This is a genomic window from Sporosarcina sp. FSL K6-3508 (assembly GCF_038615825.1).
Lineage (GTDB): Bacteria > Bacillota > Bacilli > Bacillales_A > Planococcaceae > Sporosarcina > Sporosarcina newyorkensis.
The window spans coordinates 1-57,671 of record NZ_CP152016.1 but is presented as its reverse complement, the minus strand read 5'-3'; the positions used below and the strand labels follow the sequence as shown (position 1 = coordinate 57,671).

General features: G+C 44.2%; 49 protein-coding genes, 1 tRNA gene, 6 rRNA genes, 1 other RNA gene and 1 other annotated feature. Of the genes, 6 read left to right on the top strand and 51 right to left on the bottom strand.

All coding sequences use genetic code 11. The annotated features are described in order from the left end of the window. Positions 1-31: 31 nt before the first annotated feature. The 11 genes from spoVG to metG all read right to left on the bottom strand — a co-directional run bounded on the left by spoVG (position 32) and on the right by metG (position 9,607). Positions 32-319: a septation regulator SpoVG gene (gene spoVG, locus MKX97_RS00285; RefSeq protein ID WP_078818837.1), complete on the bottom strand. Its 288-nt coding sequence runs from the start codon at positions 317-319 to the stop codon at positions 32-34. 278 nt (positions 320-597) lie between these two features. Beyond that, a complete protein-coding gene (locus MKX97_RS00280) occupies positions 598-975 on the bottom strand; it encodes a RidA family protein (protein WP_009499417.1) in 378 nt (125 codons plus the stop codon). Further along, positions 963-1,805, bottom strand: coding sequence for a pur operon repressor (gene purR, locus MKX97_RS00275; protein WP_009499416.1), 843 nt, complete (start codon positions 1,803-1,805; stop codon positions 963-965). Before purR ends, MKX97_RS00280 begins: the two co-directional genes overlap by 13 nt. Positions 1,806-1,861: 56 nt before the next feature. Beyond that, on the bottom strand, positions 1,862-2,728 hold the full coding sequence (gene ispE, locus MKX97_RS00270) for a 4-(cytidine 5'-diphospho)-2-C-methyl-D-erythritol kinase (protein WP_009499415.1): 867 nt from the start codon (positions 2,726-2,728) through the stop codon (positions 1,862-1,864). Positions 2,729-2,884: 156 nt separating this feature from the next. Further along, the gene (locus MKX97_RS00265; protein ID WP_009499414.1) at positions 2,885-3,058 is read right to left on the bottom strand and encodes a small, acid-soluble spore protein, alpha/beta type; all 174 of its coding nucleotides are present in this window, start codon (positions 3,056-3,058) and stop codon (positions 2,885-2,887) included. Positions 3,059-3,294: 236 nt separating this feature from the next. Next, positions 3,295-3,561: a Veg family protein gene (locus MKX97_RS00260; protein WP_009499413.1), complete on the bottom strand. Its 267-nt coding sequence runs from the start codon at positions 3,559-3,561 to the stop codon at positions 3,295-3,297. A 147-nt stretch (positions 3,562-3,708) separates the two neighbouring features. Beyond that, positions 3,709-4,599, bottom strand: a complete 891-nt coding sequence (gene rsmA / locus MKX97_RS00255; RefSeq protein WP_342536644.1) for a 16S rRNA (adenine(1518)-N(6)/adenine(1519)-N(6))-dimethyltransferase RsmA — start codon at positions 4,597-4,599, stop codon at positions 3,709-3,711. Then, the gene (gene rnmV, locus MKX97_RS00250) at positions 4,592-5,158 is read right to left on the bottom strand and encodes a ribonuclease M5 (protein WP_342536643.1); all 567 of its coding nucleotides are present in this window, start codon (positions 5,156-5,158) and stop codon (positions 4,592-4,594) included. Before rnmV ends, rsmA begins: the two co-directional genes overlap by 8 nt. A gap of 140 nt (positions 5,159-5,298) precedes the next feature. Then, complete coding sequence (locus tag MKX97_RS00245; protein WP_342536642.1) at positions 5,299-6,531, bottom strand: ubiquitin-like domain-containing protein; 1,233 nt, start codon at positions 6,529-6,531, stop codon at positions 5,299-5,301. 136 nt (positions 6,532-6,667) lie between these two features. Continuing rightward, entirely contained in the window at positions 6,668-7,435 is a 768-nt protein-coding gene (locus MKX97_RS00240) for a TatD family hydrolase (protein ID WP_009499409.1), read from the bottom strand. Positions 7,436-7,648: 213 nt separating this feature from the next. Beyond that, complete coding sequence (gene metG, locus MKX97_RS00235) at positions 7,649-9,607, bottom strand: methionine--tRNA ligase (protein ID WP_342536641.1); 1,959 nt, start codon at positions 9,605-9,607, stop codon at positions 7,649-7,651. Between the two features lie 302 nt (positions 9,608-9,909). On the opposite strand from metG, the gene MKX97_RS00230 reads away from it, so the two are divergent. Next, complete coding sequence (locus MKX97_RS00230) at positions 9,910-10,185, top strand: AbrB/MazE/SpoVT family DNA-binding domain-containing protein (protein WP_009499407.1); 276 nt, start codon at positions 9,910-9,912, stop codon at positions 10,183-10,185. A 70-nt stretch (positions 10,186-10,255) separates the two neighbouring features. Here the strand turns inward: MKX97_RS00230 and rsmI are convergent, their stop codons facing one another. The 20 genes from rsmI to ffs form a co-directional block, all read right to left on the bottom strand. Continuing rightward, the gene (gene rsmI / locus MKX97_RS00225; protein WP_040760258.1) at positions 10,256-11,131 is read right to left on the bottom strand and encodes a 16S rRNA (cytidine(1402)-2'-O)-methyltransferase; all 876 of its coding nucleotides are present in this window, start codon (positions 11,129-11,131) and stop codon (positions 10,256-10,258) included. After that, positions 11,131-11,394, bottom strand: coding sequence for a GIY-YIG nuclease family protein (locus MKX97_RS00220; protein WP_009499405.1), 264 nt, complete (start codon positions 11,392-11,394; stop codon positions 11,131-11,133). The genes rsmI and MKX97_RS00220 overlap by 1 nt, the downstream gene beginning before the upstream one ends. Then, on the bottom strand, positions 11,381-12,121 hold the full coding sequence (locus tag MKX97_RS00215) for a tRNA1(Val) (adenine(37)-N6)-methyltransferase (RefSeq protein ID WP_342536639.1): 741 nt from the start codon (positions 12,119-12,121) through the stop codon (positions 11,381-11,383). Before MKX97_RS00215 ends, MKX97_RS00220 begins: the two co-directional genes overlap by 14 nt. Positions 12,122-12,179: 58 nt before the next feature. After that, positions 12,180-12,539, bottom strand: coding sequence for a DNA replication initiation control protein YabA (gene yabA, locus MKX97_RS00210; protein WP_040760048.1), 360 nt, complete (start codon positions 12,537-12,539; stop codon positions 12,180-12,182). Between the two features lie 13 nt (positions 12,540-12,552). After that, positions 12,553-13,380: a stage 0 sporulation family protein gene (locus tag MKX97_RS00205; RefSeq protein WP_078818844.1), complete on the bottom strand. Its 828-nt coding sequence runs from the start codon at positions 13,378-13,380 to the stop codon at positions 12,553-12,555. Next, positions 13,373-14,383: a DNA polymerase III subunit delta' gene (gene holB / locus MKX97_RS00200; RefSeq protein WP_139366049.1), complete on the bottom strand. Its 1,011-nt coding sequence runs from the start codon at positions 14,381-14,383 to the stop codon at positions 13,373-13,375. The genes MKX97_RS00205 and holB overlap by 8 nt, the downstream gene beginning before the upstream one ends. A gap of 73 nt (positions 14,384-14,456) precedes the next feature. Then, the gene (locus MKX97_RS00195) at positions 14,457-14,897 is read right to left on the bottom strand and encodes a YaaR family protein (RefSeq protein WP_009499400.1); all 441 of its coding nucleotides are present in this window, start codon (positions 14,895-14,897) and stop codon (positions 14,457-14,459) included. 17 nt (positions 14,898-14,914) lie between these two features. Continuing rightward, on the bottom strand, positions 14,915-15,244 hold the full coding sequence (locus MKX97_RS00190; RefSeq protein WP_009499399.1) for a cyclic-di-AMP receptor: 330 nt from the start codon (positions 15,242-15,244) through the stop codon (positions 14,915-14,917). A gap of 89 nt (positions 15,245-15,333) precedes the next feature. Beyond that, positions 15,334-15,975 (bottom strand): dTMP kinase, encoded by a 642-nt coding sequence (tmk, locus tag MKX97_RS00185; RefSeq protein WP_009499398.1) that lies wholly within the window; start codon positions 15,973-15,975, stop codon positions 15,334-15,336. A gap of 16 nt (positions 15,976-15,991) precedes the next feature. Next, positions 15,992-17,416: an aminotransferase class I/II-fold pyridoxal phosphate-dependent enzyme gene (locus tag MKX97_RS00180; protein ID WP_342536635.1), complete on the bottom strand. Its 1,425-nt coding sequence runs from the start codon at positions 17,414-17,416 to the stop codon at positions 15,992-15,994. A 116-nt stretch (positions 17,417-17,532) separates the two neighbouring features. Next, positions 17,533-17,648: ribosomal RNA gene (gene rrf, locus MKX97_RS00175) — 5S ribosomal RNA — on the bottom strand. Between the two features lie 71 nt (positions 17,649-17,719). Next, positions 17,720-20,645: ribosomal RNA gene (locus MKX97_RS00170) — 23S ribosomal RNA — on the bottom strand. Between the two features lie 252 nt (positions 20,646-20,897). Next, positions 20,898-22,449 (bottom strand): 16S ribosomal RNA (locus tag MKX97_RS00165). Together the 16S, 23S and 5S rRNA genes form the textbook arrangement of a ribosomal RNA operon. A 304-nt stretch (positions 22,450-22,753) precedes the next feature. Then, positions 22,754-23,017 (bottom strand): pro-sigmaK processing inhibitor BofA family protein, encoded by a 264-nt coding sequence (locus MKX97_RS00160; RefSeq protein WP_171805955.1) that lies wholly within the window; start codon positions 23,015-23,017, stop codon positions 22,754-22,756. A 58-nt stretch (positions 23,018-23,075) separates the two neighbouring features. Further along, positions 23,076-23,291: a YaaL family protein gene (locus MKX97_RS00155; RefSeq protein ID WP_078818864.1), complete on the bottom strand. Its 216-nt coding sequence runs from the start codon at positions 23,289-23,291 to the stop codon at positions 23,076-23,078. 10 nt (positions 23,292-23,301) lie between these two features. Then, a complete protein-coding gene (recR, locus tag MKX97_RS00150) occupies positions 23,302-23,898 on the bottom strand; it encodes a recombination mediator RecR (RefSeq protein ID WP_078818863.1) in 597 nt (198 codons plus the stop codon). Positions 23,899-23,912: 14 nt separating this feature from the next. Further along, a complete protein-coding gene (locus MKX97_RS00145) occupies positions 23,913-24,233 on the bottom strand; it encodes a YbaB/EbfC family nucleoid-associated protein (RefSeq protein ID WP_009499393.1) in 321 nt (106 codons plus the stop codon). Between the two features lie 21 nt (positions 24,234-24,254). Beyond that, positions 24,255-26,012: a DNA polymerase III subunit gamma/tau gene (gene dnaX, locus MKX97_RS00140; RefSeq protein ID WP_342536634.1), complete on the bottom strand. Its 1,758-nt coding sequence runs from the start codon at positions 26,010-26,012 to the stop codon at positions 24,255-24,257. An 81-nt stretch (positions 26,013-26,093) separates the two neighbouring features. Then, a complete protein-coding gene (locus tag MKX97_RS00135) occupies positions 26,094-26,594 on the bottom strand; it encodes an S-ribosylhomocysteine lyase (protein ID WP_342536633.1) in 501 nt (166 codons plus the stop codon). A gap of 82 nt (positions 26,595-26,676) precedes the next feature. Next, an RNA gene (gene ffs, locus MKX97_RS00130) (signal recognition particle sRNA large type) lies at positions 26,677-26,942 on the bottom strand. A 94-nt stretch (positions 26,943-27,036) separates the two neighbouring features. On the opposite strand from ffs, the gene MKX97_RS00125 reads away from it, so the two are divergent. Continuing rightward, positions 27,037-27,252 (top strand): hypothetical protein, encoded by a 216-nt coding sequence (locus MKX97_RS00125; RefSeq protein ID WP_009499390.1) that lies wholly within the window; start codon positions 27,037-27,039, stop codon positions 27,250-27,252. A 41-nt stretch (positions 27,253-27,293) separates the two neighbouring features. After that, positions 27,294-27,386 (top strand) — tRNA-Ser (locus MKX97_RS00120). 88 nt (positions 27,387-27,474) lie between these two features. Here MKX97_RS00120 and thrB read toward each other — a convergent pair. The 3 genes from thrB to MKX97_RS00105 are packed head-to-tail and all read right to left on the bottom strand — an operon-like array spanning position 27,475 to position 30,728. Continuing rightward, entirely contained in the window at positions 27,475-28,371 is an 897-nt protein-coding gene (thrB, locus tag MKX97_RS00115) for a homoserine kinase (protein WP_342536632.1), read from the bottom strand. Then, positions 28,371-29,429, bottom strand: a complete 1,059-nt coding sequence (gene thrC / locus MKX97_RS00110) for a threonine synthase (RefSeq protein WP_342536631.1) — start codon at positions 29,427-29,429, stop codon at positions 28,371-28,373. The genes thrB and thrC overlap by 1 nt, the downstream gene beginning before the upstream one ends. 6 nt (positions 29,430-29,435) lie before the next feature. Then, positions 29,436-30,728, bottom strand: a complete 1,293-nt coding sequence (locus tag MKX97_RS00105; RefSeq protein ID WP_340757717.1) for a homoserine dehydrogenase — start codon at positions 30,726-30,728, stop codon at positions 29,436-29,438. Positions 30,729-30,884: 156 nt separating this feature from the next. Between MKX97_RS00105 and MKX97_RS00100 the strand changes: the two genes are divergently transcribed. Then, complete coding sequence (locus tag MKX97_RS00100; RefSeq protein ID WP_342536630.1) at positions 30,885-32,249, top strand: aspartate kinase; 1,365 nt, start codon at positions 30,885-30,887, stop codon at positions 32,247-32,249. 25 nt (positions 32,250-32,274) lie between these two features. Here MKX97_RS00100 and MKX97_RS00095 read toward each other — a convergent pair whose 3' ends face one another. Then, positions 32,275-32,934 carry a deoxynucleoside kinase gene (locus tag MKX97_RS00095; RefSeq protein ID WP_078818857.1) on the bottom strand — a complete coding sequence of 220 codons (660 nt, stop codon included), beginning with the start codon at positions 32,932-32,934 and terminating at the stop codon, positions 32,275-32,277. Next, on the bottom strand, positions 32,921-33,598 hold the full coding sequence (locus MKX97_RS00090; RefSeq protein ID WP_342536629.1) for a deoxynucleoside kinase: 678 nt from the start codon (positions 33,596-33,598) through the stop codon (positions 32,921-32,923). Before MKX97_RS00090 ends, MKX97_RS00095 begins: the two co-directional genes overlap by 14 nt. A gap of 256 nt (positions 33,599-33,854) precedes the next feature. Between MKX97_RS00090 and tadA the strand changes: the two genes are divergently transcribed. Beyond that, on the top strand, positions 33,855-34,361 hold the full coding sequence (gene tadA, locus MKX97_RS00085) for a tRNA adenosine(34) deaminase TadA (protein ID WP_009499383.1): 507 nt from the start codon (positions 33,855-33,857) through the stop codon (positions 34,359-34,361). Positions 34,362-34,374: 13 nt separating this feature from the next. On the opposite strand, the gene serS is transcribed toward tadA, so the two are convergent. Both serS and pdxS read right to left on the bottom strand, forming a co-directional pair. Further along, positions 34,375-35,658: a serine--tRNA ligase gene (gene serS, locus MKX97_RS00080; RefSeq protein WP_221834944.1), complete on the bottom strand. Its 1,284-nt coding sequence runs from the start codon at positions 35,656-35,658 to the stop codon at positions 34,375-34,377. Between the two features lie 66 nt (positions 35,659-35,724). Next, positions 35,725-35,935: a binding site (T-box leader), on the bottom strand. A 122-nt stretch (positions 35,936-36,057) separates the two neighbouring features. Continuing rightward, positions 36,058-36,903, bottom strand: a complete 846-nt coding sequence (gene pdxS, locus MKX97_RS00075; protein ID WP_342536628.1) for a pyridoxal 5'-phosphate synthase lyase subunit PdxS — start codon at positions 36,901-36,903, stop codon at positions 36,058-36,060. Positions 36,904-37,003: 100 nt separating this feature from the next. Here pdxS and MKX97_RS00070 point away from each other — a divergent pair, with 100 nt between their 5' ends. Next, entirely contained in the window at positions 37,004-38,428 is a 1,425-nt protein-coding gene (locus MKX97_RS00070) for a PLP-dependent aminotransferase family protein (RefSeq protein WP_342536627.1), read from the top strand. A 15-nt stretch (positions 38,429-38,443) separates the two neighbouring features. On the opposite strand, the gene MKX97_RS00065 is transcribed toward MKX97_RS00070, so the two are convergent. From MKX97_RS00065 to dnaA, 13 genes are all read right to left on the bottom strand, one after another. Further along, entirely contained in the window at positions 38,444-39,757 is a 1,314-nt protein-coding gene (locus tag MKX97_RS00065; RefSeq protein WP_139366050.1) for a serine hydrolase, read from the bottom strand. A 209-nt stretch (positions 39,758-39,966) separates the two neighbouring features. Beyond that, entirely contained in the window at positions 39,967-41,433 is a 1,467-nt protein-coding gene (guaB, locus tag MKX97_RS00060) for an IMP dehydrogenase (protein WP_078818851.1), read from the bottom strand. A 105-nt stretch (positions 41,434-41,538) separates the two neighbouring features. Further along, a complete protein-coding gene (locus MKX97_RS00055) occupies positions 41,539-42,021 on the bottom strand; it encodes a glutathione peroxidase (protein WP_281422235.1) in 483 nt (160 codons plus the stop codon). 327 nt (positions 42,022-42,348) lie between these two features. Beyond that, positions 42,349-42,464, bottom strand: a 5S ribosomal RNA gene (gene rrf / locus MKX97_RS00050). A 71-nt stretch (positions 42,465-42,535) separates the two neighbouring features. Continuing rightward, positions 42,536-45,461: ribosomal RNA gene (locus tag MKX97_RS00045) — 23S ribosomal RNA — on the bottom strand. A 252-nt stretch (positions 45,462-45,713) separates the two neighbouring features. Further along, positions 45,714-47,265, bottom strand: a 16S ribosomal RNA gene (locus MKX97_RS00040). A 473-nt stretch (positions 47,266-47,738) separates the two neighbouring features. Continuing rightward, positions 47,739-48,851 carry an HD-GYP domain-containing protein gene (locus tag MKX97_RS00035; protein WP_342536626.1) on the bottom strand — a complete coding sequence of 371 codons (1,113 nt, stop codon included), beginning with the start codon at positions 48,849-48,851 and terminating at the stop codon, positions 47,739-47,741. A 139-nt stretch (positions 48,852-48,990) separates the two neighbouring features. Then, positions 48,991-51,501, bottom strand: coding sequence for a DNA gyrase subunit A (gene gyrA, locus MKX97_RS00030; protein WP_221837387.1), 2,511 nt, complete (start codon positions 51,499-51,501; stop codon positions 48,991-48,993). A 73-nt stretch (positions 51,502-51,574) separates the two neighbouring features. After that, on the bottom strand, positions 51,575-53,497 hold the full coding sequence (gene gyrB / locus MKX97_RS00025) for a DNA topoisomerase (ATP-hydrolyzing) subunit B (protein WP_176132623.1): 1,923 nt from the start codon (positions 53,495-53,497) through the stop codon (positions 51,575-51,577). A gap of 48 nt (positions 53,498-53,545) precedes the next feature. Then, positions 53,546-54,664, bottom strand: a complete 1,119-nt coding sequence (gene recF / locus MKX97_RS00020; RefSeq protein ID WP_078818764.1) for a DNA replication/repair protein RecF — start codon at positions 54,662-54,664, stop codon at positions 53,546-53,548. Next, positions 54,654-54,893: a S4 domain-containing protein YaaA gene (gene yaaA / locus MKX97_RS00015; protein ID WP_078818773.1), complete on the bottom strand. Its 240-nt coding sequence runs from the start codon at positions 54,891-54,893 to the stop codon at positions 54,654-54,656. The genes recF and yaaA overlap by 11 nt, the downstream gene beginning before the upstream one ends. A gap of 120 nt (positions 54,894-55,013) precedes the next feature. After that, positions 55,014-56,150: a DNA polymerase III subunit beta gene (gene dnaN / locus MKX97_RS00010; RefSeq protein ID WP_221837395.1), complete on the bottom strand. Its 1,137-nt coding sequence runs from the start codon at positions 56,148-56,150 to the stop codon at positions 55,014-55,016. Positions 56,151-56,321: 171 nt separating this feature from the next. Next, a complete protein-coding gene (gene dnaA / locus MKX97_RS00005) occupies positions 56,322-57,671 on the bottom strand; it encodes a chromosomal replication initiator protein DnaA (protein WP_342536625.1) in 1,350 nt (449 codons plus the stop codon).

Genomic DNA, 57,671 nt, shown 5'->3' with positions numbered 1-57,671 from the left:
ATATGAAAACGCTTTCTTATAACTGGCAAATTTATAGTGCAGCTTCTTCAAGTACCCCCTGTTGTTCTCCTACTTGATGATATGCCGCTAGAATCGCTTCTTGTACTTTTGTTCTTGCGTCCGAGTTAATCGGGTGCGCGACATCACGAAATTCTCCATCCGGCGTACGTTTACTTGGCATTGCTACGAATAATCCGTCATTCCCCTCTATGACCCGGATATCATGGATGACAAACTGATCGTTCAGCGTTATGGAAGCAATTGCTCTCATTCTGCCTTCGGTGTCTACCTTGCGTAATCTTACATCTGTGATCTCCATTTTCCCCACTCCCTTGTTGTCTATTCTTCACAATGTACTTATTCTAGGTCATCTGGTAAAATTCCTCTTTTTACCCAGAATATTTGTGTTGATTCTATAATACTCGTTTTCTCTACAGATTAAAATAGAATTTTTATGAATTTTTTTAATATCTATACAATAAGGTAAATTAGCTGTTCACGTTCAGGGTCCATGCTGATATTCTAGCCCGCTAAGATTAAAATAAGCGGTCCATTGTCCTTTAAGAGACATTACATGGAACCGCCTGCCTACATAAATTATGATTTGCAAATTGCTACTGCTTCAATTTCGACTCGTACGTCTTTTGGCAGACGCGCTACTTCTACTGTAGAACGCGCGGGTTTATGGTCACCAAAGTGTTCTGCGTAAACTTCGTTCAACGCGGCGAATTCGTTCATGTCTTGAATGAACACCGTCGTCTTGATAACTTGTTCCATACTTGTACCTGCTTCTTCTAATATTTTACGAAGATTGACCAGTACTTGATTCGTTTGCTCAACAATTCCGCCTTCTACAAGTTCGCCTGCCGCTGTCAAAGGGATTGCTCCAGACGTATAGACGACACCATTCACCTTTACTGCTTGTGAGTAAGGGCCGATCGCCTGCGGTGCTTGTTCGGTTTTTACATATTCCATGTTTGGTTTCCACCTCTCGTAAAGTAATTTCCTTCTTCTAATTCAATCTTTCTGTGTTTCTCATCTACTGCATGAAGTTTGATCAGCGATAGATAGTCATCCACCAAAACTTCTTCCAGATGTTCAGCTTCGACTAATACCGCTACGCCACCCAGTTCACAATTAAACTCTTCCAAAAGGCTTTTCATACCTTGTATCGTACCGCCGACTTTCATGAAATCATCCGTCAGCAAAACTTTTTGACCGCTTTGCATACTCCTTTTCGACAGAACCATCGTTTGGATCCTTCGAGCAGAACCCGAAACATAATTAATGCTCACCGTGGATCCTTCTGTTACTTTGCTATCACGACGAACAACGATTACAGGGACATTCAGATGGCGCGCAATGGCGTGTGCAATTGGAATTCCCTTCGTGGCAACTGTCATGATCGCATCAATTTCCGCATCGAAAAATGCAGTGGCGATCACTTTGCCAATACGATCAAGAAATTTAGGGTTACCCAATAGGTCTGTCATATACAAATAACCGCCAGGAAGAAGACGATCTGATTTTCTCAGCTCATCCATTAAGGAATGTATCACGTCTTTCCCTTCTTCTTCACTAGCTAAGGGAATATATTTAATACCGCCTGCTGCACCGGAAATGGTCACTAGTCGCCCGGTCCCACTCTCTTCGAAAGTTTCTTTCAGAATACCTAGATCTTCACTGATCGAAGATTTCGCTGCAGCATATCTGTTAGAGAAAAACGTCAAAGAAATGAGTGTGTGCGGATTTTCCAGCAGATGGCGCGTCATATCGACCAGCCTTTCACTTCTTTTCCACTTCATACTACCGACTCCTAAATCCGAATGAATTATAAGTACATTATCATAATTGTACGGTATTAATCAACTAAGACACGTTCTCCTAGCATCCGTACTGCATGTACATCTTGACAAAAACCTTTCAATGCATTCACAATCTTAGGCACGCGTGATTCCTGTCTTACTAAGCCAAAAACAGTCGGACCACTGCCACTCATCAATACGGCATCTGCTCCGAAGCGTTCCATTTGCTCCTTAAGCACCACCACTTCATCATGTAATCCCATCGTGACAGGTTCTAGCACGTTTCCTAATGAAGCACACATTTTATTATAGTCACCTTCTTTTAAGGCTTCTATCATTTGCGCAGTTTTCGGGTGTGATACAGTCGATAAATCTAGCTGACCATAAATGTTTCCAGTCGACACGCCGATAGACGGCTTCGCTAAGATTACCCAGCAATTCGGCGGAGGCGATAAATGAGTAATTTTCTCTCCTCGCCCATTTGCAATCGCTGTCCCTCCATAGACACAAAAGGAAACATCCGAACCAATCTCTGCTCCAAGCACTGCCAACTCATCCAACGAGAGGCCCAATTTCCACAAACGATTCAACCCTCGCAAAGTAGCTGCAGCATCCGAACTTCCGCCTGCAAGCCCTGCAGCAATTGGAATATTCTTATCTAACGTTATTTCAACGCCTTCATTTACCCGATATCGTTTTCGCAATAAGTCAGCAGCTTGATAAGCTAAGTTTTTGCGATCATTTGGGACAAAGCGGTGAGACGCTTTAATCGTAATGGAGCGCTCTGATGTAAGTCGAAGCCATATACGATCAGCCAAGTCAACGGTTGTCATGATCATTTCTACCTCATGGAATCCGTCTGGCCGTTTATGCAGCACATCTAAAGTTAAGTTGATTTTCGCAGGTGCCTTTTCGTAAATCATGATAAAAGCTCCCTCCCCACAGCATGTTCTTGCTCATTATATTACCACACAATAGATAGAACATAGGAAGAATAAACGAAAAAAGAACTGCAAGCGTTTTCGCTTTTGCAGTTCCTTTTGTCAGCCTGTTTTGGATTCTCCGGGACATAGGATGGATTATTTTTTCTCCTCCGCTTGCCTGCTTGCCATTTCAATCGCACGTTTCACCATATTGCCCGCATCACGTGATCGAATTCCGCCCCAACCTTCTCGCTGTACAACATCATAAAAGCCAAGGTCTTTTGCGATTTCTTCTTTCAATTGATCTGACATGACGCCTTTTCTCGCCATTCGGTTTTCCTCCTTTTCGGCTGACTACTATAGAATGTGCCGAAATAAAAAAAATACACGTGTTTATTTTATAAATACTCTTTATCCCAGGAGATTAAGGCGCAACAACCCACGTAATGAATGTGCATCATTGACCTCTTACTTTTAGAAAACTGTTTAAAATAATAAAAAAACCTGTACATGAACTACTTGTACAGGTTTGCTAGGAATTAAATTAAAAAAATTGCATCTTGTAATTATTTGATGATAAAGGCAGTTTGATCCGCACCATCAAGAATTGTTATTTCAACCGCTTCGGTCAAAATATCTGCATAGCTGTAAGAAACTCTTTCAAACGCATTGTCATCCTGGTCTAACTCTACTACGAAAACTGCACGATACGTGTCGCGCAAAACTCCGGCATGTTCGATCGTCTTTTTTCGACCGCCATTAGCCTTTAGGTGGAGACGTTTCCCTAAATGAGCATCCAGTGACTTTTTAATGTCTGCTAATGTTTTTGGCATGTTGCTTACACCTCACTAAATACTAGCATAACATTTTTCGGAAGATCTGTCAACCAAATTTTTTATTTTAACAGTGATCCTATGTCTTTGTCAAATGTTTTATGAAAAATTTCATCATTTTTCACAATAAAATTTGATTGACTTTTGTCATGATTTCGGTGTAGGGAAATACGGGTATAATGCATTCGAAAGCTTGATGAACTCTGGAATAGACAGTGTTTCTCCTCTTCTTCCGGGATCCACTTCAGCAACTTCGAAAGCCTTCTGAATTAGCTCCTTCTTCTCTTTGCCCTCCGGCAGCGAAGACTGTAAGTTATTCCATATTGTCTTACGGCGATGAAGGAATGATCCCTGAGTTACGATAAACAAAAACTCTTCATCCACTACATCAGGGTACGCATTTTCCTTACGTGTTAAACATAAAACTGCTGACTCTACATTCGGTTGCGGAATAAAAACAGTTTTAGGTACGATCATCGACACTTCTGCATCCATATAATATTGCACGGCTATGGATAATGAGCCGTATGCTTTCGTACTCGGGACCGCTGTGATGCGATCGGCCACTTCCTTTTGCATCATGATGACCAACTGTTTAACCCGTGCCTTTTCCATTAGGAATTTCATGATTATTGGAGTCGTTATATAATATGGCAAATTGGCAACAACTACGATGTCTTCGTAGTCGGCAAATTGTTCCTCTATTACTTGATGAAGATCGGCCTTCAGGACATCTTGATGCAGTACCGTGACATTCGGGTACGGAGACATAGTGTCTTCCAACACCGGAAGCAGACGACCATCTATTTCAAACGCCACTACTTTTCCCGCTTGCCGTGCCAAATGCTCTGTCAGCGCACCGATTCCTGGCCCTACTTCAATAACGCCTGTATTTTTTGTTATAGCTGCGTGGGATACGATATTATGCAATACATTCGGGTCTACCAAGAAGTTCTGTCCTAAACTCTTTTTGAATGAAAACCCGTGCTTTTGTAATATTTCCTTCGTCCTCATCGGTGTTGCGATGTCTTTATACATCAGTATTCATTTCCTCCTCGTCGAGAACTTTTATTACCTCTTCTAGCTGATCCTGAGATATTCGGAACATCTCCAAACGCTTTTTCAAACCTTTCCCGTTGACCTGTCCAATCTGCAGTAACTCACTCAGCCGGTCACGACGTTTTCTAGATTCATCGTGACCGATCAGCTTGGCATCCAGCAGCCGCGCCATAGGGATCTCCTCAATTGTATGCACACTTACCGTGTAAACAGAAGCCAAGGCATGACGAATCGACTCATCACTTGCATGTTCTATACCTAATCCACGGCCATTCTTAGCAATCGTATCTTTTTTTGAAAGAAACGCGTGCTTGACGCCGGGTACTTGTTCTTCAACAATTGCCCGTATGCGTCTGCCAGGAAAGTCTGGATCTGTAAAGACGATGACGCCCCGTGTCTTTTGTGCATGACGAATTCGCTCAATCGTCTGTTCATTGACAGCAGAACCATTCGTTTCAATCGTATCTGCGCCTGTTGCTCTTTTGACTGCGATGGTGTCTGACTTTCCTTCCACCACAACAACTTCTTCTATATTCACAGGATTCCTCTTTTCTTACCATATCATTCTTTCTATTTTACTGTTTTTTCGCATGCTGCACAACCATACTGGCCACGTTGTCTAAAGATGAAAAAAACCGGCAAAGGAAAGAGTTGCTCTCCTTTACCGGCGTTGTATAGTCAGTTAATTACTTTAATCTTAACTTGGCGGCGTCCAAATTGATAAGCTTGAGCTTTGGTCGGCATGTGCAAATCGATACGATTGCCTTTAATAGCGCCTCCTGTATCTCCTGCAACTGCGTAACCATAGCCTTCAACCCACACTTTAGATCCTAACGGAATGACACTCGGATCGACCGCAATCACTTTTAAATTTGGGTTTGCGCGCAAGTCGATACCTGTCGCCGTGGTTCCTGAACACCCGTTGCAATAAGCAGTATATGCACTCGCATTAGCATAGAACTCACGTCCTCCGCTCGGTGCGTCACTACGTGAAACACCTACATTGCCATCGCTCTGAGAATTAGCACTAGCGACCATAACTTTTGAACCGACACGTACCACTTTATGTGTAGGCTTCTCAATCACTTTCTCGCTAACTAATTCACGAGATACTACTTTTCCATTTTTCTTTGTGACTTCAAACCTCCGCTGAACTTTCCCTTTTTTGCCTTCTTGAACCACTTTTTCGCGGCCTTTCAGCAATTTAGGGTCAGTTTTCGTTTGCACTTTGAAGTTCTCTGATTCTTCCACTACATCGGTGACCTTTTCTACTCGTGCAATGTTTACTGTAGCATTAGACGCTGTTAACTTTGCTTTCGAATCTCCTTCTACTTTATCCAATTCAGTGAGTCGGATATTTTGATCCCTTAAAAAGTCAGCGACCGTAGTCGAAGTTGACCAGTGTGTACTCTCTTTTCCACCGTCTTTTACAATGACTTGGAATGCCTTTTCGACGGTGATCGGCTGATTATCTGAAATATTCGCTGCCAGAGCAGGTTCTACTTCATCATGTGTGGTAACATCAACATTTGCCTTCTTTAGTACATCCTGTACTGTCTGTTCCGTCGTCCACAGTTCTTGCGTCTTGCCATCGACATCTATAGTAACTTTTTTCGCCTGTTTCCATTGGATGGCCAAGCCATGCTCAATTGGTGTATCCATCGAAGGTTCAAGATAGTCATGTGTCTTCACTTGTATGTCGTTAGCGGCTAGAAGTTCTTCTACAGTGGCAGCAGCAGTACGCAATTCAGTTTGCTTACCGTTAAGCGCCAAAGAGACTGTCTTCTTTTTGCCGTCAATCAATACAAGTGACGTTGTTGTTATGAATAAAGCCATTGCAATCGCTAGAATTGCAATACGCTTACCCTTCGTTGAAAACGTAAACAGGTTTTTCATGGGTTTCTGAGACATGAAAAAACTCCTCCTTCATTACTCGGCTGAGTATATAGTGTTTGTTTTTGCCTGTCAATCTTTTAAATTAAAAATAACTAGATGACCGCATCACTATATTGTCTGTCAAGAAACGCAAACCCAGTGACCACTATATTCACTGTATACCGAAAAGATGTATGGCATTTTCAGTAGTTTGCCTTGCGACTTGTTCAACCGATATTTCTTTGAGACGTGCAATTTCCTCAGCAACCAGCGGTACGTATGCGGGTTCATTGCGTTTCCCTCTGTATGGATGCGGTGCTAAATATGGCGCATCCGTTTCGATCAATAAATTTTTTAGCGGAATCTCTTTTGCTACCTCTTTTGGCATTCTCGCATTCTTGAATGTCACCGGTCCTCCGAGAGAAATAAGGAAATTCATATCAATACATTGTTTGGCCGTTTCAACGCTTCCACCGTAACAATGCATAATCCCACCAACTTCGCTCGCCGATTCTTCCTGCAATATACGGACTACATCGCCCGTAGCATCCCGATTATGAATAATAATTGGCAAGTTCACTTCTTTTGCCAATTGAATTTGTTTACGAAACAGTTCCTGCTGTATGTCCTTCGGTGACTTGTCCCAGTGATAGTCAAGGCCCATCTCTCCAATGCCAACAATTTTAGGATGAGCAGCCAATTCCTTGATCCATTGTAAATCACGATCTGTGCAATCAATCGCGTCAACAGGATGCCAGCCAATTACACCGTAAATAAATGGATAGCGTTCAATTAATTCCATCGCCTTTTCGATCGTTTTTGTATCAAATCCGACCACAACCATTTTTTCTACATTCGCATCGAGTGCACGCTGAATAACCTCTTCCACATCATCTTCGTATTGATCTGCGTTCAAGTGGACATGTGTATCGATAAACATCGTATCTCTCCTCACAGTATTCTCTATTCTATGATCAAAAATTGTGTCTTACATCTCATTCACATTACAAACATGTTACAAACAGGCGGTTGTATATACATACCTTTCCCACCGGATTGAACTAGTAAATCATAATTCATCCTTCAAGTGAATTTATTTGCTCCACGAAAAAAGATGCCCGGTATTAGAACCGGACATCCTTTTTTCGTTAAATTACTTCACTTGTGCTCCATTTTCCAATGAGGAATCGACGGTAGCAAGCTTCAAAACGCCGTCTTTCTTCCCTGCCAGAATCATCCCTTGTGATAATTCACCGCGCAGTTTCACTGGTTTCAGGTTCGCCACGACAATCACTTTCATGCCGACTACTTCTTCAGCATCGTAATGTTCTGCGATGCCTGACACGACTTGACGTTGCTCGTAACCTAAGTCTAGTTGCAATTTCAATAACTTATCGGCTTTCTGCATTTTCTCACACGCCGTCACTGTCGCCACACGCAACTCTACATTCATAAAATCATCAATGGTAATTTCATTCGTTTCTTCTGTCACTTCTTCCACCTCTTCTTGCACTTCAGCGGGAGCCGTGATAGCCATTTGCTGTCGAATATACTCGACTTCTACTTCCGTATCTAAACGTGGGAAGATCGGTACACCTTTTCCGATGACTGAAGTACCATGCGGAATTTGGTAATTGTTTTGTAACGAATCCCAAGCCAGTGAATCTTCCGCAAGACCTAACTGCTCGACCATTTGTTTCGGCGCATTCGTCATGAACGGCTGCAGCAATACCGCTGTGTGATGAAGAGAAAGTGCAAGATGATACATGACAGATGCCAATTTCATGCGGTCTTCTTCTGATTTCGCCAATACCCACGGGGATGTCTCGTCTATATATTTGTTCGTTCGTGAGATTAATGCCCAAACATCCGACAATACAACGCTGAACTGCATTTTTTCCATGGAATGTTCATATTTATTCACTGTTTGTTGGATCATATCACGTAACGACTCATCGTATTCCGTAGAAACCAAGCCTTCCGTCAGGATTTCTCCATCGAAATACTTATTGATCATGGAAATCGTACGGTTCAGTAAATTCCCTAGGTCGTTTGCTAAGTCATAGTTAATACGCTCGACAAATGCTTCCGGAGAAAATACCCCGTCCTGCCCGAACGGAAGCTCTCGTAGTAGGAAATAACGAGTTGCATCCAAGCCGTAACGTTCCACTAACATCTCGGGATAGACAACATTTCCTTTAGATTTCGACATTTTTCCGTCTTTCATCATAATGAAACCGTGTGCAAATACTTTCTTCGGCAATGGCAGATCGAGTGCCATCAAAAAGATCGGCCAATAAATCGTATGGAATCGAACAATGTCTTTTCCTACGACATGGACATCAGCAGGCCAGTATTTTTTAAACAACGAATCATCGTCGGATAAATAGCCAAGTGAGGTAATATAGTTCGTCAAGGCGTCTACCCAAACGTAAATGACGTGTTTTGGATCTCCCGGCACTTTAATTCCCCAGTCAAATGACATACGGGAAACGGACAAATCTTCTAATCCAGGCTTGATAAAGTTATTGATCATTTCATTTTTACGTGATTCCGGCTCAATAAATGTCGGATTTTCTTCATAGTACGCCAACAATCGATCGGAATACTTTTTCATATTGAAAAAATAGGATTCTTCCTCAACGCGCTGGACAGGTCTTCCACAGTCCGGACAATTTCCGTCTTCAAGCTGCGATTCCGTAAAGTATGACTCACACGGTACACATTTCCATCCTTCGTACTTTCCTTTATAGATGTCACCATTATCAAGGAACTTCTGGAAGATCTTTTCTACGACTTTCTTATGACGATCTTCTGTAGTTCGGATCAGGTCATCGTACGAGATGTCCATCAGTTTCCAGAGATTCTTTGCAATATCCGCAATTCCATCGACATATTTAAGAGGTGAAAGGCCTTCTTCCTCTGCTTTCTCCTGTATTTTTTGTCCATGCTCGTCCATTCCCGTTAAAAATCTGACATCATATCCACGCAACCGTTTATAGCGCGCCATAGCATCAGAAGCAATGGTAGTATAAGCCGTTCCTATATGAAATTTTCCGCTCGGGTAATAAATAGGTGTAGTAATATAAAACGTTTTAGATTGATTCTCCACACGAATTCCTCCAAATAAATTAATGTATAGTTTCATTTTATCGGATGTTGTACAAAAGTGCCATGTTCTCATCTAATTAAGTGTATTTATCTATCAATTTCTAAGGGCATGAATGACAAATAACTAGATTTACATATAAACTCTCATTTTTTTCCTATCAAAAAATTGATAAATAATATTATTGTTTTTTTAAGTTCTGATGATTGACGATTATTGGAAGAGTTGGTATGATGTTTAATAGACAAGAGAATCATGTCGAATTTTGACGAATAGAAATTTAGAGTGTAGGAGGAATCCTTGTCATGAAATCTACTGGAATCGTGAGAAAAGTTGATGAGTTAGGCCGTGTTGTTATCCCAATCGAATTACGTCGCACGCTCGGTATTGAGCAAAAAGATGCGTTAGAAATATACGTGGACGATGACAAGATTATCTTGAAGAAGTACATGCCAAATATGACATGCTCTATCACCGGAGAAGTCTCAGACGACAATCTTCGTCTAATTGATGGTAAGTTGATTTTAAGTCCTGAAGGCGCTAAACAACTAATTCAAGAAATCGAAGGTAAAATTAATTAATGAAAAAGAATCCCGGACATTCACTCGTTCTGGATTCTTTTTTATTTCAGAAAGATTTTCCTTAACTTAATTAATCCACATGATACGCCTGGTAGACATCCCGCTTCCCAAGACCTCTTGCTTCCGCCACTTCCCGAATTGCATCTTTTGAACGTATTTCTTTTTGCTCTATCACCTGTTCAACATGATCTTTTATAGACAGTTCCGTCCACCATTCTTCAATTACCTCTTCTTGCACATTGCAATTGCCCTCTACCACTAAGCAAAACTCTCCTCTGATTTCATGAGTGTCCGCCCATTCCACAGCTTCTGCTAGAGTACCCCTCAATAATTCTTCAAAGCGTTTCGTCAGCTCTCGTGCCATGACAATTTTGCGTTCCTCACCAAATTGCTCCGTCAGATTTCGCAAGGTCTGCTTTAAACGATGAGGTGCTTCGTAGAATAACAACGTCTCCTCATAACGTTGCAATTTTTTCAGCTGTTCCTTTTGTTCTTTTTTCTGCCTGGCCAAGAATCCCCAAAATAGAAAGGGTTGCGGCGTAATCCCTGAAGCTACGAGGGCTGTCACGGCCGCGTTAGGTCCGGGAACTGGAACGACTGCAATTTCTTGTTCAATCGCAAGTTTGACGAGATCCGTTCCTGGATCTGAAATACACGGCATACCCGCATCACTTACAATAGCTATATCCTTCCCAGTTTTGAGGTATTCTATAATTTTTTCTCCGGCAACTCGCGTATTATGTTCATGATAACTGATTAACGGCGTGTGAATATCGAAATGATTACACAGTTTGATCGTGTTTCGCGTATCTTCTGCTGCTATAAAATCGACTTCCTGCAAAATACGTATAGCACGGTATGTCATATCTTCTAAATTTCCAATTGGGGTTCCGACAATAAACAACTTCCCTGCCTCTGTCGTTTCGGCACTTTTTTGAGAAACAATCATTCTGTCCGCTCCTTTCGAATATATTGCTCTTTTTGCGAACGATTCAATGTCTTGAATTGATACTCTGCTTGCATCGCCTCTCGTTTCGTCTCATACATTTCACGGTAAACATACCTGACTGGCAAGCGACCTCTCGTATACTTAGCCCCTTTTCCTTCATTATGTACACGCAAGCGCCGTTCTAAATCATTCGTATATCCTGCGTAATACGAGCCATCTATACATTCCAACACATAAAAAAAATGCTCACTCGTCGCCATACAGTAGGTGCCTCACTTCCTCTGTATAATTTCCATTGGCCTGATATACATATAAAGGAGGCAGGATTTTTAAATCTGGTTTCCCATCCTTTATGGCTTCGATCAATAACGTATTCGCTTCTTTTCCTTCTTTTGGATAGACAAAGCGAATGCGCTTTGGCTCTAGTCGATGCTGTCTCATAGAAGTGATCATATCCAACAGGCGACCCGGTCGATGAACAAATGCTGCCTTGCCACCTTGTTTTAATAATTCACTGGCAGATTGTACTGCTTGATCCAGCTTCAATTCAACTTCATGTCTTGCGATCGTATAATGCTCGCCTTTGTTTCTTGCACTAGCCTCATTTGCGGGAAAATAAGGGGGATTGCACGTAACAGTATCATAGGTATCGTATCCAATCTTCTTGGCAATCCCAATCACATTATCCTGTAAAATCGACAACTGTTCATCAAGTCCGTTATGAGCCACACTTCTTTTCGCCATATCTGCCAGCCGCTCTTGCAACTCAACCCCAACAATTCTCGCTTTCGTTCGTGCACTCAAAAATAAAGGAATGGCCCCATTTCCAGTACACAAGTCCACTACCTTCCCACTTCGAATCGGTACATAAGCGAACCTTGCCAACAATACCGCATCCAATGAAAATGAAAAAACAGAAGGACTTTGAATAATGCGTAAATCCTCTGCTAATAAGTAATCAAGTCTTTCATCGTCTTGTAAATTCATGCCGTACACTCCTTAATCAAAAGAAAAAGCCAATACCTAAAAATAGGAATTGACCCTTTCAACCGTTCTGTTTATTTAAAAATGACAGACAAAACAAACAATCTTCGCCTTTACGGCTGCTGCCATAATGTACATTGCACACATGAAACCCTTCATTGTACAGCCGAGCTAAATTGTCTACACCCTCGCCAACATCTAGCTTCTTCGGACGTTCATCTCGCGCGGTCTCTTCTATATTTTGTGTAATCTTATCGATTTCATCCAGTCGCGTTCGCAGATGATGGTTTTCCAGACGAAGCGAGTGGTTTTCTTCAGTCATCTCTGCGACAAACCCAATAAGTTCCCTGAATTGTTTTTGCATAGAGTCCAACTGTTGTTCAAACTCCATCACCCTGTCAAGAAAGTTCACTTCTTTCAACTGTTCCACCTCGTCATTTCGTCAATTGAGCCATTTCCTTCTGTAAATCCTCAATCTCACTCCACGCATATTCGAGTACCCTTTCAAAAGCTGGCATATTCACTTGCAGCACGCGTTCCAATAAATTTAAGCCAACCACTTTTCCAATCCCGTCTGGCGTTGCCACTTGAGTGCCAATATCAGGCATTTGTGCTTTTGCTTCCTCGTATTCATCATTTTCATACTTTAGACAACACATAAGGCGCCCACAAAGCCCTGAAATCTTAGATGGATTCAACGAAAGGTTTTGATCCTTAGCCATCTTAATGGATACAGGCTCAAAATCTCCTAAAAATGTGGAACAGCACAGCATCCTTCCACACGGTCCGATTCCACCTAGCATCTTGGCTTCATCGCGTACGCCAATTTGGCGCAACTCAATTCTTGTTCGAAAAATCGATGCAAGATCCTTTACCAAGCTGCGAAAGTCAACTCGACCTTCAGCAGTAAAATAGAAGACAATTTTATTGCGGTCAAATGTATACTCAACATCGACTAAACGCATATCCAACCGATGCTCTATAATCTTTTCAGCACAAACATCAAATGCCTGCTCTGCTTCCTGCTGATTTTCTCTAACAAGCTCTCGATCATTCTCATCGGCAAGGCGAATGATCTTCTTCAATGGCAAGACCACGTCTTCATCATCTATTTCATTACTTCGACTAGCAACTTTGCCGTATTCTATGCCTCTTGCGGTTTCTACAATGACATAGTTACCGACTTCAACCGGCATATCCAATGGATCGAAATAATATAATTTACCCGCTTTTTTAAAACGGACGCCTACGACTTTATACAAACAATAACCCCTCCTGCATAGTAAGCACCAATTGTTCTAGTAAAAGCGTACGATTCATATTTTGATGCAATCGTTTTTTTGCCTGCAAGATGGCATCTATTTTTACAGTTAAACTGCTATACGCATTTTTAACAGAATGTTTAGTGAAGGTTTCCAGTTGATCGGGATACGCAATAGTCGATTGCAGTCCCGCTTTCACCGCTACAATATCACGGTATGCAAAGAGAAGCAAGTCTATCCCTTGTTCACAATCACTTTTTTCCTTCATTAAAGGCATCCAATCTGTCTGAATGAACAACAAAGCCTCACCCGGCGATCGCTGTTCAATTGCCTCTACTAATTTTAACACTAATTTCCGTTTCTGTACAAAGGAATCTTCCTGCGTCATTTCATACGCTTCATTGGCATTGGCGGTCATCATGGTAACGGTTGCGGCCAACGATGTCGTTACTCCTTGCTGTATAAGGGCCTCTATGATGGCCTCTCGATTCATGGGCTGTAAAGGTATTCGCTGACAACGTGATTGAATGGTCGGTAAAACAGATGTGTAAGAGTCAGTCAGCAAGATTGCTGTCACATTGCCTTCAGGTTCTTCAAGAAACTTTAATAGGGTATTGGAGGCTGAACTATTCATTCGCTCAGCGTTGGCAATGATATATACCTTACGCCCTTCCTCATAACCCTTCTTCGTCATTTTCATAATTAATTCTGCCATTTGATCTTTTTTAATATCCTGTCCGTCCGGTCTGATGGTCACAACATTTGGATGATTGCCTGATTGTATCCTTTTGCAGGAATGACATGTTTCACATGGAACATTTTCTTTTGGATCCATACATAGCAGTAACTTTGTAAAATAACTTGCAATAAGTTCCTTGCCTGACCCATTAGAACCGTCGAATATATAGGCATGTCCAACACGCTGACGTTGGTGAATTGTTTGTAAGCGCTTGATTACCTGTTGTTGAGACTGCAATGCATGATTATTGTCGTTTTCCAACATGCAATCTCCTCCTTGGTAGTTCTTCATAGTTGTTGCAAAAAACCCCGTGCTACCAGTAAAATGCAGCACGGGATTACGTATATAAGTTAATCAAAAGTCCTTTGATTTCGCCGATTTTCGCTAGCAAATCAATGGACGATTCTTCTTCATCCAATAGGGCTTCTGTCAGTGCAATTAGTTTCTCATCAATCGTTCGGACAATCTTTAAACGGCGTCCTTCACCAAATTGATTCCAAGTATGGGATTGTTTTAATTCAATACCGGACTCTACTGACTCCTTCAGAAAGCGTTTAATCAGCATTTTATACTTTGCCATATCACGCAAATTCCGTGACCGCGCGAGCCGATCACCTGCACTTGAAATATCTCCAAATAGGCGGGTGATCTGTTCACTTTGCAGGCGTGCTTCCTGCTTCTCCACCATTTGTCCAAAACGAGCATTTCCTTGCAACTGACGAAGCGGGTCTTTCGGTAATTTATCCATCCCTGTACGATAGTCACCATTGACTTTCATCAGAGTTCACCTCAATATTAAAAATGGTGGAACTGTTCAATTGGCAAGACAAATACGGTGGCTCCGCCTACTTCTACCTCGATTGGGTACGGAATATAGGAATCCGCATTGCCTCCCATAGGTGAAACAGGTGCAACCATCTGATCCCGGGAACGACAATTATCACGAATTAAATCCAAAGCTTTTGAAACTAACTCGTCCTCCACACCCATTAAGAATGTAGTGTTTCCTGCACGAAGAAATCCGCCTGTACTAGCTAACTTCGTATTCCGAAAATCACTTTTAGTTAACGCGGAAGATAATCGGTTACTATCTTGGTCCTGTACCACTGCTACAATCAGTTTCAATGTACTCTCCCCTTTTCCGATTTCTTATATCTACACGGCTCTCTCATCCGGTCCGTGTCTACTTCTAAAGAAGGTTCCTTTCTATTATATCACGAATTCCATTTTAAGTTGACTTCTGAATTTACAATTTCCCATACATTTTCGACTACTTGCAACTCTGACTTCTGTGCATCCACTACTTGTATCCGTCCTTCGGCTCGCGTTATCACTTCTTGATACCCTTTATAGACCCGCTTATGAAATTCCAGTTCTTCCAAGTCTAAACGGTTTTGCTCCCGTTCTGTATCTTTCCAGATTCGCTCCAATCCCACTTCCGGCGGTACATCGAAAAAGATCGTACAGTCAGGCATATGGTCTTCTATCGCAAATAAATTGATTGCTAACACATCGTCCATCCCTAGACCTCGTGCAAAGCCTTGATATGCCAGTGAACTATCAATAAAGCGGTCACAGAGTACGATGCTGCCTTCTTCAAGAGCCGGCAAAACTTTTTCAACCAAGTGCTGCCGGCGTGCAGCTGCATACAATAAGGCCTCTGTCTTTCCATCCATCTCTTGATGATTTGCGTCTAAAATCACTTCACGTATTTTCTCGGCAATAGGAATTCCGCCTGGTTCACGTGTCATTGTAACCGCGCGCCCTTGTTCCTTCAATCTTGCAGCAATCTTACGCAATACTGTCGTCTTTCCTGCGCCTTCCGGTCCTTCAAAACTAATAAATAAACCTCTCAAAAAAAACGTCTCCTATCTATTCACTGACCACTTTAATTTGATTCGACTCTACATCAAAAGCTCCTTGAAAACGAGAGCCTGCTTCCGCTAACACAAGCAGTTGCCGTATATGCGCTTCTGCAACTCTCTCGCCAGCGCATAACAATGGGATACCAGGCGGATAAGGGACAATTGATTCAAAAGCAATTTTACCCTTTGCCTCCTCAATATGCATCCACTCGGCTTTCATTTCTCGTAGCCGATCTGTTGTATAGACCGCTGTCGTTATTGGCAAGTGCGGCATTTTAAGCTTAACCGATGGCTTATCACTTTCCGTTGCACGTAGCAACTCTACTGCATCTCTAAATTTCTTTACCACATCATTCACAATACCTGCATGATCGGCTTTCACTAAAGGCAACACTAAAAGGACTTGATAAAGATCTGCGAGTTCCGAATAAACGCCTTGTTTTTCTAGTGCGTCTTGCAAAGCGAAGCCTGTATTATCCTCTACGCGTACTAGCAGCTTTAATGGATCATCTACTTCAACCACTTTCACATCGGAAATGCATTGAAGCTCTCGTAGTAACTCTCGCCTGTATGATTGTAAGCTTGCATAATCCGTTTCATTATAAGACTCTACATAATGCCTAGCATCATCCAATGAAGCCATCAACAAGTAGGATGGACTACTCGACTGCAACATATGTAAAAAATGCGCTACTCGTTCTGTTTTAACGAAATTTGAACGTACATGTAAAAATGAAGCCATTGTCATTGCCGGCAATGTCTTATGTGCAGATTGAACCACTACATCCGCACCTAGGCTAAGCGCACTTTCCGGAAATGATTGATGAGCTTTGAAGTGAGCACCATGCGCTTCATCTACTAAAACAGGCACTCTATACGCATGACACTCTTTAATTATTTTACCTAGCTCTCTGTTTGCTACTCCATAGTAAGTAGGATTTGTAAAAACGGCAGCTTTTACGTTGGAAAATTGCTTAAACGCTTCCTTAACATTTGCAACCGACACACCTCCTGCAGTCCGCGTATCTTCATCCCACTGGGGGGATAAAAAAACTGCCCGCGCCCCTGTTAACTCGAGCGCATGAAACACGGACTTATGCGCATTTCGTTGAACCAATACTGCATCGCCTTTCCCCACTGTTGCATACAGCATAGCCAAATTACCAACAGTAGAGCCGTTGACTAAGAAAAAGCTACGAGTACTTCCATGTAAACGTGTCAGTTTCTCTTCCACTCGCTGAATTACGCCTGTTGGGCTATGCAGATCATCCAAACCAGCAAGTTCGGTAACGTCATAGGCTAATGCCTGTCGCAAATTCTGCGGTAAACCAGACAATGCTCCATGTTTATGTCCAGGCACGTGGAATGAAATAGGCTGCTGTTTACGAAAGTTTTCTAGCGCCTGAATAAGCGGTCGATCTTCATAATTCATCTATCACGCACTCCTTTTCTTCTACTTAGTATATCAAAACTTTCTACTTTCCTCTTCATCTTTCGAGAACACAAAAAAGCCAATCACTATGAGGACCATAGTGAATGGCTTCGCATGCCTAGCAACGTCCTACTCTCACAGGGGGAAGCCCCCGACTACCATCGGCGCTGAAGAGCTTAACTTCCGTGTTCGGTATGGGAACGGGTGTGACCTCTTCGCCATCGTTACTAGACAGATGAGTAAAGCTTGTTCACTCAAAACTGAATAAAAGACATTGTGTACATCAAGTAGTACTTCTTAAAATAGGTTAAGTCCTCGATCGATTAGTATCTGTCAGCTGCACACGTCGCCGTGCTTCCACCCCAGACCTATCCACCTCATCATCTTTGAGGGATCTTACTTACTTGCGTAATGGGAAATCTCATCTTGAAGGGGGCTTCATGCTTAGATGCTTTCAGCATTTATCCCGTCCATACATAGCTACCCAGCGATGCCTTTGGCAAGACAACTGGTACACCAGCGGTATGTCCATCCCGGTCCTCTCGTACTAAGGACAGCTCTTCTCAAATTTCCTGCGCCCGCGACGGATAGGGACCGAACTGTCTCACGACGTTCTGAACCCAGCTCGCGTGCCGCTTTAATGGGCGAACAGCCCAACCCTTGGGACCGACTACAGCCCCAGGATGCGACGAGCCGACATCGAGGTGCCAAACCTCCCCGTCGATGTGGACTCTTGGGGGAGATAAGCCTGTTATCCCCGGGGTAGCTTTTATCCGTTGAGCGATGGCCCTTCCATGCGGAACCACCGGATCACTAAGCCCGTCTTTCGACCCTGCTCGACTTGTAGGTCTCGCAGTCAAGCTCCCTTATGCCTTTGCACTCTACGAATGATGTCCAACCATTCTGAGGGAACCTTTGGGCGCCTCCGTTACTCTTTAGGAGGCGACCGCCCCAGTCAAACTGCCCACCTGACACTGTCTCCTGCCCGGATCACGGGCATGGGTTAGAAGTCCAATACAGCCAGGGTAGTATCCCACCAACGCCTCCTCCGAAGCTGGCGCTCCGGAATCCAAGGCTCCTACCTATCCTGTACAGGCTGCACCGGAATTCAATATCAGGCTACAGTAAAGCTCCACGGGGTCTTTCCGTCCTGTCGCGGGTAATGCGCATCTTCACGCATATTATAATTTCACCGAGTCTCTCGTTGAGACAGTGCCCAGATCGTTACGCCTTTCGTGCGGGTCGGAACTTACCCGACAAGGAATTTCGCTACCTTAGGACCGTTATAGTTACGGCCGCCGTTTACTGGGGCTTCAATTCAGAGCTTCGCTTGCGCTAACCCCTCCTCTTAACCTTCCAGCACCGGGCAGGCGTCAGCCCCTATACGTCACCTTACGGTTTTGCAGAGACCTGTGTTTTTGCTAAACAGTCGCCTGGGCCTATTCACTGCGGCTCTCTCGGGCTATTCACCCTACCAGAGCACCCCTTCTCCCGAAGTTACGGGGTCATTTTGCCGAGTTCCTTAACGAGAGTTCTCTCGATCACCTTAGGATTCTCTCCTCGCCTACCTGTGTCGGTTTGCGGTACAGGCACCTCCCGCCTCGCTAGAGGCTTTTCTTGGCAGTGTGAAATCAGGGACTCCGGAGACAATTCTCCTTGCCATCACAGCCTAGTGTTATATGAGAACGGGATTTGCCTCGTTCTCCACCTCACTGCTTAGACACGCAACCAACTGCGTGCTCACCCTATCCTACTGCGTCCCCCCATTACTCAAACGGCGGGGAGGTGGTACAGGAATATCAACCTGTTGTCCATCGTCTACGCCTATCGGCCTCGACTTAGGTCCTGACTAACCCTGAGCGGACGAGCCTTCCTCAGGAAACCTTAGGCATTCGGTGGAAGGGATTCTCACCCTTCTTTCGCTACTCATACCGGCATTCTCACTTCCAAGCGCTCCACCAGTCCTTCCGGTCTAGCTTCAACGCCCTTGGAACGCTCTCCTACCATTGACTTGCGTCAATCCACAGTTTCGGTGATCCGTTTAGCCCCGGTACATTTTCGGCGCAGCGCCACTCGACCAGTGAGCTATTACGCACTCTTTAAATGATGGCTGCTTCTAAGCCAACATCCTGGTTGTCTGGGCAGCGCCACATCCTTTTCCACTTAACGGATACTTGGGGACCTTAACTGGTGGTCTGGGCTGTTTCCCTCTCGACGATGGATCTTATCACCCACCGTCTGACTCCCAAACATAAATCATCGGCATTCGGAGTTTGTCTGAATTCGGTAACCCGGGATGGGCCCCTCGTCCAAACAGTGCTCTACCTCCGAGATTCTTTCGTTTGAGGCTAGCCCTAAAGCTATTTCGGAGAGAACCAGCTATCTCCAGGTTCGATTGGAATTTCACCGCTACCCACACCTCATCCCCGCATTTTTCAACATACGTGGGTTCGGGCCTCCAGTCAGTGTTACCTGACCTTCACCCTGGACATGGGTAGATCACCTGGTTTCGGGTCTACGACCCCATACTCATGCGCCCTATTCAGACTCGCTTTCGCTGCGGCTCCGCTTTCTCAGCTTAACCTTGCATGGAATCGTAACTCGCCGGTTCATTCTACAAAAGGCACGCCATCACCCATTAACGGGCTCTGACAATTTGTAGGCACACGGTTTCAGGTTCTATTTCACTCCCCTTCCGGGGTGCTTTTCACCTTTCCCTCACGGTACTGGTTCACTATCGGTCACTAGGGAGTATTTAGCCTTGGGAGATGGTCCTCCCGGATTCCGACGGAATTTCACGTGTTCCGCCGTACTCAGGATCCACTCTGGAGGGAATGCACTTTCGACTACGGGGCTGTTACCCACTGCGGCGGATCTTTCCAGATCGCTTCGTCTAATGCATTCCTTTGTAACTCCGTATAGAGTGTCCTACAACCCCAGGAAGCAAGCTTCCTGGTTTGGGCTCTTCCCGTTTCGCTCGCCGCTACTAAGGGAATCGATTTTCTTTCTCTTCCTCCGGGTACTTAGATGTTTCAGTTCTCCGGGTGTGCCACGATCACGCTATGTATTCACGTGAACGTACTGTCCCATTACGGACAGTGGGTTTCCCCATTCGGAAATCTTCGGATCAAAGCTTACTTACAGCTCCCCGAAGCATATCGGTGTTAGTGCCGTCCTTCATCGGCTCCTAGTGCCAAGGCATCCGCCGTGCGCCCTTTCTAACTTAACCTATAAAAGGTCCAACGTCTCTCTAGCGATAGAAAGAACGAAGGTTAAAAAGTTTACATGAATCAAACAAAATGTTCGATTCGGTTGATTACTTGATTACTTTCAATGTCGTTTTATCCAGTTTTCAATGAACAAGTCTAAAGAAAAAAGCTTTGAACACTCAAAAAATGAGCCTTCAAAACTGAACGCAAAACGTTAACGTGACGGATCGAAGATCCATCTTCCGAATGCCAAGATGGCATACTATCCTTAGAAAGGAGGTGATCCAGCCGCACCTTCCGATACGGCTACCTTGTTACGACTTCACCCCAATCATCTGTCCCACCTTCGGCGGCTGGCTCCCGTAAGGGTTACCCCACCGACTTCGGGTGTTACAAACTCTCGTGGTGTGACGGGCGGTGTGTACAAGACCCGGGAACGTATTCACCGTGGCATGCTGATCCACGATTACTAGCGATTCCGGCTTCATGCAGGCGAGTTGCAGCCTGCAATCCGAACTGGGAACGGTTTTGTGGGATTGGCTCCCCCTCGCGGGTTTGCAGCCCTCTGTACCGTCCATTGTAGCACGTGTGTAGCCCAGGTCATAAGGGGCATGATGATTTGACGTCATCCCCACCTTCCTCCGGTTTGTCACCGGCAGTCACCTTAGAGTGCCCAACTGAATGATGGCAACTAAGATTAAGGGTTGCGCTCGTTGCGGGACTTAACCCAACATCTCACGACACGAGCTGACGACAACCATGCACCACCTGTCACCGCTGTCCCCGAAGGGAAAGGCATGTCTCCATGCCGGGCAGCGGGATGTCAAGACCTGGTAAGGTTCTTCGCGTTGCTTCGAATTAAACCACATGCTCCACCGCTTGTGCGGGTCCCCGTCAATTCCTTTGAGTTTCAGCCTTGCGGCCGTACTCCCCAGGCGGAGTGCTTAATGCGTTAGCTGCAGCACTAAGGGGCGGAAACCCCCTAACACTTAGCACTCATCGTTTACGGCGTGGACTACCAGGGTATCTAATCCTGTTTGCTCCCCACGCTTTCGCGCCTCAGCGTCAGTTACAGACCAGAAAGCCGCCTTCGCCACTGGTGTTCCTCCACATCTCTACGCATTTCACCGCTACACGTGGAATTCCGCTTTCCTCTTCTGTACTCAAGTCCTCCAGTTTCCAATGACCCTCCACGGTTGAGCCGTGGGCTTTCACATCAGACTTAAAGGACCGCCTGCGCGCGCTTTACGCCCAATAATTCCGGACAACGCTTGCCACCTACGTATTACCGCGGCTGCTGGCACGTAGTTAGCCGTGGCTTTCTGGTAAGGTACCGTCAAGGTACAGGCAGTTACTCCTGTACGTGTTCTTCCCTTACAACAGAGCTTTACGATCCGAAAACCTTCTTCACTCACGCGGCGTTGCTCCATCAGACTTTCGTCCATTGTGGAAGATTCCCTACTGCTGCCTCCCGTAGGAGTCTGGGCCGTGTCTCAGTCCCAGTGTGGCCGATCACCCTCTCAGGTCGGCTACGCATCGTGGTCTTGGTAGGCCGTTACCCCACCAACTAACTAATGCGCCGCGGGCCCATCTCACAGTGACAGCCGAAACCGTCTTTCAACATCTCTTCATGCGAAGAAATGGATTATTCGGTATTAGCCCCGGTTTCCCGGAGTTATCCCCATCTGTAAGGTAGGTTGCCCACGTGTTACTCACCCGTCCGCCGCTAATCTTTAGGAGCAAGCTCCCAAAGATTCGCTCGACTTGCATGTATTAGGCACGCCGCCAGCGTTCGTCCTGAGCCAGGATCAAACTCTCCATAAAAGAGAAATTCGAGTTAGCTCGATTTCTTGCTGGCATCATTTAAGATACTCATTTTGTTTATGTCACCGGCAGAGCCGATGCACAAACGTATAATTCGTTAACGTTTTGCTGTTCAGTTTTCAAGGTTCATATGGCTACTCTTTCGCAAGAGGCAACTTTCTTATAATACCAAATCGCCGTTTTGTTGTCAACACTTTTTCTTGAAAAGTTTTTTGTGTTGTTCGGGTGTTTTGCAACTCCCCGATGCGACGCTTATAAATATACCACCGTACATTTTATATTGCAAGCTTTTTCGCTATTCTTTTTAAAAAAGAATAGCGAAACCGCATAACGCCGCGAATCCTGGTACTCCTAAGACTGCCAAGATGATGCCTGAAGCAATGTTTACCGGCACGTAGATCCCAATAAACCCACCTGCAATGTTCATTAAGAAGAGTACAAAGAACGCAAAAGCCAAGCGAAACCAGAAGACAGACAAGCGCTCCATGTTTTTTTCTAAGGTTGTTTTACTCATACTTAATAAAATTAGTGAAACAATACCTAAGGCAACTATTACTAAAACTCTCACAGAAAACGCCCTTTCTTTCATAGATACTTATCTATATGCGTTTCTGCTAGCTTTTAGTTCAACCGTTCCCTAAATTCCGTATCTTTGCTTCACGAAACAGATAGAAGTATCTACACTCAGCCATTTTACGTTGTGTCAGGACATCCTCGTCATAATCGTTAATATAACTCTCAACTTCTCGTGCTCGTTCCCAATCTTCTTTTGCTTCCAACATTAAATCACGAAGCCGGTCATCATATTCTTTTTTTAATTTATTCTTTTTTCCAAACAACATCTCACACTCCTCACAATTCTCGGCGGCCTTCCAATGCTCTCGAAAGTGTGACTTCGTCCGCGTACTCCAAGTCGCCGCCGACTGGTAGACCATGAGCGATACGAGTAGTTGTAATGCCGGATGGTTTAACAAGACGGGATATATACATCGCTGTTGCTTCTCCTTCTATAGTAGGGTTCGTTGCAAGAATCAATTCTTGTACTTCCTCATCTTGCAATCTAGTCAATAAGGAGGGAACATTGATATCTTCCGGTCCAATACCATCCATAGGAGAGATTGCCCCCTGTAAGACATGATATAACCCGCGGTAGTCGCGCATCTTTTCCATAGCAATCACATCTTTCGGATCTTGCACCACACAGATCGTCGAACGATCGCGCGATTGGTCCTGACAGATATGACATGGATCAATATCTGTTATATGACCGCATACCGAACAGAATTGCAAGTTACGCTTTGCATCGACGAGCGCTTTTGCAAAGTCGAGTACCGTATCTTCTTTCATACTTAATACAAAAAACGCCAGACGACCCGCAGTTTTGGGGCCGATGCCTGGCAATTTCATAAAACTATCCATTAGTTTAGATATAGGTTCCGGATAATGCATAACTACACAGCCTCCTAGAACATCCCGGGCAAGTTCATTCCTTTAGTAAATTGCCCCATTGTGGAGTTCGTTAATTCTTCCGCTTTTGTTATCGCTTCATTTGTTGCAATAACAATTAAATCTTGTAGGATTTCCACATCTTCTGGATCTACTGCTTCTGGATCGATGATGACTTCCAAGACTTCTTTATGTCCGGATACGATAACCTTCACCATTCCACCGCCAGCTGTACCTTCCATTCGCTCTTCACCTAAGTTTTCCTGAGCCTCTGCCATCTTCTTTTGCATCTTCTGCATTTGCTTCATCATACCTTGCATATTTCCCATTCCACGCATTGTCAATTCCTCCTCAAGAATTTAATCTTCTTCTATAGTAATAAAATCTTTTCCAAAAAGTTTCTCCGCCTCTGTTACGAGGGGATCCGCTTGTTCAAGAGTCGCTTCCTCCATAAATGCTGAAGCGGATTGCTCCACTTCCGATTGTTGAGAGGACTCCCGATTTTTCTGAACGGTCAGGCCATTCTTTTGAATGAAGTCTTGTCGTACTTTCAGCCAGCTATCTTCCGCGACATAAATCACTTCATACGCTTTTCCTGTTAGACGCAACAATGCTTCAGACAGTCCTGCTTGCAGCGTTCCATTCTCTGACGCCATCAAGCAATGAATTTCATACTTGAATTTTAACACAAAAGCCGACTCAGATGCCGCTACCGGTTCAGTCTCTTCCAATAAAGCCGCATGAGATCTCTGTAAACTTTGCATCATCCCGGCCCACTGCTCTCGTATTGTCTGTATATCCGACTTTGTTGCGGATTTCAACACTTCAACGATCTTACCTGTTGGTACTTTGGCAGATCTTGACGCAGTTGAAGCAGCCCGACGAGTTGGAGCTTGAGATTCTGCGGTAGCTTGTTGCACAGGACTCGCTGCCAATTGTTGTTGAAGCTGACGAACAGTCTGTTCCAACACAGCCAGTTTTTGAGCCGTTTCAGGATCTGCTGCAGAAGATGAAGCCACACGTTGATCACCTGAATGGATCATTTTCAAGAGCGCCGACTCGATATAAACCTTCCCATGATTGGAGAACCGCATCTCCTGTTGAGTTTTCGACAATATATCAATGTACCGGTACAGGTCATCGGAATGAAACCCTTGCGCCAACTCTTTGAACTTTTCACCATCCGAAATCAGTTCCAGCAAATCTGTCAGCTCAGGTGCTGTGCCAAGCAATAGTATGTCGCGGAAAAATGTGATCATATCCTCCGCCAATCTGCCAACATCCTTACCTTCTGCTATTAATTGGTGCAACAAAGTAAGTGCAGAACCCGCATCTTTTGCTTGGATTGCTTGAGCAAGCTGATAAAAAATCTCTTCTCCAATCGCTCCTGTCACTAACAACGCATCTTCTGTGGTCAGCTCATCTCCGCTGAACGACACTGCCTGGTCTAGCATACTGAGAGCATCTCGCATACCGCCAGTGGCTGCTTGTGCAATTGCCCGCATTGCCCCGTCCTCCGCTTTCACACCGATATCGTCCAGCACTTTCCTCATGCGCTGCATGATTTCCCCAGCTGTAATCGGTTTAAATTCAAATCGTTGGCATCTAGAAATGATCGTAAGCGGCAATTTATGAGGCTCGGTTGTTGCTAGAATAAATACCACGTGGGCAGGAGGCTCTTCCAATGTTTTCAACAATGCGTTAAATGCCGAGTTCGAGAGCATATGCACTTCATCAATGATATACACTTTAAAACGTGCATTCGACGGAGCAACATGAACACGTTCAATAATATCGCGGATCTCTTCGACACGTGAATTGGAGGCTGCGTCAAATTCGGTGACATCGGTATTCGATCCTTCTGTGATACTTTTACACGTTTCACATTCATTGCACGGCTCCGTTGCCGGTCCGTTCTCACAGTTCAAGGCTTTCGCGAAAATTTTTGCCGCACTTGTCTTCCCTGTTCCGCGCGGACCTGAAAACAAATACGCGTGCGTCGTTTTCTGATGGAGAAGGGTATTTTGCAGTGTCTGCTTGATAGCCTGCTGACCGGACATTTCGCCGAATGTCTGCGGTCTATAGGCTCGATATAATGCTTGATAAATCAACTGCATTTCCCCCTTTTCTCCATTTTGCATAATACTTCTATTATAGCATGAATACTGCTTTTATGGCTTTACGATCTCTTGAAAGTCTTACGCAAAAATCTCAGTCCACTTATCTTTCTTCGACAGCATATTACGTGCAAGCTCCTTGGCTCCTTCTAAACTGTGGCTTGTTGCCCAACCGCACTGTACTTCATTACAAGCAGGCACTTCGGTAGCCACTAACACGTCATTCAATGTTTTTTCTACTATAGAAAGGATCTCTTCATAGTCTTCATGGTTGATGACTGCTAAATAATAACCGGTTTGGCAACCCATCGGACTGATATCCACAATTTGGTCTGAATGATTCCTGCTAAACTCTGCCATCATATGTTCCAATGAATGAATGGAAGGCATATCCATATGCTCTTTATTTGGTTGACAAAAACGCAAATCGTACTTATAAATTTTGTCCCCGTTCTGTCCTTCAGAAGTTCCTGCTAATCGAATATAAGGTGCTTTTACTTTCGTGTGATCCAAATTAAAACTTTCTACGTTCATTTGTTTCTCCGCCATCGCAAATCGCTCCCTTTCGTTAGATGAATTCATTCTCCTTCAAAGTATACACCATTTTCAGGACATAAAAAACTCGCCCATTCTAAGAACGGACGAGTGAATTGTTCAATTAAAGCCGTGCACCTTCCTTCGACTGCCGCACATAAGCGTTACTCTTGTCGTTGGCTCGGCCTAGGCTACCCCGCGGCACATGAGAGAGTCCACTTAATGCTGCTTCCTTCCGGACCTGACATGGTTCATGGGTTCCCATTGCGCAGGACCCAGACGTCAACACTACGTGCAAGAGGCAGACCCTACATGCGGACAGCCTCGAGAAGGAGTTCAGTCTTGCTAGAGCGGATTGCAAGTTACAGGGCACCGCTAATTCCCCACCTAGCACGGCATTTCTAATTATACAGCTTCCACACTAAAAATCAAACATTTATTGTACCAACGTGTTGAATACGATAGAATATATAGAAAGGCGGTGTTTCAAATGAAAGAGTTTGAACTAAGTTTTCGAAACCCTGAAGTGCGTATGTACACAGTGGTTGTACTGCCGGCTGTCCTAATCGGTTTACTTATCATGATCTACTCAAATTCAAATTTGAACTTTACTTATGCGGTTGCTGTTCAAGCGGCTGGCCTACTAAGTTTCTATATATGGCGCATATTTTATCGAAGAAAAGAAAAGTTAAAGAATAACCGTTGACATTACTTTTAGAACATGATAAAGTATTACTTGTCCAACACGGAGGAATACCCAAGCCCGGCTGAAGGGATCGGTCTTGAAAACCGACAGGGGTGTTAAAGCCCGCGGGGGTTCGAATCCCTCTTCCTCCGCCATATTTTTGACATTACACGTTACATGATGTAACGTTTTTTTATTGCATAAAAATAAAGAAGCATCCGAGCATATAGCCCGGATGCTTCTTTATTTTGAAATATACGCACCTTGCTCTGCTGGTTGCAACGCAATCGCCTGATAATGCGGAAAACGTTGATCAAGCAAAGCTGCTACTTGTTGCTCGGTCTCAGGCGGGACAGCAATGAAAAGTGAGGGACCTGCCCCACTGATCGTCATGCCGTACGCACCGATTTCTTTACACGCTAATCGAATTTCATCAAATTCAGGAAATCCGATCTTACGGTATGGTTCGTGAAAAATATCTCGTTCCATCATACGGCCCGCTGTTACCCAGTCAGCTTGCGCAATTGCTGCTGTCATCAAACTGCCCGCTGCACTTCCTTGAATCGCTGTCTTATGCGTCACTTGCTCAGGCAATAGTCCGCGAGAAGCTTCTGTTTTCAATGCGACCGGCGGAACCATTATCACGACGCCAATCGGGGGTGCAGGGAATGTCAGGACTTCCATCTGTTCTTCTGTAAAATAGGATACAGTAATCCCACCGAGCAATGCAGCCGTTATGTTATCTGCATGCCCCTCCAACTCACTGCCGATTCGGAGTTTATCTTGAGGTGATAAATGCAGCTCTGCCAGTTCGCTCGCAATTTCAATTCCTGCAGCAATTGCTGTTGCACTGCTCCCTAAACCTTTTCCTAAAGGAATATCAGAGTAACCAACCAACTTGTGGGGCGCCACAACTTGACCATATCGTGAAGCTACCTGTTGAATGGTCTGTACAATTAAATTTGTTTCGTCTGTTGGCAGCGAGGCATATTCCTTATCTTGATACTGAATATGCCACTGTGCGGCAGAAGATACTTCTATTGTCATTTTAAGTGAAAGGGCAAGACCTAAATGATCGAAGCCGGGTCCGAGATTCGCCGTCGTGGCTGGCACGGTCACTGAAAAACCGGCTTCCGTCATTAGTCGTTCCCCTCTTTCAATTCTTTAAGAAAGTTATCAAATTGTTCATTCGTCATTAATGGCTTATCGGAGTTAACGTTAATCGCTGTCTCAGGGTCCTTCAAGCCATTTCCTGTCAGGATTCCGACAATGGTTGTACCTTTATCAATTAATCCGGCATCTAAACGTTTTTTGATCCCTGCAATCGTTGCACAAGATGCAGGCTCCGCGAAGATTCCATCTGACGCAGCAAGTAATTGATAGGCTTCTAGAATTTCTTCGTCTGTTGCGGAGAGAATATCGCCGCCAGATTCTTCTAATGCTTGAGTCGCTAGGTGCCAACTTGCAGGATTCCCAATGCGAATGGCCGTTGCAACAGTTTCTGGCTCTTCGAATACACGATCATAAACAATTGGCGCTGCCCCATCCGCTTGTACGCCTAGTAACTTCGGTGTACCTGTACCTTTTTTCTCCGCGTACTCTTTGAAGCCTTTCCACGCAGCAGAGATATTTCCGGCATTTCCAACAGGCAATGCGAAGATATCCGGCACTTTGCCGAGCTGCTCGATCGCTTCGAATGCTACGGTCTTTTGACCTTCCAAACGATAAGGGTTAACGGAATTCACCAATGCAATCTTTCCTTCACCGACTTCACGGACCATACGAAGTGCTTCGTCGAAGTTACCTTCGATTGCTACAATTTCTGCTCCATACATTTTTGCCTGTGCCAATTTACCAAGCGCGATGCGACCTTCCGGGATTACGACAATTGTCCGCATTCCGGCACGTGCACCGTACGCCGCTGCAGCAGCGGATGTGTTACCCGTTGATGCGCAGATCAATGCAGTTTTCCCTTCCTCTTTCGCTTTGGCAACCGCCATGACCATACCGCGGTCTTTAAATGAACCTGTAGGATTTGTACCTTCCGTTTTTACATAGAGATTGATTCCCCACTGCTTCGACAAGTTCTCCAAGTGAATCAGCGGTGTATTCCCCTCCTGCAAAGTCAATGCAGGTGTGTTCTCCGTAACAGGCAGCCATTCCTTATATTCTTCGATCAATCCATTCCATCGTCTCATAATAAATTATTCTCCTTCCACCCGGTAATGACTCGAAATGTCAATGACCGTTGGTGTATCTTTTAAGTCCTGTAAAATATCCAAATGTTGTTGACGAGATATTTTATGGGTAATGAAAATTAAGTCCGCACCTTCTTCATGCAGCTCTGAGTCTTGAACGACCGTAGCTAAACTTGCTTTATGATGGCTGTATATAGAAGTCAGTTCCGTCAAAACGCCTACTTCATCGCGTACCGTAATTCGATGGAAATAGCGAGCATACTTCTGATCGTCACTCTTCACTTTTCGCTCATATTGCGGAGCATGTAATCTCTTACCATTCACGCCTAGCAATAAATTACGGCAAGCGGCTACCACATCACCTGTTACTGAAGTCGCGGTTGGCATGGAGCCCGCTCCAGGTCCATAGAACATTGTTTCACCGACTGCATCACCGTAGACATATACCGCATTGAATTCATTATTGACCGTTGCCAACGGGTGAGAGTTCGGGAAGAAAACCGGTTCCACCGCTACCTCGATGCCATCCTCGTCTTTACGTGCAGAGCCAGCCATTTTGATTGTATAACCAAACTGTTCTGCCAGCTGCAAATCACCATCTTTGATTTCTTTCATACCACGGACGAACACATCATCAAGACGGACTTCCGTAGAGAATGATAATGAAGCCAAGATTACCATTTTTCGAGCAGCATCGATACCATCAACATCTGCAGATGGATCTGCTTCTGCAAATCCTAATTCCGTTGCTTCTGCAAGTGCATCCTCATAAGTTTTATTTTCATGCTTCATTTTTGTAAGAATAAAGTTCGTTGTTCCATTGACGATACCTGTCAATGCGGTAATCCGGTCGGACGCTAATCCATCTTCCAGCGTGCGAATCAATGGAATTCCTCCACCTACACTCGCTTCATATAATAGATCACATTTATTTTCATCTGCCAGTTTCAATAATTCAGGACCTGACTCTGCCATGACATCTTTGTTTGCAGTCACAACACCTTTGCCTGCTTCCAATGAACGTCGTATTGCCTCTTGAGCGGCTGACGTTCCTCCCATTACTTCTACCACTAAATCAATTTCCGGATCATTGAGAACTTCATCCAAAGAAGTTGTAAACATTTCTTTCGATATAACACCGTTACGCTTTTTCTCTAAATCCTTAACGACTACTTTCTTAATCGATACAGGGACACCTAACTTGTGGCGTAAATCTTCCTGATGGTTATGTAAGATGGTTGCCACGCCGCTTCCTACAACTCCGTAGCCAAGCAAACCAATATTAATTTCATTTTTCATTTGACGATTCTCCCATCTACAATGTACACTATGAAAAAACAATCGTTCTTCGCATAAGGACAATTATAGAGAATTCCGCCTTCAATAACAACCCGTTATCATGAATTTTCTAAAATAATAGATAGATAATCTCAAATAGATAGGATCTGGTATATAATGAAAGTTTGTAAATTTGGCGGAACTTCCGTCGCATCTGCGGAACAAATCCGTAAAGTGGTCGACATTGTCGTGTCTGATCCCTCTAGAAAAATCGTCGTAGTTTCTGCTCCGGGTAAACGCTTTTCTGAAGATATTAAAGTGACAGACCTGCTGATTGACCTGGCAGACACTTCACTAGCCGGAAAAGATCCAACTGATGCATTACATAATGTCGTGGAACGCTATCAACAAATCGCTGAAGGTCTTGATCTCGATAGCGGGATTGCTCAAATCATCGAACAAGATTTAATTCGACGGTTAAAGAAAGATCAATCAGATGAAATCTTGTATATAGATAGTCTAAAAGCTGCCGGTGAAGACAACAATGCGAAATTAATTGCTGCGTATTTCCAACATATTGGTATTGACGCAGAGTATGTTAATCCGCGTGAAGGTGGTCTGCTCGTTAACCACCGCCCAGAACGCGTTCGCGCTTTACCTGAAGGTAATGAAAAACTATGCACTTTACGCGATAAAAAGGGCATTGTCGTATTCCCAGGCTTTTTTGGCTATACAGAAGATGGAACATTGCGTACATTCAATCGGGGAGGCTCCGACATTACGGGTGCACTCTTAGCAGCCGCTACAAACGCAGAACTTTATGAAAATTTCACCGACGTGGATTGCGTTTTTTCAGCGAATCCAACAGTCATCGAGAACCCACAGGCAATTGATACGATGACCTATCGAGAGATGCGTGAACTTGCCTACGCAGGCTTTACAGTTTTCCATGAGGAAGCACTGGTTCCAGCATTTCGCCACAAGATTCCTGTATGCATCAAAAACACGAACAATCCTAGCGCGCCGGGTACCATGATCGTACGAAACCGAGACCATGCACTCCAATCCGTCGTCGGCATTGCGGCTGATAATGGCTTCTCAACGCTATTCGTAGATAAATACTTGATGAACTTAGAAATCGGTTTCGGACGCCACTTGCTGCAAATTCTCGAGGAAGAAGAAATTCCTTATGAGCATACACCGTCAGGAATCGACAACCTCTCCGTTATTATTCGCAGCGAACACTTAACGGATGAAAAAGAAGCGCGTATTATAAATCGCATCGAAACAGAGTTGCACCCCGACGATGTGCATTTCCAACATGACTATTCCATGGTCGTACTTGTAGGAGAAGGCATGCGTCATACTCGAGGTCTGGCAGCACGTGCGGCATCCGCTATTGCACGGACAGGCGCCAATATCGAAATGATCAACCAAGGATCCTCTGAAGTCAGTTTGGTTTTCGGTATTCAAGAAAAGGATGAAAATCTCGTCCTACGTGAATTATATCAAGAATTCTTCACAGAAGTCCCAGCACATTAAAAGGCCAGAGAGGCGACATCCCCAATTACTTATCGGGAGTCGGCTCTTTTTTTATCACATTCGCTATTTTATCAATAATTTGATCCACATCTTGTTCATTCCTCAATACATCATAGTCCTCAATATTCAATCGTACGACAGGGCATGCCGTGAACGAATCAATCCATTTCTCATATCGACGATGTGTTTCTTCCCAATAACCGCGAGACGTCTGCAACTCCATCTCTCTTCCCCGCCGTTCGATTCGTTCAAGTATCGATTCCAATGAACCTTCCAAGTAAATTAAGGCGTCTGGATGCGGAAAGTAAGGAGTCATGACCATCGCTTCGAACAAATTCATGTAAGTGGTATAATCCACACTATCCATCGTACCTTCATCAGCATGCATTTTCGCAAAAATTCCAACATCCTCGTAAATAGAGCGATCTTGTACAAAGCCACCGCCATTTTCAAAAATCCGCTTCTGCTCTTTAAAACGTTCTGCCAAAAAGAAGATCTGCAAGTGAAAACTCCACCGTTCAAAATCACTATAAAAACGGTCTAAATAAGGGTTTTCTGCTACATTTTCAAAGGATGCTTGAAAGCCAAGACGCGATGCAAGAGCTTTAGTCATCGTAGACTTACCTACACCTACCATTCCTGCCACTGCAAAAACGCTATTCTTTGGAATTTCATGTAGTTTCATTCAAATTCAAACCTTTCTGTACAGCTGCATCCACTCTAGCCAAAATATTCTTCAAGTCTTGCGTGTTACGCACAAAATCCATCTGATCACCGTCTATATGGAGAACAGAGATGTCAGGATGTGTTTTTTCAAACTCAGGTATGTAGGAACTGTAATCGTCCGAAAGCAGTTGTAAATAGTCAGAATCCATATCGGACTCATAATAACGTCCGCGCTCATGAATTCTCTGTTGTAATGTCGACAAGCTAGCCGACAATGAAATGATGATATTTGGCATTGGTAAATCCTGTGTCAAAATACGGTAAATTTCTTTATATTTAGCTAGGTCACTGGCTTCCAGTGTACGCTGCGCAAACAGCATATTCTTAAAAATATGATAATCCGCTACAACAGGAATACCCGCGGATATATAGTCTTTATTGATTTGTTTCAATTGCTCATAACGATTGCACAAAAAGAACATCTCTGTTTGGAAACTCCACTTTTCTTTATCCTGATAAAATTGATCCAAAAATGGATTTTCACTGCTGATTTCTTGAAGCTGTTGATAGCTAAAAGTCTTCGCAATCGCTGCAGTCAATGTAGTCTTCCCTACACCGATCGGACCTTCGACAGCAATGAATGGAACAAACACGTGGCCTTCACCCTTCCAATTTAGATACATGTTTTATTTTAACACATCAGAAGGCCAGGTATGGTACTTATCTGAATTCAGTGGAAAATCCCCATTTCTTAAAGTAGTAATTAACTAAAAGTAGTTTTCTGTTGAGTAACAACTCAAACTTTTATAATTCTTTATGGACGGATTCCCTATTGAGGCAATCAAATTCATCCATCGTCCCCTAAATGTTTCACGTGGAACATTTGAAATATTGATTTTGACCTTTCACATGATAGACTATTTGTAAGGAGTGGACGAAATGCACAAAGATGATCAGTACTATATGATGTTAGCTATAGATGAGGCAAAGAAAGCTGAGACTTTAGGAGAGGTCCCGATTGGAGCAGTTATCGTCCATGACGGCAAAGTCATTGCATCTGCCCATAATTTACGTGAAACAACTCAGAATGCTGTGACCCATGCTGAGCTTTCAGCAATTCAACTTGCTTGTGAAACATTAGGGAGCTGGAGACTGGAAGATGCTGTTTTATATGTCACCTTAGAGCCTTGTCCGATGTGTGCAGGCGCCATTCTGCAATCACGTATTCCTCGTGTAGTGTATGGTGCGCGTGATCCAAAAGGTGGTTGCGTTCATACATTCTATCAATTGCTTAATGACCCTCGCTTCAATCATGAATGTGAAGTGAAGGAAGGTGTATTGGCAGAAGAATGCGGTCAGCTATTGACCAATTTTTTTCGTGCCATTCGCCGGAAAAGAAAAGAAGAAAAAAAAGAAGCCCGTTACCAAGACGGAGTCCTGGAGTGAGCTTCTTTTCTTATTATTTTGGTGCCTCGATTTTTTCTCTTCCACCCATATACGGACGAAGTACTTCAGGAATGACGACTGAACCGTCTTCTTGCTGATAGTTCTCCAAAATTGCAGCTACTGTCCTACCAACTGCCAATCCACTGCCATTTAATGTATGAACGTATTCTGGCTTCGCGCCTGCTTCCCGACGGAAACGAATAGAAGCTCTGCGTGCCTGGAAATCTTCAAAGTTTGAACAAGATGAGATTTCACGGTACACATTTTGCGTCGGAATCCATACCTCTAAGTCATACTTTTTCGCTGCCGTGAATCCTAAATCCGCTGTACACATCTTCAATACGCGATAAGGCAAGTTTAATAATTGCAATACACGCTCTGCGTGCCCTGTCAATTTTTCCAACTCATCGTAAGAGTCTTCTGGCTTTACGAAACGAACAAGTTCCACTTTATTGAATTGATGTTGACGGATTAATCCGCGTGTATCACGACCAGCAGAGCCCGCTTCTGAACGGAAATTCGTGCTATATGCAGCAAACGCTTGTGGTAATTTAGCCCCGTCTAAAATTTCTTCTCGGTAAAAATTCGTTACCGGCACTTCAGATGTCGGAATCAAGAAATAATCTTCTTCTTCAACCAAAAACGCATCCTCTTCAAATTTAGGTAGTTGACCTGTTCCCGTTAAGCTTGCACGGTTTACCAAATACGGCGGCAACATTTCTTCATATCCATGCTCTTCCTGATGAAGATCCATCATGAAATTGATCAACGCACGCTCCAGACGTGCACCGAGTCCACGGTAAAATACAAAACGGCTGCCCGTTACTTTTGCTGCTCGTTCAAAATCCAGTAACTGCAGGTCTGTTCCAAGCTCCCAATGCGGTTTGGGTTCAAAGCTAAAGTTCGGTTGATCTCCCCATGTACGGACTTCAACATTATCATCCTCACTGTCCCCGACCGGTACGCTTTCATGCGGGATATTCGGAATACGCATTAGCACATAGTTTAATTCTTCTTCTACTTTTGCAAGCTCTTGATCGTAAGCTTTAATTTCTTCGCCAACTTCCCGCATTCTTACGATGACTTCATCGGCATTTTCTTTATTACGTTTCATTTGCGCAACTTGTTGTGAGACTTCATTTCGCTCTGCTTTTAAAATTTCAACCTTCGATAAGATTTCGCGACGCTTCTCGTCTAACCCGCCAAACTTATCAAAATCGGTTAAATCTTCTCCTCGTTTACTCAACTTTTCCTTTACCTCTTCAAAATTTGCACGCAATACTTTACTGTCTAGCATACAACTCGCCTCCCTTTAGATAATCCACATAGAAAAAAACAATAAAAAAAGCCCTCCATCCCCTATAAAAGGGACGAGAACTACCCGCGTTGCCACCCAAATTGACTGGTTACCCAGTCCACTTGTTTGAGATATCGGCTCAACTGACCGGCAAGAACCTACTGACTTCAGTTCTGCTACTCCAGGACGGATTCACAACGGTTTTTACCAGCTCACACCACCCGCTGGCTCTCTTTGAAAAAACCTAGTTGCTACTGCTTCCTATCATCGTGAAATATGTGAAATTAGATATACCATACTACAAATAATCTTCAATGACAAGGTTCATGATAATAGATGTCGATCAAACCATTGGAAACATGTCATGGACGGTCATCCCACCCATAACATGTTCTTACGTTATAAACTGCGTGCTGCCATTAATTCACTATCCGCCAGCGTCGACATTTCCAAACCTTTCATTGGGGTTCCAATACCTTTTGATAAATTTGCAATCAGCCCGTAATTTTGAAAGTCTGCCGTTGCCTGTACAATCGCACGCGCAAATGCTTCCGGATTATCCGACTTAAAAATGCCGGAGCCAACGAATACGCCATCCGCACCTAGCTCCATCATCAATGCTGCATCCGCAGGAGTCGCCACACCGCCTGCTGAATAATTGATGACTGGTAAACGTCCTGCTTCTTTAATCGCTAATAAAATTTCATATGGCGCCCCTAAGTCGCGCGCTTCCGTCATCAATTCATCCTTGCTCATATGCACTACTTTATTTACTTGTGCATTGATCATACGTAAGTGACGAACCGCTTCCACGATATTTCCTGTGCCCGGCTCCCCTTTTGTTCGGAGCATCTTCGCTCCTTCACCCAAGCGACGAGCCGCCTCCCCTAAGTTACGTGCACCGCAGACAAATGGCACATTAAAATCACTCTTGAGAAGATGAAACTCATCGTCGGCAGGTGTCAATACTTCACTTTCATCAATAAAGTCGACGCCAAGTGATTCGAGTACACGTGCTTCGGAAATATGACCGATTCGTGCTTTTGCCATAACCGGAATAGAAACAGCTTGTTGCACTTCTTCAACAATGCGAGGATCCGCCATCCGTGCGACACCACCTGCTGCCCGAATATCCGACGGTACCCGCTCCAACGCCATGACCGCTATTGCACCTGCTGCTTCCGCCACTCGTGCTTGCTCTGCATTAATTACATCCATGATAACTCCACCATATTTAAAGTTCATATCTCTTCCCCCTTTTCGATATTTTCAGTATAATCGAATTTGACCACATTGAAATAGCCAGATAGACAATAAGTGAAGTGGTCAGAAGGAAGTTTTTAGCATGGATATGATTTTCATTGAGCTTCAGAAAACATCAGACATTCCGTTATATCAGCAAATATACAATCAAATTCGACAAGATATCATTGATGGAAAATTTCCTGTAGGGATGAAGCTGCCTTCTAAACGTCAGTTGGAGGACTTTCTGAACGTCAGCCAAACAACTATCGAATTGGCCTATGACCAGCTAGCTGCAGAAGGTTTCATTGCTGCAGAACCAAGAAAAGGGTACTTCGTTCAAAAGATTGAAGAACTGGCCTATGTGCAGCCAATGAAATTAGAAATCCCCGCTGCCGTGCAAAAAATAAAGGAAGAGCCAATTCTCTACGATTTTTCTGCAGGGGCGATTGATACAGATCACTTCCCCTTCTCAGATTGGAGGAAGTATGCACGCGATATAATAGATTCATCTCATTCCCATCTATTACTGTTGGGCGACCCACACGGCGATCTAGAATTACGCCGGGAAATCGCACGTTATTTATATCACTCACGTGGAGTAGACTGTACGCCTGGACAAATTATCGTTGGCTCCGGAACAGAACAATTACTGCCATTGATTATTCGGATACTGGGCGAGGAGGCTCGCTATGCTATTGAAGATCCCGGTTACTTGATGACAAGGCATGTGTTTTCAGAAAGCCATAGGCAAACAATCCCGATTGCAGTGGATCAAGAGGGAATGGACGTAAAAGCCCTTCAACGATCGAATGCAACAATTGCCTACGTTACCCCTTCTCATCAGTTTCCAACGGGTACAGTGCTCACTGCAGCACGCAGAACGGCTCTCTTGAACTGGGCAGCTTCCAATCCTGACTTTTTTATTATTGAGGACGATTATGACAGTGAATTCCGTTATCGCGGCCGTCCCATCCCTTCATTGCAGGGAATGGATAAGGGCGAAAACGTTATTTACCTGAGCACCTTCACAAAATCGCTTATGCCTTCGATGCGTATTGCTTACATGGTGCTTCCTCCGCTGCTACTGGAAATGTATCGGCAAGCATTCATTCCCTATTCATCTTCGGTTCCAAGGATCGATCAGCATGTTCTTGCGCGCTTCATGGCCGACGGAAAATTCTCCCGCCATCTCAATCGGATGCGCAAAATTTATCGTCGAAAGATGCAAGTTCTGACTGAAGTATTGAAACTTTACGAGCCTTTTATTTCGTTCTCAGGCGATGAAGCTGGCATGCATATTTTGCTGCATGTACATATAGAGAGTACTGAAGAGGAATTGCTGGAGAAAGCATTATCCGTGGGAATCAAAGTTCGCGGCCTAGATACCTACCGAACTGTCCCTAGCTTGTCCACCCCCTCCTTCCTCATCGGTTTTGGTGGATTGTCGGAAGAGGAGATCACGACAGGAATTGACACTCTATTGCAAGTCTGGAACATAAAAAAAGCAACGACACCTAGTTTATAGGTCCGTTGCTTTACATCAATCAAATAATCCTTTTACAAAACCAGTTGAACTCTTCCAAGCGCTGGCAAAGAAATCTCCGATTGCTCCCATCGTTAGAGAGAACCATCCTGCTTTCTTCACTTCTTCCGTTGTCACAACTTCAGTGCCCGCTGTTTCCCCATCGATAAAGCCAAGGTCCGAACCATCTTTTTTTACTAACTTCACATGGCCGATCACTGTACCTTTTTTCAATGGTGCTTGAACTTTTCCATCTTTCACAAGCTTTTTGTCGAGCACAAGCTCAGGTTCATACTCTTTTTTCTCACTGTTGCGAATCAACATGCTAACAGGTTCTTTTGTGGCAATTCCAACTTTCTTCTCTTTCCCTTTGATGACACCTAATGTTTTTTGTTTCTTGAACTGATGTCCTGCAGGTAAAAGCTCTGTTTCAGTAAATTGACTGAAGCCATAGTCAAACAATGCACGAGTAGCATCAAAACGTGCTTGATACGAACCAACACCCTTTGTATCTACAGCATTCATTACAACTGCAATAACCCGTTTATCAGCACGAGTGGCAGTACCTGTAAAACAATGTCCCGCAAACTCAGTAGTTCCCGTCTTCAAGCCATCGACTCCCGGGTACTCATACACTAAACCGGGAAGCATGAAGTTCCAGTTATCCATATTGATGGCATCTTCTGTACCTTCGCGAAATACCTTCTTACTGATTTTTGTAGTTTCCAGTACCTCGGGATAGTCTTGCAATAGGTGATAGGCCAATTTGGCAACAGAACGTGCAGGCATCACGTTTTCGTCCTTCTCGCCTGTCCCACTTGGATGCATTCCCTGTAAGTCATTGTTATTCAAACCTGTCGAATTGACAAATTTATAGTCTGTTAATCCAAGCTCTTCAGCTTTGGCATTCATTAATTTTATGAACTCTGCCTCTGTTCCTGCAATTGTCTCTGCGATCGCAATTGTAGCAGCATTGGCTGAATAAATTGCTACAGCTTCATAAAGTTCACGGATGGTATACGTGCCATCACGGCGAAGTGGCACATTGCTCAAACGGCGATCTTGCGACACAGCATATGTATATCCGTTCACCCGATACTCTTGATCCCAAGAAATCGTTCCTTCTTCCAATGCTTCAAACATCAGGTATTCCGTCATCATTTTCGTCATACTTGCAATACCTAATGCTTTATCAGCATTTTCTTCGTATAAAACTTTTCCACTGTCCGCATCAATCAAAATTGCTCCGTCTACATGAATCCCCAAGGAAGATTCTGCATTTGCCGCAGGCGTATGGATTCCGATTGTCATTAACAACATCATCGGTACCATCAAAACTGACAGCCATCTTCTTGTTACCTTTTTCACTCACTATACCCCCGTATTGACAATATCAAAAATCAGTGTACCATATTATCGCCGTATCATGTATCCTTATCCCAAAAAAACACCTTTTCGCTCATAGAAAGTGACGAAAAAAGGTGTAAAACATTAGAACGGCGGAAGGTATATTTACCTCCCTGCCGATTCTCTAATAATAGTTAACGCACAGAGTAGTTAGGAGCTTCTTTCGTAATCTGAACCTGATGCGGGTGACTCTCTTGTAAGCCGGCGCCTGTCATACGTATAAACTGTGCCTTTTCCCGATGAGCTTCCAAATCTTTTGACCCGCAATAGCCCATTCCAGAGCGAATACCGCCAACTAGTTGATGGATCGTATCCGTTAGTGGTCCTTTATAGGGCATACGACCTTCAATACCCTCAGGTACAAGTTTCTTCTCATCTTCCTGGAAGTAACGATCTTTTGAACCTTGTTCCATTGCCGCTACTGATCCCATGCCACGGTATACCTTGAAACGGCGTCCTTGGAAGATTTCAGATTCACCAGGGCTCTCTGTAGTACCCGCCAACAAGCTTCCTAGCATAACAGCATGTCCACCGGCAGCAAGCGCTTTGACAATATCTCCAGAGTATTTAATTCCACCATCCGCGATAATCGTCTTGCCATATTTTCTAGCAACTGACGCACATTCGTAAATAGCTGTGATTTGGGGAACTCCGACTCCTGCTACTACACGTGTTGTACAAATTGAACCAGGACCGATTCCAACCTTGACCACGTCAGCACCAGCTTCGTAAAGAGCCTCTGTTGCTTCCGCAGTCGCCACGTTCCCTGCGACAATCGCAAGATGCGGATAGTTCGCGCGAATCTCTCTAACAGTGTCAATAACACCCTTAGAATGACCGTGAGCCGTGTCAATAACAATAAGGTCGACTTCTGCTTGTACTAACTTCTCCACGCGTGTAGACGTATCTACAGTCACTCCTACAGCTGCACCGACCAACAGACGGCCAGCTTGGTCTTTTGCAGCACTCGGGAACTCAATTACTTTTTCGATATCTTTAATGGTGATCAAACCATTTAGGATCCCTTTTTCATCTACAATAGGAAGTTTTTCAATCTTATATTGCTGTAGTGTCTTCTCTGCTTCTTCTAACGTAGTGCCTACAGGAGCAGTTACTAAGTTTTCTTTCGTCATAACTTCATCAATAAGCATTGAATAATCCTGAATAAATCTAAGGTCGCGGTTCGTCAAAATACCAACCAATTTTTTCTCTTCCATATTATTGACGATCGGAACACCTGAGATTCGGTATTTCCCCATTAAGTGTTCTGCATCAAACACTTGATGTTCTGGCGTTAAGAAGAAAGGATTTTTAATAACTCCATTTTCCGAACGTTTTACCGTAACGACTTGTTCTGCCTGCTCTTCAATACTCATGTTTTTATGAATAATGCCAACTCCACCTTGGCGCGCCATAGAGATTGCCATCTTGGATTCAGTAACAGTATCCATTCCAGCACTGATAATAGGAATATTTAACTTGATTGTATCCGTCAAACTCACGGCCAAGGACACGTCTTTCGGTAACACATCAGATGCAGCCGGAACTAGTAATACATCATCAAACGTTAAACCTTCACGAGAAAATTTTGATTCCCACATTAACTTTCTGCCTCCTAAAATAACTATTGTCAGTAAAGATTATTAAAAGGTTATCAGCGCCAATCTAACGTGTCAAGGCACAAATGTGTAAACTAAGTATTCCCATTATTCATTGAATAGTTTTTCCAATGACTTTTTCATTTTGAGAGGGTTCGTTTGAGGAGCAAAACGTTCTACTACCTGTCCATTCTGATCAATCAAAAACTTTGTAAAGTTCCATTTGATTCCCTCTGTCAGTATGCCCTTCTTTTGTTCAATTAAGTAACAAAATAAAGGATCCGCTCCGTGACCTTTTACATTTACCTTTGCAAACATCGGAAACGTTACTCCATAATTCACCTGACAGAATTCAACAGTCTCCTCAATATCATCGAATTCTTGATTATTGAAGTTATCGGATGGAAAACCAAGTATCACAAGCCCTCTGTCTTTATATTCTTCATATAAATCCTGAAGTTCTTTAAACTGTTTTGTAAAGCCACACTTACTGGCAGTATTGACAATAATCATTGGTTTGCCTTTATACGCCTGTAAAGATTTCTTCCCTCCACTAGCAGTCTTCACAATAAAATCATAAACTGTCATCATGATAAGATCACCTCGTTTCTTTTCATACACTTTACATGAATATCAAAAGAAAACCTAACAATCCATTTTTCAACCTTTCACAGAATCCCTCTCCAAATGAACCATTCCACTCGGAAAATGAGCCAAATCTTCATTGAAACACACCAATCCAGGAACTACACGAACCTTTCTCTCCACTCACCGCACCAATCCGCCTCAAGTGCGAACATTTCTCTCACTGCACCACACCAAACGGTTTCATACACAACGAGCCGTCTCCCTCTTTTTATATTTTCAGGAACACAAAAAAGCCACTCACTATGATGTCCATAGTGAATGGCTTCGCATGCCTAGCAACGTCCTACTCTCACAGGGGGAAGCCCCCGACTACCATCGGCGCTGAAGAGCTTAACTTCCGTGTTCGGTATGGGAACGGGTGTGACCTCTTCGCCATCGTTACTAGACAGATGAGTAAAGCTTGTTCACTCAAAACTGAATAAAAGACATTGTGTACATCAAGTAGTACTTCTTAAAATAGGTTAAGTCCTCGATCGATTAGTATCTGTCAGCTGCACACGTCGCCGTGCTTCCACCCCAGACCTATCCACCTCATCATCTTTGAGGGATCTTACTTACTTGCGTAATGGGAAATCTCATCTTGAAGGGGGCTTCATGCTTAGATGCTTTCAGCATTTATCCCGTCCATACATAGCTACCCAGCGATGCCTTTGGCAAGACAACTGGTACACCAGCGGTATGTCCATCCCGGTCCTCTCGTACTAAGGACAGCTCTTCTCAAATTTCCTGCGCCCGCGACGGATAGGGACCGAACTGTCTCACGACGTTCTGAACCCAGCTCGCGTGCCGCTTTAATGGGCGAACAGCCCAACCCTTGGGACCGACTACAGCCCCAGGATGCGACGAGCCGACATCGAGGTGCCAAACCTCCCCGTCGATGTGGACTCTTGGGGGAGATAAGCCTGTTATCCCCGGGGTAGCTTTTATCCGTTGAGCGATGGCCCTTCCATGCGGAACCACCGGATCACTAAGCCCGTCTTTCGACCCTGCTCGACTTGTAGGTCTCGCAGTCAAGCTCCCTTATGCCTTTGCACTCTACGAATGATGTCCAACCATTCTGAGGGAACCTTTGGGCGCCTCCGTTACTCTTTAGGAGGCGACCGCCCCAGTCAAACTGCCCACCTGACACTGTCTCCTGCCCGGATCACGGGCATGGGTTAGAAGTCCAATACAGCCAGGGTAGTATCCCACCAACGCCTCCTCCGAAGCTGGCGCTCCGGAATCCAAGGCTCCTACCTATCCTGTACAGGCTGCACCGGAATTCAATATCAGGCTACAGTAAAGCTCCACGGGGTCTTTCCGTCCTGTCGCGGGTAATGCGCATCTTCACGCATATTATAATTTCACCGAGTCTCTCGTTGAGACAGTGCCCAGATCGTTACGCCTTTCGTGCGGGTCGGAACTTACCCGACAAGGAATTTCGCTACCTTAGGACCGTTATAGTTACGGCCGCCGTTTACTGGGGCTTCAATTCAGAGCTTCGCTTGCGCTAACCCCTCCTCTTAACCTTCCAGCACCGGGCAGGCGTCAGCCCCTATACGTCACCTTACGGTTTTGCAGAGACCTGTGTTTTTGCTAAACAGTCGCCTGGGCCTATTCACTGCGGCTCTCTCGGGCTATTCACCCTACCAGAGCACCCCTTCTCCCGAAGTTACGGGGTCATTTTGCCGAGTTCCTTAACGAGAGTTCTCTCGATCACCTTAGGATTCTCTCCTCGCCTACCTGTGTCGGTTTGCGGTACAGGCACCTCCCGCCTCGCTAGAGGCTTTTCTTGGCAGTGTGAAATCAGGGACTCCGGAGACAATTCTCCTTGCCATCACAGCCTAGTGTTATATGAGAACGGGATTTGCCTCGTTCTCCACCTCACTGCTTAGACACGCAACCAACTGCGTGCTCACCCTATCCTACTGCGTCCCCCCATTACTCAAACGGCGGGGAGGTGGTACAGGAATATCAACCTGTTGTCCATCGTCTACGCCTATCGGCCTCGACTTAGGTCCTGACTAACCCTGAGCGGACGAGCCTTCCTCAGGAAACCTTAGGCATTCGGTGGAAGGGATTCTCACCCTTCTTTCGCTACTCATACCGGCATTCTCACTTCCAAGCGCTCCACCAGTCCTTCCGGTCTAGCTTCAACGCCCTTGGAACGCTCTCCTACCATTGACTTGCGTCAATCCACAGTTTCGGTGATCCGTTTAGCCCCGGTACATTTTCGGCGCAGCGCCACTCGACCAGTGAGCTATTACGCACTCTTTAAATGATGGCTGCTTCTAAGCCAACATCCTGGTTGTCTGGGCAGCGCCACATCCTTTTCCACTTAACGGATACTTGGGGACCTTAACTGGTGGTCTGGGCTGTTTCCCTCTCGACGATGGATCTTATCACCCACCGTCTGACTCCCAAACATAAATCATCGGCATTCGGAGTTTGTCTGAATTCGGTAACCCGGGATGGGCCCCTCGTCCAAACAGTGCTCTACCTCCGAGATTCTTTCGTTTGAGGCTAGCCCTAAAGCTATTTCGGAGAGAACCAGCTATCTCCAGGTTCGATTGGAATTTCACCGCTACCCACACCTCATCCCCGCATTTTTCAACATACGTGGGTTCGGGCCTCCAGTCAGTGTTACCTGACCTTCACCCTGGACATGGGTAGATCACCTGGTTTCGGGTCTACGACCCCATACTCATGCGCCCTATTCAGACTCGCTTTCGCTGCGGCTCCGCTTTCTCAGCTTAACCTTGCATGGAATCGTAACTCGCCGGTTCATTCTACAAAAGGCACGCCATCACCCATTAACGGGCTCTGACAATTTGTAGGCACACGGTTTCAGGTTCTATTTCACTCCCCTTCCGGGGTGCTTTTCACCTTTCCCTCACGGTACTGGTTCACTATCGGTCACTAGGGAGTATTTAGCCTTGGGAGATGGTCCTCCCGGATTCCGACGGAATTTCACGTGTTCCGCCGTACTCAGGATCCACTCTGGAGGGAATGCACTTTCGACTACGGGGCTGTTACCCACTGCGGCGGATCTTTCCAGATCGCTTCGTCTAATGCATTCCTTTGTAACTCCGTATAGAGTGTCCTACAACCCCAGGAAGCAAGCTTCCTGGTTTGGGCTCTTCCCGTTTCGCTCGCCGCTACTAAGGGAATCGATTTTCTTTCTCTTCCTCCGGGTACTTAGATGTTTCAGTTCTCCGGGTGTGCCACGATCACGCTATGTATTCACGTGAACGTACTGTCCCATTACGGACAGTGGGTTTCCCCATTCGGAAATCTTCGGATCAAAGCTTACTTACAGCTCCCCGAAGCATATCGGTGTTAGTGCCGTCCTTCATCGGCTCCTAGTGCCAAGGCATCCGCCGTGCGCCCTTTCTAACTTAACCTATAAAAGGTCCAACGTCTCTCTAGCGATAGAAAGAACGAAGGTTAAAAAGTTTACATGAATCAAACAAAATGTTCGATTCGGTTGATTACTTGATTACTTTCAATGTCGTTTTATCCAGTTTTCAATGAACAAGTCTAAAGAAAAAAGCTTTGAACACTCAAAAAATGAGCCTTCAAAACTGAACGCAAAACGTTAACGTGACGGATCGAAGATCCATCTTCCGAATGCCAAGATGGCATACTATCCTTAGAAAGGAGGTGATCCAGCCGCACCTTCCGATACGGCTACCTTGTTACGACTTCACCCCAATCATCTGTCCCACCTTCGGCGGCTGGCTCCCGTAAGGGTTACCCCACCGACTTCGGGTGTTACAAACTCTCGTGGTGTGACGGGCGGTGTGTACAAGACCCGGGAACGTATTCACCGTGGCATGCTGATCCACGATTACTAGCGATTCCGGCTTCATGCAGGCGAGTTGCAGCCTGCAATCCGAACTGGGAACGGTTTTGTGGGATTGGCTCCCCCTCGCGGGTTTGCAGCCCTCTGTACCGTCCATTGTAGCACGTGTGTAGCCCAGGTCATAAGGGGCATGATGATTTGACGTCATCCCCACCTTCCTCCGGTTTGTCACCGGCAGTCACCTTAGAGTGCCCAACTGAATGATGGCAACTAAGATTAAGGGTTGCGCTCGTTGCGGGACTTAACCCAACATCTCACGACACGAGCTGACGACAACCATGCACCACCTGTCACCGCTGTCCCCGAAGGGAAAGGCATGTCTCCATGCCGGGCAGCGGGATGTCAAGACCTGGTAAGGTTCTTCGCGTTGCTTCGAATTAAACCACATGCTCCACCGCTTGTGCGGGTCCCCGTCAATTCCTTTGAGTTTCAGCCTTGCGGCCGTACTCCCCAGGCGGAGTGCTTAATGCGTTAGCTGCAGCACTAAGGGGCGGAAACCCCCTAACACTTAGCACTCATCGTTTACGGCGTGGACTACCAGGGTATCTAATCCTGTTTGCTCCCCACGCTTTCGCGCCTCAGCGTCAGTTACAGACCAGAAAGCCGCCTTCGCCACTGGTGTTCCTCCACATCTCTACGCATTTCACCGCTACACGTGGAATTCCGCTTTCCTCTTCTGTACTCAAGTCCTCCAGTTTCCAATGACCCTCCACGGTTGAGCCGTGGGCTTTCACATCAGACTTAAAGGACCGCCTGCGCGCGCTTTACGCCCAATAATTCCGGACAACGCTTGCCACCTACGTATTACCGCGGCTGCTGGCACGTAGTTAGCCGTGGCTTTCTGGTAAGGTACCGTCAAGGTACAGGCAGTTACTCCTGTACGTGTTCTTCCCTTACAACAGAGCTTTACGATCCGAAAACCTTCTTCACTCACGCGGCGTTGCTCCATCAGACTTTCGTCCATTGTGGAAGATTCCCTACTGCTGCCTCCCGTAGGAGTCTGGGCCGTGTCTCAGTCCCAGTGTGGCCGATCACCCTCTCAGGTCGGCTACGCATCGTGGTCTTGGTAGGCCGTTACCCCACCAACTAACTAATGCGCCGCGGGCCCATCTCACAGTGACAGCCGAAACCGTCTTTCAACATCTCTTCATGCGAAGAAATGGATTATTCGGTATTAGCCCCGGTTTCCCGGAGTTATCCCCATCTGTAAGGTAGGTTGCCCACGTGTTACTCACCCGTCCGCCGCTAATCTTTAGGAGCAAGCTCCCAAAGATTCGCTCGACTTGCATGTATTAGGCACGCCGCCAGCGTTCGTCCTGAGCCAGGATCAAACTCTCCATAAAAGAGAAATTCGAGTTAGCTCGATTTCTTGCTGGCATCATTTAAGATACTCATTTTGTTTATGTCACCGGCAGAGCCGATGCACAAACGTATAATTCGTTAACGTTTTGCTGTTCAGTTTTCAAGGTTCATATGGCTACTCTTTCGTAAGAGACAACTTTCTTATAATACCAAATCGCTGTTTCGTTGTCAACGCTTTTTCTTAAAAAGTTTTAAAGTGTTGTTCGGGTGTTTTGTAACTCCCCGATGCGACGCTTATAAATATACCACCGTCTATTCTGTATTGCAAGCTTTTTTATCAAATTCTTTTAAAAGACTTGATTTAAAGCCTTTAAAAAGTAATTTACTAGATCCAGTATAGTAATTCCGGCTATAGTTTCAACTATATCAAGGCTTCTGATCTTAGAAACACAGATATAAAGAATTGTTGATCCTCTTTTTTATTATATAGAAGAAGGATCAACTTTTATATTTATTAGAACATCTTTTCAATAGTAATCTTTCTATTTGCGGATAAGTCAATATGTGTACCGCTGCCGAGGACTTTAACAATCGGCCGCAAAGGAAAATCCCGGTGCAAGTAAATAACTTCAGCTATTTCGTCCGTTGTTAATTTCACTCTTACTCCGATTGACAGTTTATTAATTAAATCATGTAGAACTTGAATGATCTTCACGTCAAACTTTCCAAACTCATCTTCCTTCAATAACTCTATGACTTTGAAAGAATTTTCTTTTTGACGGTATGGTCTTTCAGATGTCATTGCATGATAGACGTCCGCCACTGAAATTATTTGTGCGAACTCTATAATCTCTTGTCCCTTTAAACCTCTCGGATAGCCGCTTCCATCAAAACGTTCATGATGTTGGAGAATTGCTACCTTCATTTCTTGTCTTACTAATGAAGACTCTTGCACCATTTGAAAACTATGGACTACGTGCTTTTTCACTTCATTCATCTCTTCGCTTGTTAAGAATGCTACTTTATCAATGATTTTAGAATTAATTTTTGCCATTCCACTATCCGCCAACACACCCGCAATGCCCACTTGCAGGACTTGTCCCTTGGAATAGCCCATTTGTTCACTAATTAATGCAGCTAAAATTCCCACGCTAATGGAGTGATGTGCTTTGTAGTTTTGGATTGCTGAAAAATCATTCAACCTTCTCACATACTCTTTATTTTCTAGAAACGCTTGAATCACAGGTAATGCAATCGAACGGACTACCGCAACGTCCAGTTTCTTTCCGGACCTGTACCCGGAAAACTCTTTTTGGTAAGCTTCCACCGCTTCATCATACAAAGCCTGTAATGTTCTAGACTTAGGAGGGGCACTTTGATTCACTAATTTCTCCACCTCGGGAGTAAGTTTTACTTCGATTGTCTTTTCAGGTGATTCTAGCTCGGATTGGCTCTGGGCTTTGGATTCAATTAAAACCTTTGCTATACCAAATAAACGAAGCACCTCAATATGTGTAAGTGTTAGTTTCGTATTTTTGGCCACAATCGGGTTTTTTGTATTTACATACAGATCTTCTTTAAGGAAACTACCAGGCCTTAACTCACTGACTTCTTTGTAAACTTCCACTATTTTCACCTAATTTCTTTTTCACTATATCTATTATCATATATTATTCTCATTTATAGGGATAGATGCATGAGTATAAATTCATAAACACAAAAAAAGTTATTGAAGTGACGGTTTACGTCTCTTCAATAACTTTTCTTTACTCTGTATCTTCTGTCTCCACTGAAAGGTCCTCTTGTGCATCTACAGATTCTTCTTCAATGTCTTCCTCATGTTCTTCTTCGCTCTTCTCTACTTTCGCGACCGTAGCGACCCGCTCGTCGTCTGCCAATCGAATTAAGCGGACCCCTTGCGTAGACCGGCCAAATATAGAGATATCGCTGATGGACATACGAATTAGAATACCGTGGATCGTTATAAGCATGAGATCTTCTTCACCATTAACAGCTTTCATCGCAACAATCTCGCCGTTACGATCTGTCATATGCATTGTTTTCAGACCATATCCTCCACGTGATTGCGAACGATATTCACTTTCTGGTGTACGTTTACCATAACCTTTTTCAGTGACCACGAGAATGTCATCACCTTCGTCCACCATGTCCATACCGATGACTTCATCATCTATTCGTAGTCGAATGCCCCTCACTCCTGCTGCTGTCCTGCCGAGCGGACGAATGTCTTCTTCTGCAAAACGAATGAGCATGCCTTGTTTTGTACAGATTGCAATGTCTGAAGTACCATCAGTCGATTTCACTGAGATCAGCTCATCTTCTTCACGCAAGCCTAATGCGATCAATCCATTTGCTCGAATATTTGCGTAACCCATAATTGAAGTTCGCTTGATCACCCCGTGCTTTGTCGCAAAGAACAAATAGTGATCTTCCCTGAACTCACTGATCGGGATCATTGCCGTCACCTTTTCGCCTTTTTCAAAATCGATAAGGTTGATGATCGGTAACCCTTTTGCAGTCCGGCTATATTCTGGAATTTCATAACCTTTCTTGCGGAACACACGGCCTCTACTAGTAAATAATAGGATTGTGTCATGTGTGGATGTATTCAATAAATGTTCGACAAAGTCATCTTCATTTGTCCCCATACCCTGAATACCGCGTCCGCCACGTTTTTGACTGCGATAAGTGTTTGCAGGCAAACGCTTAATATACCCTTGATGCGTTAATGAAACAATGGAATTTTCGACTGGGATTAAGTCTTCATCTTCCAGCATTTCAGAACCGCCCAGCATAATTTCTGTTCGTCGTTCATCTGCAAAGCGTTCTTTAATCTCCGTTAATTCTTCACGTATGATTTCGATTACTTTTTCTTCGTCCGCCAGAATTGCACGCAATTCTGCTATGAGAGTCAACAGCTCTTGATATTCGGATTCAATCTTATCACGCTCTAACCCAGTTAGACGTTGCAAACGCATATCCAAAATGGCTTGAGACTGACGTTCTGATAAGTCGAATGTTTCCATAAGGCTGGACTTCGCTTCAGCCGTTGTTTTGGAACCTCTAATCAACGCAATAATGCGATCTATATGATCTAGTGCAATGCGCAGTCCTTCCAAAATATGTGCGCGGTCTTCAGCTTTATTCAGCTCAAATTGTGTGCGTCGTCGAATGACAACTTTCTGGTGTTCCAAGTAGTGGAATAAAATTTCCTTTAACGATAAAACTTTTGGTTGTTTGTCCACAAGCGCCAGCATGTTGATACCAAAACTGGTTTGCAATGCAGTTTGCTTGTAAAGATTATTCAAAAGTACGTTGGCATTGGCATCGCGTCGGACTTCGATCACAATGCGCATCCCTGTACGGTCGGATTCATCTGCCAAGTGGGTAATACCGTCAATTTTCTTATCACGCACGAGCTCCGCAATCTTCTCAATCAATTTTGCCTTATTCACTTGGAACGGAATTTCAGTAACAATAATGGTTTCACGACCGTTTGATTGCTGCTCGATCTCTGCCTTTCCACGGATAATGAGCGAACCGCGGCCTGTTTCATAGGCACGGCGGATTCCGCTGCGCCCGAGGATCATTCCGCCGGTCGGAAAATCTGGACCCGGAACGATCTCCATCAATTCATCTGTCGTGATCGCACTGTTACCTGCCAGCGCGAGCACTGCGTCAATCGTTTCACCGAGATGATGTGGAGGAATGTTTGTTGCCATCCCCACGGCAATACCTGATGTACCGTTAACTAATAAGTTGGGGTAACGTCCAGGCAAGACTGCAGGCTCTTTTTCCTGCTCATCATAGTTTGCTTGAAAGTCGATCGTGTCTTTATTGATATCACGCAATAACTCCATTGCAATACGGGACATCCGCGATTCGGTATAACGCATTGCAGCCGCGCCATCACCGTCGACAGAACCAAAGTTTCCGTGACCATCGACAAGCATATAGCGATAGCTGAAATCTTGTGCCATCCGGACCATCGTGTCATATACGGCACTGTCACCGTGTGGATGGTACTTACCGATAACGTCCCCAACAATACGTGCAGACTTCTTATGCGGTTTTTCTGCTGTAATACCTAAATCATGCATGGCATATAAAATCCGTCGATGAACAGGTTTCAAACCATCTCGAACATCAGGAAGCGCACGAGATACAATAACACTCATCGCATAGTTCAGAAACGATGTTTTCATTTCTGTATTTATATTTATTTCTTGCACTCCGCCTTGTGGCAAATCTGCCATGTTGTCAAGCTCCTTTCACCACTTACATCTAAAAAATTCTGTTGGCACCGACCAATTACCGATTGGCGACCGATCAGGTATCGATATTTTGTACGTAGACCGCGTTGTCTTCAATAAATTTTCGGCGCGGCTCCACTTCATCGCCCATCAGTTCTTCAAAAGTGGCGTCTGCTTCCATTGCATCTTCCAAACGAACTTGCAGAAACGTACGTTTATCGGGATCCATAGTGGTTTCCCAAAGTTGCTCTGGATTCATTTCACCAAGACCTTTATACCGCGTAATGTCCGGTTTTGGTGAAGCAGGCATACTTCTCAAAATTTCTTGCAGTGCTTCTTCGTCATAACAATATTGCTCATTTTTCCCTGCACGTACACGATAAAGCGGTGGCTGTGCAATGTACACATAGCCGGCCTCAATTAATGGACGCATGAAACGGAAGAAGAACGTTAATAATAACGTACGGATATGCGCACCATCGACGTCAGCATCTGTCATGATCACGAGCTTATGATAACGCGCTTTCTGTAAATCAAATTCGGAGCCAATTCCTGTACCAAGTGCTGTAATGATCATACGAATCTCCGCATTACCGAGTATGCGGTCCAAACGTGCTTTTTCAACGTTCAAGATTTTTCCTCGCAATGGCAGAATCGCTTGGAAGTGACGATCACGTCCATTTTTCGCTGAACCGCCGGCGGAATCACCTTCAACAATATAGAGCTCACTAATCGAAGGGTCTCTCGAGGAACAGTCAGATAACTTACCTGGCAGGCTGGATACTTCAAGTGCTGACTTACGTCGTGTCAATTCACGAGCATTCTTGGCAGCCATACGCGCTCTTGCCGCCATCGTGCTTTTATCCACTACTTTACGGGCAACCACTGGATTTTCAATTAAAAACCGCTGAAGCGCCTCGGAAAACAGGGAATTTGTTATGGTGCTCACTTCTGAGTTTCCAAGCTTTGTTTTCGTTTGTCCTTCGAATTGAGGATCTGGATGTTTAATCGAGATGATTGCAGTCAATCCTTCACGCACATCATCTCCAGACAGATTGCCATCCGCCTCTTTCAACAAGCCATTTTTCCTTGCATAGTCGTTGATCACACGAGTTAGAGCTGTCTTGAACCCAGATTCATGTGTACCACCTTCATACGTGTGTATATTATTGGCAAATGACAGCAGGTTTTCTGCGTAGCCACTGTTATATTGCATAGCAATTTCGATTGAAATTCCATCACGTTCGCCTTCAATGTAAATTGGTTCTTCAAAGATTGGCTCTTTATTTTCATTCAAATGCTGAACGTATGATTTAATACCGCCTTCGTAATGAAATACTTCTGATTTTGGCTCTTCCTCGCGTTCGTCTGTAATCGTTATGCGCAAACCTCGGTTCAGATAGGCAAGTTCACGTAGACGTGTAGCGAGAGTACTGTACTCATATACAGTCGTTTCCGTGAAAATTTCCGGATCCGCTTTGAAACGAATCGTAGTCCCTGTTTCATCAGACTCTCCGATTACTTCAAGCTCTTTTGAAACCGGTCCTCTGGAAAACTCAATCGCATATAGCTTTTGATCAAGCCGAACAAAGACTTCTGTTTTCTCTGATAAGGCATTGACAACAGATGATCCAACACCATGTAATCCGCCTGAAACTTTATAGCCGCCACCGCCGAACTTACCGCCGGCATGTAGAACAGTCATAATGACTTCCACGGCCGGTCTTCCCGTGGATTCTTGAATTCCAACAGGTATACCACGACCGTTGTCGTCTACTCGAATCCAGTTGTCTTTCTCAATTGTTACTTCAATGTGATCACAATAGCCGGCGAGTGCTTCGTCAATACTATTATCCACAATTTCCCAAACAAGATGATGGAGTCCTTTTGCACTTGTCGTCCCAATGTACATACCAGGACGTTTACGGACAGCTTCAAGGCCTTCCAACACTTGTATCTGATTCGCATCATAAGCTGTCTGTACTTCTCTCTCTTCCATTGCCAAGGTGTTCACCTTTCCTTTCCAAACATATCAAACTTTTAATCCTTATCCTTTACGTTGTACGGAACCATCATGGACTTCGAAAATAGCCGCTTGTTGAATAGTGTCATGATCTATTCCCGTAATATTCGTTGTCGTGACAAAAGTTTGAACTTGCCCTTGCATCGTACTTAGCAAGTGTGACTGACGATAATCATCTAATTCGGATAACACATCATCGAGCAACAAGATAGGTGTTTCTCCTACTTCTTGTTTTACAAGTTCAATTTCAGCAAGTTTCAAAGAAAGTGCTGTTGTCCGTTGCTGACCCTGTGATCCAAATGTTTGAATATCGTACCCATTGACAAAAAACTGCAAATCATCACGATGCGGACCTACCAGCGTAAGCCCTCGTTCTAATTCGCGTCTTCGTACCGTCTTTAACTGATCGGCAAAGATCGATTCCATTTCTTCAACAGTCTGCCCAGAATGCAGGTCTTTTAAAGTTCCATATGAAACTTCAAGGGATTCAAGCCCCCGAGAGATCCCTTGATGAATCGGATTTGCCCATTTTTGCAGCAGCTCCATGAAATAAAAACGTTTCCGAATTATTTTGACCGCTACTTGAATATATTGTTCCGTATAAATATCGAACATCACATCTTGAAGATCCAGTTTGCCCCGGTGCTCCTTCAACATTGCATTGCGCTGTTTCAATATTTTTTGGAAACTGACGAGATCATGCAGATAGACCCTTGAAATCTGTCCGATCTCCATATCTAAAAACCGCCTGCGCAGTTGTGGGCTGCCTTTTACAATATTTAAATCTTCAGGCGCGAACATTACCACATTCATCTGCCCCACATACATGCTCAATCGATTTTGTTCGAGATGATTGACTCTTGCTTTCTTTCCTTTTTTGGAAATGGTCAATTCTAATGGCAAACGTCCAAATTTACGTTCGACATCACCTTCTATTTTACCACACTCTTGTTCCCAGCGTATGAGTTCGCGATCATTTGCAGTTCGGTGAGATTTTGCCATGGCCAATACGTAGATCGCTTCCATGACATTAGTCTTTCCTTGAGCATTTTCACCAATCAACACGTTCATGGTGGGGGAGAATTCTAATTCTAGAGAGGCATAATTTCGATAATCCGTTAATGCGAGTCGATCAATATACATCCGACTGTCCAGATTCATCCGCTGACAGTTTATATTTTCCTGCACCCGGAATATTTACAACATCGCCATCATATAATTTTTTACCGCGTCGCTGTTCCGGTTCGCCATTTACATAAACGATGTGTTCTTCTAAAAACCATTTAGCCATTCCGCCTGAACTAATCGTATTTGTCATTTTTAACAACTGACCTAGCGTAATAAATGGCGAGTTAAAATTAACTTTTTCCATTTGCATTCAATCCCTCATCAATAGTCTGTCCCTCTAGTTTACCGAACTTTTCACAATAAGTAAAAAGGATAGCCAACATGTTGACTATCCACTTTATATTTATTTCTTCAATGTTCTTAATTAAAAAGTACGGACCGGTAAAATTAATTGTAAAATCGCTTCACTATCAATTGATTTTAAAATGAACGGCCGCATGCTGCCTGTAAAATGAATCATCAAATCTTGACCATCAATTGCTTTCAATGCATCCATCATATATTTCGCACTGAATGAAATTTTCAATGGCTCGCCTTCAATCTGAACAGCTTCTACCAGCTCTTCTACATTCCCGACGTCTGGCGAATTAGAAGAGATTTGAATATGTGAACTGCCATCTGTTGAAAAGTGAACAATATTGTTGCGGTCTTCACGAGCCAGCAGTGAGGCTCGGTCAATCGCTTGCAATAAATTACGGCCATTTACGGTGATTGACGTTTTGTATTCATTCGGAATCAAGCGTGATGTATCAGGATAATTGCCTTCTAGCAGTCTGGAATAAAATAAAACGTTATGCAGTTTAAATAGAACTTGCTGATTGGCAATAAAAATTTCCACTGGATTCGAATGATCCGGCAAGATTTTACTTAATTCTTGAAGGCTTTTGCCTGGAATGACTGCATTAAAAGGTACACTTGCTTGTACTTCGGGTGTAATAATTCTTCTCGCCAAACGGTGACTGTCCGTTGCAATACAGTAAAGTTCGTCTTCTTTCATTGTCCATTGAACCCCGGTTAATACAGGACGGGTTTCTTGTTGAGATACAGCAAATACTGTCTCTCGAATAATGGATTTCATCAAGTCTGCAGGCAGTTCAAAGCGTTCTGCATCCTTTACATCTGGCAAGATAGGATATTCATCTGCACTTTGGGCAATAATATGAAATTCAGATTGTCCAGAGCGGATATGTGTTTTCATTCCGTCACGTAATTCAATCATAACTTCATTAGTAGGCAATTTACGAATAATCTCGTTAAACACTTTAGCCTGTAATACTAATGTACCCGGTTGAATCATTCGGATAATTTGAGTTCCATCTTCCTCTAGCGGAATAAATGTAGAGATTGTGATGTCTGAATCACTTCCGGTCATCGTCAATCCTTTTTCCGTGGCCTCTAACTTAATACCCGTTAAAATCGGTGTCGTCACTTTATGACTGATTGCTTTGATGACATCGCTTAATCCATCCAACAATCGATCACGCATAATTTCAAACTGCATCTCGATACCTCGCTTATATAATATTAATTAAGTAATTAAAGATAGTAGTAATAGTAATAGGGGCTGTGGATATGTGGAAAAGCCTCCCGAACGTATGCCTATTATAGTTTTCCACATGTGTATAAAACGTGGACGACCTAGCACAGTCTGTCCACAATTATACACAGTTAATTACGCACGTCCAAGTGCCTTTTTAATATCTTGGATATCTTGCTGAAGGGATTTATCAGATTCTAGCATCTTGGAGATCTTCTCATGTGCGTGAATAACCGTAGAATGATCCCGTCCTCCAAATTCCGAACCAATTTTAGGCAAAGAAGAATCCGTCAATTCCCTCGATAAAAACATCGCGATTTGACGTGGAAATGCAATTGCCCTCGTTCTTTTCTTAGCTACAAAATCCTCCAGCCGTATATTGTAGTGTTCTCCAACAGACTTCTGAATATCCAATATGGAAATAATCCGTGGCCTTGAATTCGGAATGATATCCTTTAGAGCCTCTGCTGCGAGATCGGTCGTAATGTCTGCATTCACTAAAGAAGAATATGCTACAACCCGGATCAGTGCCCCTTCAAGTTCTCGAATATTCGAATCAATTTGATTGGCGATGTATAACATCACATCATTTGAGATATCAATGAGACCATCTGCTTTCGCCTTTTTACGTAAAATCGCAATTCGGGTTTCTAGGTCAGGCGGAGCGATGTCCGTAATCAATCCCCATTCAAAGCGTGAACGCAATCGATCTTCAAGCGTAGGAATCTCTTTTGGCGGACGGTCACTTGAAATGATGATTTGTTTGGATTCTTCATGCAGTGTATTAAATGTATGAAAGAACTCTTCTTGCGTTTGTTCTTTTCCTGCTAAGAATTGAATATCATCAATCAATAGTATGTCTACGTTACGATACCGATCCCTGAAATCACCTGCTTTATTGTCACGAATTGAATTAATGAATTCATTGGTGAATTTCTCAGATGACAAATAGACAACCTTCAAGGATGGATTCTGTTCTAGCACATAATGTCCGATCGCATGCATCAAGTGGGTTTTACCAAGGCCAACGCCTCCATAGATGAAGAGTGGATTGTAGGCTTTCGCAGGTGCCTCTGCAACGGCAAGTGATGCTGCGTGAGCAAAGCGATTGCCGGATCCGATAACGAACGTATCAAATGTATACTTTGGATTGAGCATGCCAGCGGAATTGGTCATTGGTACTTTTTCTGTGACCTTTGGCGGTGCTTTCGGTATTTTAATATCATTTTCCACCATATCTTGTGGAACAATGAATTCTATAATCCGATCTTCTCCGGTTAATTCAGACAAAATTCCAGTAATTAAATGGACATAATGTGTTTCTAACCAATCTTTCGCGAATGAATTGGGGACCGCAATCGTTACATTTTCAGCTTCGAAAGTCAGCAGTTTTGTTGATTTTAACCACGTTTCAAAACTAGGCTTTGAAACACGGGTTTCAATATTCTTCAATACCTGATCCCACAAATTCGATAAATTTTCCAA

What these genes read in the sequence shown, in the direction of transcription:
- gyrB (WP_176132623.1), bottom strand. Translation starts at nt 53,497, where the DNA reads ATGGAAGAGAGAGAAGTACAGACAGCTTATGATGCGAATCAGATACAA.
- dnaN (WP_221837395.1), bottom strand. Translation starts at nt 56,150, where the DNA reads ATGCAGTTTGAAATTATGCGTGATCGATTGTTGGATGGATTAAGCGAT.
- pdxS (WP_342536628.1), bottom strand. Translation starts at nt 36,903, where the DNA reads ATGAACTTTAAATATGGTGGAGTTATCATGGATGTAATTAATGCAGAG.
- MKX97_RS00135 (WP_342536633.1), bottom strand. Translation starts at nt 26,594, where the DNA reads ATGAATTCATCTAACGAAAGGGAGCGATTTGCGATGGCGGAGAAACAA.
- rsmA (WP_342536644.1), bottom strand. Translation starts at nt 4,599, where the DNA reads ATGTATAAAGACATCGCAACACCGATGAGGACGAAGGAAATATTACAA.
- thrB (WP_342536632.1), bottom strand. Translation starts at nt 28,371, where the DNA reads ATGACGGAAGCCGGTTTTTCAGTGACCGTGCCAGCCACGACGGCGAAT.
- gyrA (WP_221837387.1), bottom strand. Translation starts at nt 51,501, where the DNA reads ATGGCAGATTTGCCACAAGGCGGAGTGCAAGAAATAAATATAAATACA.
- MKX97_RS00215 (WP_342536639.1), bottom strand. Translation starts at nt 12,121, where the DNA reads ATGAATTTACAAGACGATGAAAGACTTGATTACTTATTAGCAGAGGAT.
- ispE (WP_009499415.1), bottom strand. Translation starts at nt 2,728, where the DNA reads ATGATTTACGAAAAGGCACCTGCGAAAATCAACTTAACTTTAGATGTG.
- MKX97_RS00055 (WP_281422235.1), bottom strand. Translation starts at nt 42,021, where the DNA reads ATGATGACAGTTTATGATTTTATTGTGAAGACTGCTAGTGGAGGGAAG.
- MKX97_RS00265 (WP_009499414.1), bottom strand. Translation starts at nt 3,058, where the DNA reads ATGGCGAGAAAAGGCGTCATGTCAGATCAATTGAAAGAAGAAATCGCA.
- recF (WP_078818764.1), bottom strand. Translation starts at nt 54,664, where the DNA reads ATGTATATTGATCGACTCGCATTAACGGATTATCGAAATTATGCCTCT.
- purR (WP_009499416.1), bottom strand. Translation starts at nt 1,805, where the DNA reads ATGAAGTGGAAAAGAAGTGAAAGGCTGGTCGATATGACGCGCCATCTG.
- MKX97_RS00220 (WP_009499405.1), bottom strand. Translation starts at nt 11,394, where the DNA reads ATGGCGACGAGTGAGCATTTTTTTTATGTGTTGGAATGTATAGATGGC.
- MKX97_RS00065 (WP_139366050.1), bottom strand. Translation starts at nt 39,757, where the DNA reads ATGGTACCGATGATGTTGTTAATGACAATCGGAATCCATACGCCTGCG.
- MKX97_RS00245 (WP_342536642.1), bottom strand. Translation starts at nt 6,531, where the DNA reads ATGTCTCAGAAACCCATGAAAAACCTGTTTACGTTTTCAACGAAGGGT.
- MKX97_RS00145 (WP_009499393.1), bottom strand. Translation starts at nt 24,233, where the DNA reads ATGCGTGGAATGGGAAATATGCAAGGTATGATGAAGCAAATGCAGAAG.
- MKX97_RS00125 (WP_009499390.1), top strand. Translation starts at nt 27,037, where the DNA reads ATGAAAGAGTTTGAACTAAGTTTTCGAAACCCTGAAGTGCGTATGTAC.
- yaaA (WP_078818773.1), bottom strand. Translation starts at nt 54,893, where the DNA reads ATGGAAAAAGTTAATTTTAACTCGCCATTTATTACGCTAGGTCAGTTG.
- thrC (WP_342536631.1), bottom strand. Translation starts at nt 29,429, where the DNA reads ATGAGACGATGGAATGGATTGATCGAAGAATATAAGGAATGGCTGCCT.
- holB (WP_139366049.1), bottom strand. Translation starts at nt 14,383, where the DNA reads ATGTTGGAAAACGACAATAATCATGCATTGCAGTCTCAACAACAGGTA.
- MKX97_RS00090 (WP_342536629.1), bottom strand. Translation starts at nt 33,598, where the DNA reads ATGTATCTAAATTGGAAGGGTGAAGGCCACGTGTTTGTTCCATTCATT.
- MKX97_RS00100 (WP_342536630.1), top strand. Translation starts at nt 30,885, where the DNA reads ATGAAAGTTTGTAAATTTGGCGGAACTTCCGTCGCATCTGCGGAACAA.
- MKX97_RS00180 (WP_342536635.1), bottom strand. Translation starts at nt 17,416, where the DNA reads ATGAATTATGAAGATCGACCGCTTATTCAGGCGCTAGAAAACTTTCGT.
- MKX97_RS00070 (WP_342536627.1), top strand. Translation starts at nt 37,004, where the DNA reads ATGGATATGATTTTCATTGAGCTTCAGAAAACATCAGACATTCCGTTA.
- guaB (WP_078818851.1), bottom strand. Translation starts at nt 41,433, where the DNA reads ATGTGGGAATCAAAATTTTCTCGTGAAGGTTTAACGTTTGATGATGTA.
- serS (WP_221834944.1), bottom strand. Translation starts at nt 35,658, where the DNA reads ATGCTAGACAGTAAAGTATTGCGTGCAAATTTTGAAGAGGTAAAGGAA.
- MKX97_RS00240 (WP_009499409.1), bottom strand. Translation starts at nt 7,435, where the DNA reads ATGTTTATCGATACACATGTCCACTTGAACGCAGATCAATACGAAGAT.
- MKX97_RS00195 (WP_009499400.1), bottom strand. Translation starts at nt 14,897, where the DNA reads ATGAAAGTCAATGGTGACTATCGTACAGGGATGGATAAATTACCGAAA.
- MKX97_RS00260 (WP_009499413.1), bottom strand. Translation starts at nt 3,561, where the DNA reads ATGCCAAAAACATTAGCAGACATTAAAAAGTCACTGGATGCTCATTTA.
- MKX97_RS00280 (WP_009499417.1), bottom strand. Translation starts at nt 975, where the DNA reads ATGGAATATGTAAAAACCGAACAAGCACCGCAGGCGATCGGCCCTTAC.
- MKX97_RS00095 (WP_078818857.1), bottom strand. Translation starts at nt 32,934, where the DNA reads ATGAAACTACATGAAATTCCAAAGAATAGCGTTTTTGCAGTGGCAGGA.
- recR (WP_078818863.1), bottom strand. Translation starts at nt 23,898, where the DNA reads ATGCATTATCCGGAACCTATATCTAAACTAATGGATAGTTTTATGAAA.
- tadA (WP_009499383.1), top strand. Translation starts at nt 33,855, where the DNA reads ATGCACAAAGATGATCAGTACTATATGATGTTAGCTATAGATGAGGCA.
- MKX97_RS00155 (WP_078818864.1), bottom strand. Translation starts at nt 23,291, where the DNA reads ATGTTGTTTGGAAAAAAGAATAAATTAAAAAAAGAATATGATGACCGG.
- spoVG (WP_078818837.1), bottom strand. Translation starts at nt 319, where the DNA reads ATGGAGATCACAGATGTAAGATTACGCAAGGTAGACACCGAAGGCAGA.
- MKX97_RS00230 (WP_009499407.1), top strand. Translation starts at nt 9,910, where the DNA reads ATGAAATCTACTGGAATCGTGAGAAAAGTTGATGAGTTAGGCCGTGTT.
- dnaX (WP_342536634.1), bottom strand. Translation starts at nt 26,012, where the DNA reads ATGCAGTTGATTTATCAAGCATTATATCGAGCCTATAGACCGCAGACA.
- MKX97_RS00105 (WP_340757717.1), bottom strand. Translation starts at nt 30,728, where the DNA reads ATGAAAAATGAAATTAATATTGGTTTGCTTGGCTACGGAGTTGTAGGA.